This is a genomic window from Brevundimonas sp. P7753 (assembly GCF_013386595.1).
Classification (GTDB): Bacteria; Pseudomonadota; Alphaproteobacteria; order Caulobacterales; family Caulobacteraceae; genus Brevundimonas; species Brevundimonas bullata.
The window spans coordinates 1-57056 of sequence record NZ_JACARP010000018.1 but is presented as its reverse complement, the minus strand read 5'-3'; the positions used below and the strand labels follow the sequence as shown (position 1 = coordinate 57056).

Sequence of the window (57056 nt, the reverse complement as noted above, 5' to 3'; positions counted from 1 at the left end):
GCCGATCCCATGCCTTCTGAAAACCCAATCGCGCACTGGTCGGCTCGGGCACCGCGCCAGTCAGAAACTCGGTCGCAAGCACGAAGTGGAAATGGAGGCTCTTGTGACCGGAATAGACGACGGTCAGTCCAGCGACGTCGGCATAGCGATCCCGCAAATGGGCCACGAACTGGCCGACCACGCTATCGAGTTTGGTTCCAGACGAGCGTAGCCAGCCGAGCTGCTGCTGGAAAAAGGCTATGTTCCGGTCATCGAACTCGATGGTCAGGATATGAAGTGGGGCGACGACAACGCGAGCCTTGGGCGTTGCGTAGTCATCATCGTTCGGGGTGGCGATCCGCAGTGTGTTCGCGAACAGGCACTGTTGGTCCCAGTCGGTGTCGCCATGCTCTTCGATCAGACCCGCCACGACGTAGTGGTTCCTGCCGGGCACATCCTTTTTGGTGGCCACTGGCATGTAGACACGCCGCCCAGCATCGAAGCCCTGCTTCTGGATGATGTCAGCGAGAAGGATCGACTGGCTTCCCTCTTTGGCTCTTCGGAGTTGGCCGATCTCGGTCTTGGTCAGGTGTGGGGCGTAATATTTCGCCCAGAGGGGTTCAAAATGATTCACGTAAAGGTCTCGTCAGGTCAGAATATGATGTGACGGACGGGATCGACCTGCTGATCTCGCTGGAACATGACCTCCAGCGTTGTCCGCCACGTTCTATTTATAGTCGATGAAGTGTCGCGGCGGCATTTATATCTACGCGGGTCGTGTTGCTTTTGAGAGAGGAGCGAAGCGACCAATCGGCTCTCTTCAAAAGCCCTCCTTTAGTGGCCTTCCTTATAAGGTATCCTAGCAAGGTCACTAAAAGAGGGGATTTGGTTCTCACCTGATTTTAGAACTCGGCTGCGCTCTTTCGACCGGCAGGTCCGAGCCAGAGGCGAGGACATGACGAAGGCGAAAGGGCCAGACGCAGGTGAGCGCAGTGCGCTCGCCTTGATGGTCGATGGAAACAGGCTCCAGCCTGATCACGATGTCTTTGGCTGGAAGATCGCCCGAAAAGGCCGCCGCAACCGTTCTCCCAAACGGGGGTGGAATTGGCGATGTTTCACGGCCCGCAAACCCAGTCGTGGCGTGATCGATATTTCGTGTCCGACATCATCTGTTTTCAGCGACGGTCTGTGGCTGGCAGAGGACATGCGCGTTACGTAAAAATGCGTAACCCACGCCCAAGTGCTTCCCGAGCCAGCGATTTCGTTCCCGTGAAGCTTGAAGCGTTCGGTGAGCAGTGTTTCTATTCGCCTATGGGGCGATTTCTCGACAGGCTGTTGGAAGCGTCTACCGCCTACGACGTTAGGCGGGACAAGGACGGCTATTTCCTGATCGCCAATCCTGCCCAGCCCGATGCTTTCAATGATGTGGTGCGCGACGCGGTTGAAAAGGCGGGTGACGATTTCGTCGTCTTCCCCACGAGCGACGGCCACCATGGCTACAGCCAGATGTTCATCATCCCGCTGGATTAGACGACGCCACCTTCAGTTTAAGGTCGCGCGCGTCGCTCCGAGGGCGTCGATGTTAGGTGAAGTCCATGACCCGCTATGATCGACAAGTGCGGCTGCTGGCGGCTTGCCTGTCCAGCATCGCCGGATATGTGGACGCTATCGGCTTTGTCAGCTTGGGCGGGTTCTTCGTCTCCTTCATGAGCGGAAATACGACCCGGATCGGAGTAGGCTTGGCGAACGACTGGGCAGCAGCAGGAGTAGCTGCGGGCCTTGTCGGCCTCTTCGTCATCGGGGTGATGTTGGGGGCCGTGGTCGGTAGATTGGCCAAATCCCATCGACGTCCCATGGTCCTGATAATCGTGGCCGTGCTGCTGGGCCTTGCCGCCGTCACCGCTCACTTCGGGGCCACGGACTTCGCTGTCGTGGAAATGGTTTTCGCGATGGGTGCGGTGAATGCCGTCTTCGTCGAAGAGGGCGAGGTTCGCATCGGCGTGACCTACATGACAGGGACATTGGTCAAGCTGGGCAAAGCCATCACCACGGCTCTGCTCGGGGGCGACCGACTTGGTTGGCTTCCCCATCTGCTGCTCTGGCTCGGTCTACTGGTCGGAGGTCTGCTGGGAACGATAGCCTACCGGCATTTCGGTCTGGACGCTTTAGGCGCCGCCGCAATAGCCGCAGCCATCTGCGCCGTATTGGCCGACAGACTGGGGGTTAACCCCGATCACGCATCAGCATAGACCGCCCCCGATCTCGTTGACGCCCTGCCAATCCATGAGAGTCTGTTCTCCCAACATCGGATCGGAGAACACCCCTGACCAAGCGCGTGGCGATCTACTGTCGTGTGAGCACGGCGGATAAAAACCAGACCGTCGAAAACCAACTCCGCGACCTGCTGGCCGTCGCCCAGCGTCAGGACTGGGAGGTGGCCGCCACCTTCGTCGATGAAGGCATCTCGGGTGCCAAAGGCCGCGACAAACGGCCCGGCTTCGACAACCTGCTGAAGGGTGTCGCCCGGAAGGACTTCGACCAGATCGCCTGTTTTTCGGTCTGTCGGATCGGACGGTCCCTGCCCGACCTGATCCATTTCCTCGGCGACATCCAAGCCAAAGGCGTGGACCTCTATGTCCACACGCAGGGCCTCGACACCTCGACGCCTTCCGGCGCCATGATGTTCCAGATGCTCTCGGTCTTTAGCTCCTACGAACGCGCCATGATCCGTGAGCGCATCATGTCCGGTTTGCGGAGGACGACCAAGAAAAGCGGTCGCAAGCCGATGCCGCAGGACCGTGCTCAAGCGATCAGGAAATCGTTGGAAGACGGTTTGGGCATCCGCGCCACCGCCCGGCTCCATCGTGCGTCCACGACCACGGTGACGACCATTGCCCGCACGCTGAAGACGGTTGGAGAAGACCGTCTGGAGAGCGTCGCCGCCTAAACCAATGCCAGCCTCGCGTTCACCTGATCCTCTTCGCGGCTGAACTGGAAGCGCACTTCGACGCCGCCATTGCCCAGCGGAAAGTGTGGCCAGTTCGACGGCTCGATCCCGATGTCCATCACCGTGGCCTTCGCCCGCTCGGCCAACACCTGCTGGGCTAGACCGTTCAATGTCAGCTTCCCGACATCGTAGCCCGCGCTCGCCAGCACTTCGGCAAGGCGCCGCTCCTCGACATCAACAGCAGACGCCGAAACGACGTGATCCAGTTTCCACATCGCTGACCTTCTCCCCACTCGACCGCGCCCTGCCGCGACCTGCTGACCATAGCCATGGAAGATCGTCAGGAAAGCGTCGCCGCCTAACGTCAGAGACGGTCGTGGAAGTCCGTTCGAAACGTTGACCCCAGACCGCCAGAGGACTCAGCTTCGCGGCTCATCCATCTGAGTCGCGGAGCATCATCATGGCTGACGACGCCGCCCCATCAGCAGCCGATAGCTCGGCCTACCAGTCGGTCGAGAAGGGGGAGGAAAAATTCCCCTCGGCTCCACCAGGGCATTTCCCAGTATCGCATAAAAGACGACGCGCGCGCCGCGCGCCCCGCGCGTCAATTCTCGCGGTAGAAGTTGCAGTACCAGTCGACGAAATGGCCAACGCCGTCTTCGACCGGGGTCGAGGGGGCGTAGTCGAGGGCTTTGAGGGTGTCGGCGACGTCGGCCTCGGTATTGGCCACGTCGCCGTCCTGCATGGGCATGAGGTTTAGCCTGGCCTTGCGGCCTAGTTTCTCCTCCAGCACCTCGATGTAGCGCATCAGGGCGACGGGGCGGCCGGCGCCGAGGTTGAGGATGCGCCAGGGAGCGACGCCGCTGGTAGCCGGGTTGGGGGCGGTGGCGTCCCAGGTCGGGTCGATGGCGGCGGGGCGGTCCAGGGCGGCGACCACGCCGGTGACGATGTCGTCGACGTAGGTGAAGTCGCGGCTCATCTTGCCTTCGCCGTAGACGTCGATGGGCTCGTCCTTGAGGATGGCGCGGGTGAATTTGAACAGGGCCATGTCCGGGCGGCCCCACGGTCCATAGACGGTGAAGAAGCGCAGGCCCGTGGCCGGGAAGCCGAACAGGTGGGCGTAGGAATGGGCCATGGCCTCATTGGCCAGCTTGGTCGCCGCATAGACGGTCAGCGGATGGTCGGCCGGGTCGCGCACCGAAAACGGCAGGGCGGCGTTGGCGCCGAAGACCGAGCTGGTCGAGGCGAAGACCAGGCTGGTCGCCTGAACCGCGCGGCAGCCCTCGAGGATGCTGAGGAAGCCGACGACGTTGGAATCGACATAGGTCTCGGGCGCTTCGAGACTGTAGCGGACCCCGGCCTGGGCGGCGAGGTGGACGACGCGGCGCGGCTTGTCCTCTGCGAACAGGGCGGCGACACCGGCGCGGTCAGCGAGGTCGAGCGTATGGTGGCGATAGGTCGGATAGGCCTGAAGCTGGGCCAGACGGGCGTGTTTCAGCGCCGGGTCATAATAGGCGTTGAGATTGTCCAGGCCGATGACCGTCTCGCCGCGCTCCAGCAGCCGACGCGCGGTGTGGAAGCCGATGAAGCCGGCGGAGCCGGTGACGAGAACGGGATCGTGGGACATGAGGCTCGATAGACGGTTGGACGCGGTTTCGCCAGCGGGCGGCGGTCAGGGCAGGGCCTCCGCCACGGCGGGCGTCGGTTCAACGAAACGGGCGACCAGGCTGAGACCGCAGGCCAGGACCAGGCAGGCCGCCGCCCCGATCAGGACCGGCCGGATCGCGCCGACGTGCGGGCTGAGCGGGCGCAGGAACAGCAGGACCAGCAGGCCGATGAGGGCCAGGGCGCCGGGCAGGTCCATGCCGACGCCGAGGAAGACGAAATGGCCCAGCCCCATCAGCCAGGCGCCGCCGACCACGCCCGCGACGGCTGTGGGGATCAGGCTGGCGGGCCGAGTCAGGTCGGGACTGATCAGGGCGGCCAGCGCCGCTGCGGTCGCGGCTAGAAGGGCGGGCCAGACGAACAGCAGGGCGGCTTCGGGGGCGAAGCCTTGCACCATGCAGCCCAGCAGGAAGACGAGGGCGATCAGGCCGAGCCAGCCGCCCCAGGTTGAGGCGGTGGTGGAGGCGGGGGCCTTGACCGGCCACAGCGACAGGGCGGCGGCGATCAGGCCCGCGCCGAGCATGATGGGGCTGAAGCCGCCGATCAGCAGGACGAGCAGGGTCAGGACAGCGACGGCTCCGGCGACCGCGCGGGGGCGCGAACGGCGCGCATCGGTCAGGAACAGCAGGGCCAGAGCCAGAATGCTCAGCACGGCGCCGGCCTCCATCCACGGCAGGCGACGCAGCAGGACGTAATAGGTCTCGGATGACGTCGCGCGGCTGGCGGCCGGCCCGGCCAGCAGGCGCACGGCCTGGGCCAGCACCAGTCCGGCGGACAGGAACCACAATCCGTCCAGCTTCCCGCGCCCGATCTGGTCGGCGTTCAGGCGGGTCCCGCGACGGGCGCGCCAGGCGGCGAAGCCGCCGAGCAGGGCGGTCAGGCCTAGCAAGCCCCAGCCCGTCGCCGCCGAATGGCTCAGCATCCAGCGACCGAAGACGTCGGCATAGACGGTGTTCGGTCCCTTGGCGGGCAGGGCCGGGGCGCGCAGTAGGGCGTCGGCGGCCTCCAGTGCTTGAGAGCCGAGGTGCTGCAATGCCCCCAGATCGAGGTTGGCGGGGGTGGCGTCGGCGGAATGGTACTGGGCCGGGCGACCGATGAAGGCGAAGTTCAGACCCCCGACGCCGCGATCCTTGGGAATGGTGAAGTCGGTGCCGTTGGGCATCTGTTCGTACATGAAGACGGCGAGCGAGGTGGCGGTGGTCCCGCCGTCGGCGCGGGCGGCGGCGCGGCGGAACAGGTCGACAGTGGGGCCGGCCTCGCGCCCGGTTTCGAACATGGCGGCGCGTCCGCCCCCGCCGCGCGCCTCCAGATTGACCACGGCGCCGATGCGGTCGCGTAAGGGGTGCCCGCCGAAGAAGATGCGGGCGCCGTCCAGGCCCAGTTCCTCGGCGTCGGTCAGCAGGACGACCAGGTCGCGTTCAATCGGCCCGCGCGCCTGGATGGCGCGGACGGCCTCCAGCACGGCGCCGACGCCGGTGGAATCGTCGGCCGCGCCGGGAGAGCCGACCACGGTGTCATAGTGGGCCATCAGCATGACGGCGGACTGGCTGCGGTCTTTTCCGGGCAGGACGCCGATCAGATTGATGGCCTGATTATTGGCCGCTTCGGGATCGCCACGCTCCTTCTTCAGGCGCTGGATCGCGCCGGGCGACAGGGGGCCGACCTGTTCCTGCGGCGACAGGCCCAGCTGGGTCATGCGGTCGGTGAGATAGGCGCGGACGCGGGCGTGATCGGCCGAGCCGACCGGATGCGGGGCGCGGGCGATCTGTTCGATGTCGGTCATGGCCCGTGCGGCCGAGAAGGCGTCGGCGGGGGCGTCGGCGGGTCGGGGTTCGGGGACCTGGGTGGTCCAGACCGCCAGCAGGAAGGCGAGCGTCAGCGATCCGAACAGCAGGGCCAGCCGCATGTGAAAGATCCTCCCCGATCCGGGAGGCAGTAGGGCCAAGCGGAGCCCGGATGGCAAGAGGGCGGCGACAGGTCTCCCCGCCGCTGCCCTCCGATGCGATCCGCCCTTGAGGCTTAGAAGCGCTTCGACAGCTCCACGCCGTACATGCGCGGCTCGTTGACGAAGGCCGTCAGGTTGGTGAAGTCGATAGCGCCGAGGATGTTGGCCTCGTCCGTGATGTTGCGGACATAGGCGGCGGCTTCGAGGCCACGGCCCAGGTCGCGCCAGCCCGCGCGCAGACCGCCCTCGAACTGCGTGTCCTGACGGAACTCGACCGCTTCATAGAGGAAGAGGTTGAAGTCCTGGCGCAGGACCCAGTCGGTCGAGGCGAACAACTCCTGATCGTCGCCGATCGGGCGGACGTAGTTCAGCGTCAGATTGGCGGTGTATTCCGGCGCCTGGGGGAAGGGGTTGCCGTTGATGTTGGCGAGGACCTTGCTCGGGGTCCCCACCGTCACCGTCGGATCGGTGATGGTGCAGGGCGCGCCGCAGGTGCCGACGAACAGGTCCGCGTCCTTGATCTCGGTGTGGTTCCAGGCGAAGCCGCCGGCCAGGCTGAAGCCGGCGCCGAGATAGACGTCGCCGTCGATTTCAACGCCGTAACCCTCGCCCTTGTCGGCGTTGATCAGCTGGTTGAAGTTGCCGGCGCCGCCGATGGCGGTGAGTTGCAGGTCCGAGACCTCGTAGAAGTAGGCCGTGGCGTTCAGACGGGCGCGGCCGTTCCACAGACGGGCCTTGAAGCCGGTCTCATAGGACATGACGGTCTCAGAGTCGGCGGTGGTCACGACGTTGGACATGGCGATGCGCCCCTGGATCGACGGACCGCGATAGCCGCTGGCCACGCGGGCGAACAGGTTGAGGCTGTCGTTGACCTCGTACAGGGCGCTGACATCCCAGCTGACCTGCTCGTCGCCGACGGACTCGGTCACATCCAGCGGGGCGCCGAGAATGCGCTGGCCGCGGAAGTCGCGGCTGTCGTCGGTGTAGCGCACGCCCGCCGTCAGCTTCAGGGCCTCGGTGACCTGATAGTTCCCCTGACCGAAGATCGACCAGGAATCCGACTTCTGCACGATATCAGTGATGATGGTCGGCATGATGCCGCCTGTGCCGTTGAAATTGGCCGAAACCAGGTTGAAGCGCTCGTCCCAGTAGAAGGCGCCGACCTGCCAGCCGAACGGGCCGTCGCCGTTCGACGACAGGCGCAGTTCATAGGTGTTCTGGATCAGGTCGCTGGAGAGGGTGCCGGTCTCCGACGGGAAGATCATCGGACCGCTGTTGACCGGATCGTTCCAAACGCCGCCGTCGATGTCGCCGTTGCCGGCCGAGGAGCCCTGATAGGAGCCGACCACGCCGGTCAGGGTGGCGGGGCCGAAGTCGTAGGCGACCTGCAGCGACTGCGAGGTGGTCTGCTGCTTCTGATAGTTGTTGCGACCGCCGTCATAATAGACCGTGTCGCGGTCGAAGCGGTCGTTCAACTCGTTGGAGCCCTTGGACAGGACGTTGGCGCGGTTCATCGTGCCCGTGCCTTCGTAGTCGCGGGCCTGCAGGGTCAGCAGGGTCGACAGGCGTTCGGTCGGGGTCCAGGCGACGTGGACGCGGCCGGCGAAGTCATCGAAGTTGCCGAGGTCCTTGCCGTCCTTCTTGGCGAAGGGGGCGTCATAGGCGTTGTTGACCCAGTCGTCGCGGTGGTTCCACAGGCCGGCGACGCGCACCGACAGGGTGTCCGAGGCGGGCAGGGTCACGCCGACTTCGGCGCGGGTCGAGCCATAGTTGCCATAGGCCAGCGAGCCGAAGCCGGTGAAGTCGTCGCCGGGCTTGACGGTGTCGATCTTGACCACGCCTGCCGGGGTGTTGCGGCCAAACAGGGTGCCTTGCGGACCGCGCAGAACCTCGACCTGCTTCACGTCGAACAGGGGGAAGCCCTTCAGGTAGACGTTCTCCAGCACCACGTCGTCGAGCACGACCGAAACCGGCTGCGAGGCGTTGAAGTCGAAGTCCACGTTGCCGAGGCCGCGAATGTAGAAGCGCGGGGCGTAACGGCCGTTCGAGCTCTCGACCTGCAGGCTGGGGACGCGGCCGGACAGTTGCAGGATGTCGCCGCCGCCCGAGGAGAGGGTGTTCAGGGCTTCGGTGTTCATGGCCGTGACGGCGAAGGGCACTTCGCGGATGTTCTCGCTGCGACGCTGGGCCGTGACGACGATCTCGTCGATGGCGACGGCCTGTTCGGCGGGGGCGGCGGTTTGCGCCATGGCCGGGGCGGCGATGAGCAGGGCGAGACCGCTGGCGGAGGCGGCGAGGGCGGAGAGGCGAGGGGACATGGGGGGAGGGTCCTCGTTGAAACTGGCCGAGGGCCTAGGTTCACGGCGACGCTTTTTCCAGTCAGGAGAACGGATGTTCGATGAAGCTTTCGCGACAGGAACACGCTGCCCAAAAACCTGACGGTTTGAAGGACCTCGGGGCGCTTGCGGCATTGTGCAGGGCCATGTCCCATGCCAAACGGCAGGGCTGCGCCGCCTTTGGCGAGGACCCTCTCGACGCGCCGGGCGCGGCCTGACAGGGACCTGCGTATGTCGACCTCCAACCTTGATCGTCGCCGTCTGTTTCAGCTGATGGCCGTCGCCGCTGCGGCGCCGGGCCTGGGGGCGCTGGCGCCGGCGACTGGACCGCGGGTCTTGGGCCGGGTTCTGGCCATGTCGGACCTGCATTCGGCCTATGAGCGGACGGGCCAGCTGCTGGCGGCGTTGGAGGCCGAGGTCGAGGGCTCTGACGCGCCGCACCTGATCGCCATCGACGGCGACATCTTCGAGCATGGCAATGTCGTCTCGGTGCGATCCAGCGGGGCCATAGACTGGGCCTTCCTGGGCGAGTTGCCGAAGCTGGCGCCCACGGTGGTCAACCTGGGCAACCACGACAACGACCTGACGCCGGACCTGCATGAGGTGGTGGCGCGGATGCGGTCGCTGGGGATCGTCGTCGTCAGCAACATCATCGACGCCCGCACGGGCCAGCCCTACGCCGAGGCCGCCGTGACCGTGCCTCTGGGCCAGCGGTCGCTGCGGATCGTCGGGGCGGGAACGGATTCGCTGAACACCTATCCCAAGACCAGCCGCGACTGGCTGTCGATCCCCGAGCCGGGCGACTGGGCGAAAGCAAATCTGACCCGCCTGCTGGACGGCGCCGATCTGAGGCTGGTGATGAGCCATGCGGGGGTGGCTGGTGATCGCGATATTCTGCCTCTGCTGCCCGACGGCGCCCTGATGATCGGCGGGCACAACCACCTGATGTTCCAGCACGAACAGGGCCGCAGCGCCTATGCCCACACCGGGTCGTGGAGCAACGCCTATACGACAGCGACCCTGTTCGAGGACGGACGGATCGACGTCGTCTCGACGGCGGTGGACCGAGACGCCGCCCCGTCGCCGCGCCTCGCCGACCTGATCGCCACGACCCTGGCCACGCACCTGACCGCCGAAGAGAAGAGGGTGCTGGGCGTCAGCCCGCGCGCGCTGACCCTGGGCGAAACTGGCCGCGCCGTCGCCGCCGCCATGGCCGCTGCGGCGGGCGTGGAGGCGGGCTTCATCGGGCATACGACGCTGGGGACCGGCCTGCCTGCGGGGCCAGTGACGCGCTATGATTTCGACGCCGTGGTGCGCTTCGACGGCAAGCTGATGGTCGCCGAGGTTCCGGTCGCGCGGCTGGCGGACCTGATGGCGCGGGCCAATCAGGACCGGCCCATGCCGCTGGCCGAGCGCAGCGGCGACTTTGTCTATGGAGCGGCAGGGGACGTGGCGAGCCGGGCAACCGTGCGTCTGGTCACGACCGACTGGTGCGCGATGAACCAGGGCGAGTATTTCGGCGTGACCGATCTGGTCTTCAGCCCGGTTCCAGGCGTCGGGGTCAAGGCGGCGGCGGTTTCGGGGCTTTTGAGGGCTTAGGCCGCGCGACGCAGGGCCGAGGGCGCCTTCACATAGAGACCCTTGCGACCGGCGACCGGACGGAAGGCGACGCTGTCGCCCTCGGGCCGTTCATCGACGCCGAGGAAGAGGCAGCCGTCATCCACCAGTCGGCGCTCCAATTGGTCCAGCACGCGGGCGCGGTGCGCCGGTTCCAGATCGCTGAGAAGGTTGCGGCAGAAGATGACATCGAACGGGCGGTCGTCGGCGGGTTCGTCCAGCAGGTTGGCGCGCTCGAACCTGACCGTGCTGCGCAGCTCGGGACGGGCGCGCCAGTGATCCTCGACCTGCTCGAACCAGCGCAGCATGGTCCGGGCCGACAGGCCGCGCTGAATTTCAAACGAGGTGTAGAGGCCGGAGTGGGCCTTTTCGATCGCCTGCCGCGACAGGTCTGTGGCGACGATCTCCACGTCGGCGCTGTTCTCCAGCGCGGCGATGGCCAGGGAATAGGCTTCCTGGCCGGTGGAGACGCCGGCGGACCACAGGCGCACCTTGCCGCCGGGACGCGCCGCCGTCAGGGCGGGCATCAGTTCGCGGGAAAAGACGTCGAACACCGCGCGGTCGCGGCGGAACCAGGTCTCGCCGTTCAGCAGCGCTTCGATCACCGCCCAGCCCAGCGAGGCGATCGGCTTGTTCCACAGCGTCGCCAGCATGGCCTCGACGTTGTGATAGCCCTCGCGGCGCGCCACCGGCCCGAGGCGGTGCTCAGCCAGATGCATCCGGTCGCGGGTCAGCCGGAAGCCGGCGCGTGTGGCCAGCAGGGTCTGAAGGCGATCGAAGTCCTCGGGGGTCATGACGGCGACTGAATAGCTCCCACTTCGGCGAATTTGGAATGCAGGATCTCGCCGTCGAACGGCTTCATAACATAGTCGTCGGCTCCTGCGGACAGGGCTTCGGCGATGCGGTCGGCGCGAGTCTCGACCGAACAGAACAGGACCTTGGGGGCGCGGCCCCCCGGCAGGTCGCGCAGGCGACGCAGGAAGCTCAGCCCGTCCATGACCGGCATCTGCCAGTCCAGCAGCACCACATGGGGCATGGCGCCCATGCAGTAGGTCAGGGCTTCGACGCCGTCGGCGGCTTCATCGACCTCGAAGCCCAGGCCTTCAACGATGCGGCGCGCGACCTTGCGGATGATCCGGCTGTCATCGACGATCAAGCAGGTCTGGGGGTGCAAGGGCTTTATCTCGTTTGGCGCGAAATGACGTCAGGCTTCGCGTCATGATCGTTCAGGGGCGTTAACAGACGATGGCGGGCGGAGACCTTATGCGGGCGTGCGCGCGATCAGGCCGACGCGGCCCTCTTCGCAGGCCAGATCCAGACGCCCGCCCGCCTCGTCGACCGCCAGCCACAGCCAGTAGGGCTGTATCCACTGGCCAGCCAGACCCTCGGTCAGGCGCTCGCCCTTCAGTCCGGTCAGGGCCTCGGGCTTGAGCCGGGCGCGGGCGCCCTCGGCCGAGCCGACCAGCAGCAGGCGGCCGTCCTCGCGCCGAGCGGTGATGGTGGCGACGCCCCCGGTCGGCAGGGCGCCCAGGGTCATCCAGGCCAGGTTGATCAGGATGCGGGCCTCGGGCTTGGTGAAGGTCTCGGCGTCGTTGATGCGCCAGTCCAGGGTCGCGCGGCCGCCCTCGGACAGGTTGGCGACCAGGCCGCGCAACTCGGCCGAGACGAACTGCTCGCTGGTGGTGGCGGCGCCGAAGGCGACACGGGCGAAATGGACGTGGGCGACCATCTTCCGGGCGCTCTGGCGGATCAGGCTCATGGCGTCGTCGCGCATGTCCTGGGCGGTGGGGTCTTCCAGCAGGTCCAGGCCGGACATGATGGCGCCCGCCGGGCTAATGAAGTCGTGGCACAGCTTGCCGGCGATGAAGGCGGCCAGCTCGGCCCTCGCTGCGGGCAGGTCGGCGGCAGCCGGTTCGGCTGCGGTCGGTTGTGCGGAGAAATCGGAAAGGGTCATCGCTCGGACGGTCTGCAATCAGGAATGGTTAAGGCTGACCTGATTTGCCGGTTCTTGAAACCGGGCGCATGGGCTATCGAAGCGGAGACATGACGCACGCTCTTGAGACCGACCTCGCTTCCGGCGCCCTCGCCGAGATCATCACCGACATCGCCGAGGAGGCTGCGCGTCTGATTTTGCCCTACTGGCGGGTCGGCACGGCGGTCGAGACCAAGTCCGACGCCAGCCCTGTGACTGAAGCGGACCGCGCCGCCGAGGCCCTGATCCTGCAACGGCTGAGCGAGCGCTGGCCGGGGGTGCAGACCGTGGCCGAAGAGGCCGTGGCCGCCGACGGCGCGCCGACCTCGGTGGGCGAGTGGTTCTGGCTGATCGACCCGCTGGACGGCACCAAGGGCTTTGTTCAGGGCCGCGAGAGCTTTACCGTCAATATCGCCCTGATCCGCGGCGACGCCCCCGTCGCGGGCGTGGTGACGGCCCCGGCGTCGAGCGTCAGCTGGGCCTCGACGGCTCCAGGCAAGGGCGCGGCGCGCCGCGTCTTCGGCGAGGCCTGGCGCCCGATCAAGGTCCGTCCGCATCCGGCCGAGGGCATCGCCCTGCTCAGCCACAGCATGACCGACGATGAGGCCGCCCGCCTGGCCGCGCGTCACGGCTGCAGCCAGTGGCAGGGTACGGACTCGTCGTTGAAATTCTGCCTGATCGCCGAGGGCCGCTTCGACGCCTATCCACGCACCGGCCCGACCAGCGAGTGGGACACGGCCGCGGGCCAGGCGGTGCTGGAGGCGGCGGGCGGTCGTGTTCTGGGCGCGGACGGCCAGCGGCTGACCTATGGCAAGCCGGCCTTCCTCAACGGTCCCTTCGTGGCGATGGGCGGCTAGGGCCTAGGCGACGGCTGAGCCGACGCGGGCCATTTCGATCTGGGCCGACAGGCCGGGCGGCAGGTCGCGCTCGGGCACGCCGGCCAGGGCCTCCATCCGTTCCGGGTTGATCGCCTGGACCATGACGCTGGCGATGGCCGGGTCGGTCAGGGTGAAGGCCAGGCAGATCTCTTCGGCCTTCCAGTTCGGCGTCTGATGCAGGAAGGCGAAGGAGCCGGCGTTGACCAGGCCCTGCTCGACCGGCTTCGCTCCGAAACCGAACAAGCCCTTCTTCTTGGGGGGCGCGCCCGCGCCTGCGGCCTTGCGCTCGGTCGACAGGCTTTCGGGGAAGTAGTCGTAGGTGAAGATGGCCATGTCGCGTTCGCGCGCGGCCCGCATTCGCGACCGGATGCGCCACTCCACATTGGCGTGGAAGGGCGTGTAGAGGACGTCGAAGGCCCCGGTCGAGACATAGACATCCATGACCGGAGAGTCGCCGGATACGCCCAGAAGCTTGATGTGACCGGCCTTGCGCAGGGCCTTGAGCGCGATCAGCGACGCCTGCGGCAGTTCGTCGTCGGCGGGTTCGTCCAGCACGGCCACGTCGAACCAGCCCAGACCCGAGGCATGCAGCGCCCGGTCGATCGAACTGCTGAGGCCGTCCGCCGAAAAGTCGCGGAAGCCCTTCCTGCGGTCGTCGCCGAGACCCAGGGTGACGCCGACGCAGACCAGCCGCCGCTCGACATGGCCCAGGGCCTCGCCGACGATCTCGGCCAGAACCGGGTCGGCGTTCTCGAGGTGATAGCTGTTCACCCCCGCCTCGAGCGCGGTGAAGATCAGTTCGCTGAGGGCGGTGCGGCCGCGCCCCAGGGCGTCGGGCCCCAGGCTAAGGGTCAGATTGGAAACCGCCGCGCCCGTGGCGCCGAACGGGCGATACCGCATGCTCAGCCGGCCTCGGCGGGGGCGGAAGTCTCCAGCGCCAAGGCGTGCAGTTCGCCGCCCATCTGGCCCTTCAGCGCGCCATAGACCAGCTGATGCTGGCGCACGCGCGGCAGGCCCTTGAAGGCGGTGGAGACGATGCGGGCGCGATAGTGGTCGCCGTCGCCGGCCAGATCCTCGATGGCGATGTCCGCATCGGGGAAGGCCTCGACCAGGTGGGCGCGCAGGACATCGGCGGACATGGGCATGAAGCTACTCTCGAAACCGGCGGATCGGATCTGAACTGTAAAACCTAGAGAGGTCTGCGCCGTCTGTCAGCCCGCAACCGCGCGCGGGCGTTCAAACAGGGTGACGGCCGAGCCCTTGTAGTCGGTCTCGGCATAGGGGCGGTAGCCGACCCGCTGGGCCAGCTTCACCGAGGGGGCGTTTTCGGGCGAGATCATGCAGACGGTGCGCGGCTCCAGCCGATAGGCGTCGGTCCAGGCCAGGGCGGTCTGAAGCGCCTCGTACGCCATGCCCAGGCCCTGGAAGGCAGGGGCGACGCCCCATCCCAGCTCGGGCGCATCGAAAGGCGGCGTCATCTCGCGGCGATAGTCCAGCACCCCGACGCTGCCGACATAGGCGCCGCTGCCGGTCTCGCGGATGGTCCAGTTGCCGTAGCCCTTGGCCTGCCAGTGTCCGAGGTCGCGCAGCAGTCGGAACCAGACCTCTTCCTCCGACAGACCGCGTCCCATGATGTGGCGGGTGAAGTCGGCGTCGGCCCACAGGCCGATCAGGTCGTCCATGTCGCTGACGGCGACGGGGGTCAGGGTCAGGCGGGCGGTGGTCAGAATGGTCACATCAAACCCAGTTGCTTGAAGCTGGCCACGCCTTCACGGCCGACGATGAGGTGGTCGTGGACCTGGAGGCTGAGCGCGCGCGCGGCCTCGATCACCTGCTTGGTCATGTCGATATCGGCGCGGCTGGGGGTCGGGTCGCCCGAGGGGTGGTTGTGGACGATGATCATGGCGCTGGCCGACAGCTCCAGCGCCCGGCGCACCACTTCGCGCGGATAGACGGGGGCGTGGTCGACCGTGCCCCGGTTCTGAATCTCGTCGAGGATCAGCTGGTTCTTCTTGTCGAGATAGAGGACGCGGAATTGCTCGCGCGGTTCGTGCTGAAGGCTGAGGCGGACATAGGCCAGGAGCGCCGTCCACGACGTGATGACGGTGCGCTTGTTCGCTTCTTCCTTGGTCACACGTCGCGAGACCTCGTGCAGGGCGACCAGGTCCAGGGCGGTCTCGGCGCCGACGCCCTTGGAGCGACCGCGCGAGTCCTCGGCGCGGACGGTCATCAGATCCTCGACCGAGGCCGCCAGGACGGCGGCCAGCGAGCCGAAGCGGGTCAGCAGGGCCTTGGCGATGGGTTTGACGTCGCCCTGCGGCTGGCTGCGGAACAGGAACAGCTCCAGCAGCTCATAGTCAGGCAGGTGGTGGATGCCGGCGCCGCGCGCGCGTTCACGCAGCCGCTCACGATGACCGGCGTGGTGCGGCCTGGCCTGCTTTGGAATTGCTCCCGTGACGCCGTCGGACACGATGCCCCCATCCGCTCATCCCCGCGGAGGCGGGGACCCAGTCCTGGGACCGGACGCTAACTTGTCCGGCGCAGGGATCAAGCGCTGGATTGCGGGGCCATAGCTCTGGGTCCCCGCCTCTGCGGGGATGGGCGGGGTCTAGAATTTCGGACGGAACAGGCCCTTCGGCGAGGCCGAGAAGATTTCCAGGCCGTCTTCCGTCACCCCGATGGTGTGCTCGCACTGGGCCGACAGGGACTTGTCGCGGGTCACGGCGGTCCAGCCGTCGGACAGCACCTTCACCGCCGGCTTGCCCAGGTTCACCATCGGCTCGACGGTGAAGAACATGCCCGGCTTCAGCACCGCGCCTTCGCCACGGCGGCCGTAGTGCAGGACGTTGGGGCTGTCGTGGAAGACCCGGCCGATGCCGTGGCCGCAGAAGTCGCGCACCACGCTCATGCGCTGGGCCTCGACGTATTTCTGGATGGCGAAGCCGATGTCGCCGAAGGTGTTGCCCGGCTTGACCTGGGCCAGCCCCAGCTCCAGCGAGTCATAGGTGACGTCGATCAGCTTTTTCGACCGGGCGTTGATCTCGCCGACCGGGAACATGCGGCTGGAATCGCCGTGCCAACCGTCGACGATGACCGTGTGGTCGATGTTGACGATGTCGCCTTCCTTCAGAACCTTGTCGCCGGGAATGCCGTGGCAGACGACATGGTTGATCGAGGTGCAGATCGTCTTGGTGTAGCCCTTGTAGCCGAGGCAGGCGGGGACGCCGCCGCGCGCCAGGGTGAAGTCGCGCACCAGATCGTCCAGTTCGCCGGTGGTGACGCCGGGCTTCACGTGCTCGCCGATCATGTCCAATGCTTCGGCGACCAGGCGACCGGCCTTGCGCATGCCCTCGAAGGCGTCCGCGTCGTGAATGCGGATTTCGTGGCTGCGGACGAAGGCGTCGTTATCCAGGTCGGGGGTCTCGTACATGATCTGCTTTCGGGCGCGCCGCGAAGACTGGGGGGAGCGGCTGTGTGCTGGGCTTGGGATGTCAGATGGCCAACCTAGCACAAAACCTCAACCCCGTCAGGCGGCGCCGATGACGCGGCGCGGCGCGCTCCCTATGTGGGGGGCATGAACGCTCAAGCTGCTCCGACCGCCGCTGTCCTGATCATCGGCGACGAAATTCTGTCCGGCCGGACCAAGGACACGAACCTGAACACCATCGCGCGCTTTCTGGCGGCCCTGGGGATCGACCTGATGGAGGCGCGCACCGTCGGCGACCGTCAGGATCAGATCGTCGGGGCGCTGAACGCCCTGCGCGCGACCTGCGACTATGTCTTCACGACGGGCGGCATCGGCCCGACCCACGACGACATCACCGCCGACGCCGTGGGCGCGGCCTTCGGCTTGGCGGTGGCCGAGCACCCCGAGGCCCTGGCTATCCTGGAGCGGCGTTACGGGCCGGGCGAGTTCAACGCGGCGCGGCGGCGGATGGCGCGCATTCCCGAGGGCGGCAGCCTGATCGCCAATCCGGTGACGGACGCGCCCGGCTTCCAGGTCGGCAATGTCTTCGTCATGGCCGGCGTGCCCAAGATCATGGAGGCCATGTTGCAGGACGTGGCGCCGCGCCTGCGCACCGGGGCGGTGGTCCATGCCCGGACGATCCGCGTCCTCGGCGTCGGCGAGGGCGCGATCGCCGAGGTTCTGCGGGCCGCCGCAGACGCGCGTCGCGACCTGTCCTTCGGCAGCTATCCGTTCGGTTTCGGCGGCGAGGGGGCGGTCGGGACCCAGCTGGTGATCCGTGGTCGTGACGAGGCCAAAGTTGACCTTGCGGAACACGATCCTTGCCGAGAACTGCGTTCTTTGGGTATTGATATTGCCGTAACGTAAGATCACCAAGGTGTGAAATTGTGCGACTTCCCCGCCACGGTTTCGCCGATTTGCGGTCCGACAGGGGCCTTGGAGGCAACGCTTTCGCGACACTGTCGCTGTGACTGCTAGCGTCGCCTTCCTCCCCGAACAACGACCCGTCGCATCAGTAAGGACGGGCGGACTGACATAGGTGAAACCGAATGACTCCCAGGAACATGGCCCGCCTCAGCGGCCTCGCTGTCCTCATGGCCTCCGTGGCCGCGCCGGCCTTCGCCGGCTCCTTCTATCTGCAAGAACAATCGGTGCGCGGCGCCGGTCGCGCCTTCTCGGGCGAAGCGGCGGATCGCGGCGTCGGCTCGATGTGGTGGAACCCCGCCGCCATCGCCCGCAGCGGCCGTGAAGTCTCGGTCGGGATGCACGGCATCAAGATCGATTCCGAGGTCAAGAACAACGGCTCCTACGTCACCTATCCGGGCGGCGCCAATGCGCCGGTGACCAATCCGCGCAACACCAATGTCGATCCGATCGAAAGCGGCCTGGTGCCCAACTTCGCCTTCGCCACCCCGGTCGGCGACCGCTTCGCCGTCGGCGTTTCGGTGGCCGCGCCCTACAACTTCACGACCAAGTACGAGCAGGCCTCCTTCACCCGCTACGACGCCCTGACCTCGGAATTGCGCTCGGCCAACGCCGGCCTGACCGTCGCCTATCAGGTCAACGACTGGCTGGACATCGGCGCGGGCCTGGACGCCCAGTACGTCAAGGCCAAGCTGACCTCGGCCCTGCCCAACCTGTCGCCCCTGCTGCCGGACGGCTCCAACACCCTGGAAGGCGACGGTTGGGACTATGGCTGGAACGTCGGCGCTCAGGTGCACAAGGGACCGTGGGATTTCGGCCTGAGCTACCGCTCCAAGATCGAGCATGAGCTGGAAGGCGACATCGCCATTTCGGGTCTGCTGGGTCCGCTGGCCGGCAGCAATGTCGCCACCGCCGGCAAGGCCAGCTTCAACACGCCCTGGTTCGCCTCGGCCTCGGTGCGCTATGCGGTCAACGACAAGCTGACGCTGAACGCCCAGGTCAACCGCATCGGCTGGAGCGAGTTCCAGGCCATCGACGTCGAGTACGCCGGCGGCGGCGACTCGATCCATCAGAACTACAAGGACGTGACCACGGGCGCGATCGGCCTGGATTACGCCCTCAGCGACAAGACCACTCTGCGCGCCGGCGTCGGCTATGATCCGACCCCGACCCGCGACAGCCTGCGCACGGCCCGCATCCCCGACGCCGACCGCCTGCTGTTCTCGGTCGGCGGCTCGACCGAGGTGACGCCGGGCGTGACCTTCGACGCCGGTCTGACCTACATCGCCTTCAGCGACAGCGACATCTTCGACGACCGCACCTTCTACGGCGGCACGCCGGCGGCCACGACCTCGCACCTGCGCGGTACGGCCGAGGGCTCGGCCCTGGTCGCCTCGCTGGGGGCGCGCTGGGCCTTCTGATCCCGGCGACAGCCTGACCGGAATGCGGCGGCTCCCTTGCGGGGGCCGCCGTTTTTCATGGGCGGGATTGCACGGCGCCGCGAAAAAAACAGTGCAATTGGTGCAATGGGCGGCGGGTGAGGGAGCGCCGGTTTTGGGGGCAAGGTCTGTGCGGCGGGGCGTCTGGGCGGTCATGCGCCAAGTCTAGGCGAAGGGCGAGGTAGGGCTGGCGAAAGGGCGTGAAACGACCCTAGGGCGTTGTTTTTCCAGACAGGGCAGTGCGCGGTGTGGAGGGGATGGCGGGTCTTTCCTCCCTGTCGGCGGAGCCGATGGGGAGGTGGCGCGGACGCGATAGCGGCCGTGACGGAGGGGGCGACTCGACGGCTGACGTCTGCGCCGCCCCCTCCACCGCTACGCGGTCCCCCTCCCCACAAGTGGGGAGGAAAGGGCTGCCGAAATGAAAAACGCCGGGCTCTCATGGAGAGCCCGGCGTTTCTGGCATGTCGATGATCCGGGGGATCAGCCCTGGGCGCTGTAGCCCTTGCCGCCGTTCGACGGGCGGCGGCTGCGGCGCTTCAGTTCGCCGACGGCCTTGGGTTCGGCGGCAGGAGCCGAGCGCGGCGAGGACTTGGGACGTTCGCCGGCCATGGGGTCATAGGCGGCGACCGGACGTTCGACGTGGGCGCGACCCTGAGCGGGCTTGCGCAGGCGGTGCGGCTGACCGCCGCCCTCCGGCTTGACGCCGTCGCGACGCGGGTTGCGGTTGCGGCCTTCGCCGCCGCCGCGTCCGCCACGTCCGCCGCGCTCTTCACGGTCGGGCAGGGTGGCCTTGGAGTTGACGCCGGCGGCCATGATCGAGGCGTCGAGCATGCCCAGGGCCTTGTCGTTACGACGGTCGATGGCCGGGATCTTCTGGCGCGTGACCTTTTCGATGTCCTTGAGCAGCTTCATCTCGTCGCCGGCGACGAAGCTGATGGCGGTGCCTTCAGCGCCCGCGCGGGCCGTACGGCCGATGCGGTGGACATAGGCTTCCGGCACGAAGGGCAGTTCGAAGTTCACGACGTGCGTGACCTTGTCCACGTCGATGCCGCGCGCGGCGATGTCGGTGGCGACCAGGACGCGCAGCTTGCCTTGCTTGAAGGCTTCCAGGGCGCGTTCGCGTTGCGACTGGCTCTTGTTGCCGTGGATGGCGCCGGCTTCGACGCCGCCGGCTTCCAGATAGGCCGCGACCTTGTCGGCGCCGTGCTTGGTCTTGGTGAAGACCAGGCAGCGCGTATAGGCGGCGTCAGAGAAGAGCTCGGTGAGCAGGGCGCGCTTGCGGCCTTGTTCGATGTGGACGACCGACTGCTTGATGCGTTCGACCGTGGTGGCCTGGGGCGTGACCTGGACCTTGACCGGGTCCTTCAGCAGCTCGCCGGCCAGCTTGCCGATCTCCGACGGCATGGTGGCCGAGAAGAAGAGGTTCTGACGCTTGGCCGGGATGCGGCTGACGATCTGACGGATGGGCTTGATGAAGCCCAGGTCCAGCATCTGGTCGGCTTCGTCGAGGACGAAGATTTCCGTCGAGCTGAGGTCCAGCGTCTTTTGCTGCAGGTGGTCCAGCAGGCGGCCGGGGGCGGCGACCAGGATGTCCAGGCCCTGTTGCAGGGCGCGTTCCTGCGGGCCGTACTTGACGCCGCCGAAGATGACGGCGACGCGGAAGCCCAGGTGCTGGCCGTACTGCTTGAAGCTGTCGGCGATCTGGCTGGCCAGTTCACGCGTGGGCGACAGGATCAGGCAGCGCGTGGTGCGCGGCTTGGGCGCGATGCGGTTCTCGGCCAGGCGATGCAGGATCGGCAGGGCGAAGGCGGCGGTCTTGCCGGTGCCGGTCTGGGCGATGCCCAGCAGGTCCTTGCCCAGCATGACGTCGGGGATGGCCTTGGCCTGGATCGGCGTCGGCGTCGTATAGCCGGTGGCGTCCAGCGCCTGGAGGAGGGCCTTGTTCAGGCCCATGGATTCAAAAGTGATATTGCTCACGGAACGTCTTTCGCTGTCGACGAAGCGTGTCCCCGCGTGCGTCGGGTCGAGAAGGCGGAGCCTTCTGATCGCACGCAACAAGAGTGAGACGCTCCGCCAATCCCGATAGAGCTTCGGAATGAAGCCGTCGGGGTGGATCGGGGCGCCGCCCCGCGTGTCCGGACGACGTAATGACTCTGAGGTCTTGCCGGCTGCGTCTGCAATCAGGTCTTCGCAGAGGAAGACCCACACGCGTTGCAGGAAGCCGGCCGCCGCATGGTGCGACGCAGCGCAGATGGGCCTCAATAACGGCCAAGTCAAGGCGAAGAGCGTAAATGCTAGAGCAGGTTGACCGCCATATTGACCGCCAGGGCCAGGATCACGGTGTTGAACAGGAAGGCCACCAGGCTGTGCAGGGTGGCGATGCGGCGCAGTTTCTGACTGCTGATCTGGATGTCGGCGGTCTGGTTGGCGACGCCGATGATCAGGGCGAAGTGCAGAAAGTCCCAGTAGTCGGCGTCATCCTCGCCGGGAAAGATCAGGCCCTGTCGATCGCCTTTTCCTGTGTCGGCGGGGGCGTAGAATTCGTGGGCGTAGTGCAGGGTGAAGATGACGTGCACGAACAGCCAGGACAGGGCGATGACGGCGATGGAGAAGAGGGCCGAAGCCGCTGACGGCTGGCCGCCGCCCGCGGCCTCCATGACGATGATGAAGACGCTGGCCGCCGCCGCCAGCAGGCTGAGCGGCAGGACCGCGCAGCCGGCCTGATCCATTTCGGCGGCGCGCTTGCGAATGGCCTCGACCGAGCGGGAGCGGAACAGGCGGGCGAAGGTCAGCGCCAGGAAGGCGACAGCGCCGCCGCCCCATCCCGCCGCGATCCGCGTCGGCCAGTCCCAGTCGTCCGGGGTCAGGGCGAAGACCACGATCAGGACCGCCAGCCCTAGCCACAGGGCGATATGCAGGCGGAACAGGCGGGTGATCCAGCTCATGGGGCGGATGATGGCGCGGTTCTGCGGGCGGGGCCAGAGTGCAGTCGGGGGCTTGAACGAATCCTCGCTCGACCCGTTGAACCGGGCTGGAGGACTGGATCATGGCTGCGCGACCGACCTGGCAGGGACATCTGAAGCTGTCGCTCGTGACCTGTCCGGTCGCCCTCTATACGGCGACGAGCAGCGCCGGCGACGTGCGCTTTCACCTGATCAATCCGGCCACCAACAACCGCATCCGCATGGTGGCGACCGACCCGGACACGGGGCCGGTCGAGCGGTCCGATCTGGTCAAGGGCTATGAAATGTCCAAGGACGAGTACGTCCTGTTCGACGAGGCCGACTTCGACAAGGTGAAGCTGGAGAGCACCAAGACCATTTCCATCGACCAGTTCGTCGACGAGGCGGACATCGACCGGCTTTATTGGGACGACCCCTTCTATGTGGTGCCGGAAAAGGGCGTGGGCGTGGAAGCCTTCGCCGTGATCCGCGAGGCGATGAAGAGCGCGGGCAAGATCGCCCTGGGCCAGCTGGTGCTGCGCGGCAAGGAGCGGCAGCTGGCGCTGGAGGTCCACGGCAAGGGGCTAGTGGCCTATACCCTGCGCGCCCATGACGAGGTGAAGGCCGCCGACGAGTTCTTTGACGACATCCCCGAGGTGAAGGCGGACGCCGACATGGTCGAGATCGCCGCGCGCATCATCGGCCAGAAGGCGGCGGACTTCGATCCGACCCGCTTCCACGACCGTTACGACGAGGCCCTGCGCGAGATGATCAAGGCCAAGGCGAAGGGCGGCAAGGGCGTGGTCACGGCGCCGGAGCCGGACGATACGAACGTCATCGACCTGATGGCGGCGTTGAAGGCCAGCCTGAAAGGGCCGGCGCCCAAGTCGGCCTCAGGCCGGTCCGCCGCGAAGAAGAAGGCCGGCTAGGGCTTCGGTCCTGACCGACGTTGTCGATCAGGACCAAGGCGCGCGGTTCAGCTCTCGGCCGTCTCGCGGCGCTTCATCATGGCGTCGAAGCTGTCCCAGACGCCGTCGACGCCGTGCCACGAGCCTTGCGTCGCCGCCTTGGAGTATTCGGTGGCGCGGGCTTCGAAGAAGTTGGCGTGCTCGACGCCGGACAGCAGCGACTGCAGCCAGGGCAGGGGGTTTTCCGTCACGCCGTAGACTTCCGGCAACTGCAGCTGACGCAGTCGCCAGTCGGCGATGAAGCGGATGTACTGCTTGATGTCGTCGGGCGTCATGCCGTGGACCGGGCCCATTTCGAAGGCCAGGTCGATGAACTTGTCTTCCATCGTGACCACGGTCTTGCAGCAGTCGACGATGTCGTCGGCCACGGCCTTGGTGACGGCGCCCGTCTCCTTGTTGAAGGCGTGGTACAGCTTGATGATGCCGTCGCAGTGCAGACTCTCGTCGCGCACCGACCAGCTGACGATCTGGCCCATGCCCTTCATCTTCGACTGGCGCGGGAAGTTCATCAGCATGGCGAAGGATGCGAACAGCTGCAGGCCTTCGGAGAAGCCGCCGAACATGGCGAGCGTCCGACAGATGTCGGCGTCGGTATCGACCCCGAACTGACCCATGAAGTCATGCTTGTCGCGCATGGCCTCGTATTCCATGAAGGCGCCGAACTCGCTCTCGGGCATGCCGATGGTCTCGAGCAGCAGGGCGTAGGCCGCGATATGGATGGTCTCCATATTGGCGAAGGAGGCCAGCATCATCTTCACTTCGGTCGGTTTGAACACCCGGCCGTAGCGCTCCATGTAGTTGTCCTGGACCTCGATGTCGGCCTGGGTGAAGAAGCGGAAGATCTGCGTCAGCAGGTTGCGCTCGCTGTCGGTCAGGTTGGCGGCCCAGTCCTTGACGTCCTCGCCCAGCGGCACCTCTTCGGGCATCCAGTGGACCTGCTGCTGCTTCTTCCACATGTCGAAAGCCCACGGATAGCGGAAGGGCTTGTAGGCGGCGGAGGGCGTCAGCAGTCCGGCTGTTCCGGGGCGGATGATCGAGGAGTGGGCGTTCATCAAAATGACCTGAAGCGAATCCGGGAGAAGCGAGTTTCACCATGCGTCCGGCGCGGCCCGGCGCCAAGTCGAAACCGGCCTATCTTGCGATCAAATTTATCTATGACGCTAGATATGGTGTGACGTGCGCAATCAGATGGGGAGAAGCCTGGGGATGAGTTTCACGCTTTACGGCGCGGCCGGCTCGGGATCGGTCCCGGTCGAGGCCGCCATGACCCTGATCGGACTGGACTATCGCGTCATCGAGGCCGTGACCTGGGAGGGGGAGGCCGAACGCGACAAGGTGGCCGTCGCCAACCCCATGCGTCAGATCCCGGCCCTGGTCCTGCCCAGCGGCGAGACGCTCACGGAAAGCGCCGCCATCCTCATCTGGTTGGCCGACGCCTATCCCGAAGCGCGCCTGGGACCGACGATCAATGATCCAAGGCGGGCGCAGTTCCTGCGCTGGATGACCTTCATCCCCGCCGCCGTCTATTCGATGTTCTGGGTGCGGGACGAGCCGTCAAGGCTGGTCGGCGACGATGCGGCGGCGCAGGAACAGGTGAAGCGACGCACCGCCGAGCGCATCGCCGAATGCTGGCGCGTCATGGACAGCCAGATCAGGCCGGGGCGCTTCCTGCTGGGCGAGGAACTGAGCGTGCTGGACCTCTACGTCGCCGTGGCCAGCCGCTGGACGCCGCGTCGCGCGCGTTTTTCCATCGAGGCCCCCGGCATGGCCGACGCCATGCGCCGGGTGGACGATCTGCCGGAACTGCAAGCCTTCTGGAGCGAACGCTTCCCCTTCGACGACGCCTAGGCCGCGTGGATATGGTCGCGGCAGGCGGCGGCGCGGAAGGTCTGGTCGATGGCGGCGTAGAGGCGCTCGTGGGTGACGGGCTTGGCCAGGTGGGCGTCCATGCCCGCCGCCAGACAGCGTGCGGCGTCTTCGGGCATGGCGTCGGCGGTCACGGCCAGGATGGCCACCTCGCCCGCATCGGACGGCAGGGCGCGAATACGGCGCGTGGCCTCCAGTCCGTCCAGACGCGGCATCCGCACATCCATCAGGATCAGGTCGAAACCGCCGCCGCTGGCCTTTTCCAGCGCCTCCAGACCGTCGGCGGCTTCGACCGCCTCGCAGCCCGCCGCCTCGATCAGCAGCCGCAGCATCTGGCGGTTGACCGGATGGTCGTCGACGATCAGGGCGCGCAGGGCGGCGACTTCAGTCGGCGCTTCTGCGGCGGGCGCGTCGAGCGCCTCCATCTGCGCCGTCAGGTGGAAGACCGACCCCGCCGGCGAGGTCGAAAACAGCATGATGTCGCCGCCCATGCATCGGGCATGGCGTCGTGCGGCAGGCAGGCCCACGCCCGCTCCGCCGTGGCGACGGCGCAGGGAATCATCGCTCTGGGCGAAGGGGTCGAACAGGCGGGGAATGAAATCGTCCGCTATGCCGCAGCCGGTGTCGGCCACCTCGACCAGCAGGCGGTCTCCTTCATGCCGCGCCAGAAGCCGGATCGCGCCGTGGTCGGTGAACTTGACGGCGTTTGAGACCAGATGACGCAGGGCGCCGCGCAGACGCCGGGCGTCGCCGAGCACGCGGCCGCCGGGCTGTAGCGTCATTTCCACATCGAACCGCAGCCCCTTGGCCCGCGCGGCTGCGGCGTCCAGCGCGACCGCATCCTGGATCAGGGCGGCCAGGTCGAAGGGCTCCAGGCACAGGGGCTCGTCGCCGCGCGACACGTCCAGGACATCCTCGACCAGGGTCAGCATGGCCTCCCCGGACTGGCGGATGGCGGCGATCTGGGCCTGGGCCTCGCGCGGCAGGTCGTCGCGACGCGACAGCAGGTCGGCGTAGCCGCTGACCCCGTTCAGCGGGGTGCGCATCTCATGGCTCATCAGGGCCAGGAAGCGCGACTTGACCGCATCGGCGGCTTCGGCCCTTCGGCGTTGCTCCAGGGCGATCGCCGTGCGCCGGGCCAGACGGGCGATGAAGGAGCGGCGCTCGGCGATCAGGGCGCTGATCGGCAGGGCGGTCATCGCCGCCACCAGCAGGAAACCGTAGTAGAGCGGCATCTGTCGCATGCGGTCCGAGAGGCTGTCCAGCTCCGCCACATAGGGGACCGGCGAGGCGCTGACCGGACCATGCCCGGTCAGGGTCATCAGGCCGCTGATCAGCATCGTCAGGACAAGGGCGACGGCCATCCAGGGCGGCGACAGCCGGAAGGCCGCCAGCATCAGCGGCGGGAACATCAGAAAGAGCAGGGGCGTGGGCTGGGTGAAGATCCACAGCGCCGTCGCCGTCACCAGGCCCAGGACGGCGATGATCTCCAGCGGCGACGGGCTGACCTGGCGGAAGCGATGCGCCCGGGCCAACAGCAGCAGACTGGGGGTGACGATCACCAGGCCCAGCAACTCCATCGCAAACAGGTGTCGCCAGGCGAAGGCGGCCCGGACCAGAGAATAGTCACGCACGGCCAGAGCCACGATGACGCTGATGGTGGCGGTCAGGGCCACGGCCGGCGCCGCGGCGCCGACGGCGAACAGGACCATCCGCCGAGGCCGCCGCATATCCAGAGCCGCGCCGCACAGGCGCCGCGCGAGAAGGCCCGCTGCCAGGACCTGGAGCAGGTTCAACATGGGATTCAGCCAGACGAAGGGCGGGGCGTCTCCGCGCACGATGGCGCTCAGCAGGTTCAGTCCGAAACAGAGGGCCAGAACGACCGCCGCGCGCCGCCGGGGCAGTTGCAGGAAGGCCGCCAGCATCACGCCGTTGGCGGGCCAGGCGATCACCGCCTGAAAGGTCGTCGTGCTCCAGTGCCCCAGCAACAGGCAGAGCATGAACAGAAGGACGTAGACGGCGGAACGGGGGCCGGCCTCCTGGCCCGCCTCATGACGAAACGCCCGCCAGCGTCCGCTCATACCCCACTCCCCGACCAATCCACCCTAGGTCAAACCTGCGCCTCAATTGTAAACAAAGCCTACCGCCAGGATTACGTCGGTTTCCCTAGATCGCGATCAGTCCCAGGGCCCTCGCCTCGGCCTGAAGACCCTCGCGGAACTGCGGCGCGGCCAGGCCGATCAGGGCGCGGGCGCGCTGATCCACGGTCAGGCCGCGCAGATTGACCCAGCCATGCTCGGTGACGACGATCTGCGTATCATTGCGCGGCGTGGTCACTGGGCCGTCCAGTCGGGCGACGATGCGCGAGGCGGTGCCCTTGGCCGCCGTCGAATGACAGGCGATGATGGACTGGCCGCCCTGCGACGCCGAGGCGCCGCGCACGAAGTCGAGCTGGCCGCCCGACGCCGTATACTGCCGCCCGTTCAGATATTCCGAGCAGCAGGCGCCGAAGAGGTCGATCTGCAAGGTGGCGTTGACCGAGACCATCTTGTCGTTGCGGGCGATGACGGCCGGGTCGTTGACGTAGTCGACCGGGCGGGCCTCCAGCCCCGGGTTCTCGTGCAGGAAGTCATAGGTGGAGCGGTCGCCCATGGCGAAGGTGAAGACGGTCTTGCCCGGATGCAGGCTCTTCTTCGCATTGGTGACGACGCCGGCGCGCATCAGTTCGACCAGGCCGGGCGTCAGCAGTTCGGTGTGAATGCCCAGGTCGGCGTGATCATGCAGGGCCGCGCAGACCGCGTCCGGCAGGGCGCCGATGCCCATCTGCAGGGTCGAACCGTTTTCGATCAGGCCGGCGATCAGGCCGCCGATGATCAGGTCCTGCGGCTGGGGCGCGGCCTTGCCCGCCTCCAGCAGGGGCGCGGCGTGTTCGACCAGGGCCGTGACCTGCGACACATGCACGGCGCCCTCGCCGAAGACGCGCGGCATGTGCGGATTGACCTCCAGGATCACCCGCTTGGCGGTGCGCGAGACGGCCAGGGCGTAGTCGGTATTGGTGCCGAGGCTGAAGTTGCCGTTGGCGTCCATCGGCGAGACCGTGGCCACGAGCGTATCGACCCCGATTTCGCGCGTCAGGACCTTGGGCGTCTGCTGGAAGCCGGTAGGGACGAACCAGACGCCCTGGCGTCCTTCCTCGATCCCGCGCGCCTCCAGCTTCCGTTCGATGGCGCCGTGGAACAGGCTGTGGGGCCGCAGCCGGTCGGTCAGTTCGTAGCGCAGCACGGTCTCGCCGGCGATGGCGGTGGACAGCAGGTAGTAGATGTTGATGTCGTCGACCGCCTTCGCCTCGGCCCGGTCGGCCAGGGCCTTCAGCAGTGCGGGCGGCTGGGCGACGCCCAGGGCCATGGCCACCTTGGCCCCTGACGGGATCAGGGCGGCGGCGTCGGCGGGCGACATGAGGCGCTCGGCGTACTGAATGGCGTAATCGGTCATGGCGCTTCCTCGAACGGCACTTCGGCTCTGTTTGATCCGTTATCCGACGCCTGACGCTTTCCGACCGCTAGACATTGGTCGAAGGCGCGTCCTGCAAGGGCGCGTCATGAAGCCGCTGGCGCCGCTCGATCGCATAGGCGAACAGCCACAGGGCCATGGCCCAGGCCGCGCCGACGCTCCACCCGGCGAAGACGTCCGAGGCCCAGTGCGCGCCCAGATAGATGCGGGTCAGACCGATCAGCAGGGCGATCAGGACGCCGCAGCCCAGAACATAGGCCTTCATCCGTTTGCGCGGAAAGGCCCGCGTCAGCATGACGCCGAGCGTCAGGTAGAAGACCGTCGACAACAGGGCGTGGCCGGAGGGGAAGCTGGCGTTCAGGGTCTCGACCGCCTGAAACTCCAGCGGCGGGCGTTCGCGCTCGAACAGGGCCTTGAGGCCTTCGCTGAGGGCCACGCCGCCGGCCAGACCGACGACCAGCAACAGGGCCGACAGCCGCTTGCCCTGAAACAGCATGAAGCCGAGGGCCATCAGGGCGAACAGGGTCAGGACTGAAATCCCGCCGAGCGAGGTGATGTCCGCCGCCGCCTCATGCAGCCACCACGGCCCCCAGGGACGGCCCGGATCATCGGCGAAGGGCCGCACGGCGTGCAGCACCGCCTGGTCGAAGGCCTGGCCGTCGGCCTCACGCATGTCGTCGGCGACCTCGATGAAGGTCAGGGTGCCCAAGGCGATCACCAGCAGGGCGGCGACGGCGGCGATTTCGGTGCGGGCCACGCGCAGGGCGCGGGTCAGGAAGGCGGTGGGATGCGGAGCCATGAGCCGCTAACGGTCAAGCTGGTCTGGCTGTTCCCCCTCGTACAAGATTTCCACAACGGGGATAAAAACGGCCTGAGCCCTCAAAAGTCGGGACTTTCCAAGCTCGAATCACTGGGAAAAGTCAGGCTTCTCCGTTGTCACTACCGCGCCCAAAACATTTTGGACTTGGCCTCGGGCATTAATGCGGATTTAGTGATTTTCAGATGTTGTACACACAACATCTAGTAGGTTTCCAAGCGAAGCAGGGATATCGAGATGGCTGGCGGCGAAGCTTTGCAGACGACGGAATTCACGGCGCTTTCTTCGGCTGCGACCGGCGATAAACCCCAGCTGAAGCTGGTCACGGGTCTGACCCTGGACCGCTCGCGCGACGCCGTGCTGACCGACTTCGGCAAGAAGACCCTGGAAGACCGCTACTTGCTGCCGGGCGAAAGCTATCAGGACATGTTCGCCCGCGTCTCGACGGCCTATGCCGACGACGCCGAGCACGCCCAGCGCATCTACGACTACATGTCGAAGCTGTGGTTCATGCCCTCCACGCCGGTCCTGTCGAACGGCGGCGCCGACCGCGGCCTGCCGATCAGCTGCTTCCTGAACGCCGTGGGCGACAGCCTGGACGGCATCCAGACCGTGTGGAACGAAAACGTCGCCCTGGCCTCGAACGGCGGCGGCATCGGCACCTACTGGGGCGGCGTCCGCTCCATCGGCGAGAAGGTCAAGGGCGCGGGCCAGACCAGCGGCATCATCCCCTTCATCCGTGTGATGGACTCCATGACGCTGGCGATCTCGCAAGGGTCGCTGCGCCGGGGCTCGGCCGCCGTCTATCTGGATATCCACCACCCCGAGATCGAGGAGTTCCTCGAGATCCGCAAACCCTCGGGCGACTTCAACCGCAAGTCGCTGAATCTGCACCACGGCATCAACATCACCGACGAGTTCATGGAGGCGGTGAAGGCCGGCTCCACCTTCGACCTGAAGTCGCCCAAGGACGGCGCGGTCATGAAGACCGTCGACGCCCGCTCGCTGTGGACCAAGCTGCTCGACATCCGCATGCAGACGGGCGAGCCCTATCTGATCTTCTCGGACACGGTGAACCGCCAGATGGCACCGCACCAGCGGGCGCTGGGCCTCAAGGTCAAGCAGTCGAACCTGTGCGCGGAAATCATGCTGCACACCGGCAAGGACCATCTGGGCGCCGAGCGCACCGCCGTCTGCTGCCTGTCCTCGGTCAACGCCGAGAGCTTCCTGGAATGGCGCGAAGAACCCAAGTTCATCGAAGACATCATGCGCTTCCTGGACAATGTGCTGGAGGACTTCATCCAGCGCGCCCCGCCGGCCATGGCGGCGGCGGTCTATTCGGCCAAGCGCGAGCGGTCGGTGGGTCTGGGCCTGATGGGCTTCCACTCCTTCCTTCAGGGGCAGGGCGTGGCCTTTGAAAGCGCCATGGCCAAGTCGTGGAACATGCGTCTGTTCAAGCACCTGCGCCGCGAGGCCGACAAGGCCAGCCGCGTGCTGGCCGAGGAAAAGGGCGCCTGCCTGGACGCCGCCGAACAGGGCGTGATGGAACGCTTCTCGCATAAGCTGGCCATCGCACCGACCGCCTCGATCTCGATCATCTGCGGCGGCACCTCGGCGGGCATCGAGCCGATCCCGGCCAACATCTATACGCACAAGACCCTGTCCGGCTCGTTCGCGGTCAAGAACCCCTATCTGCAAAGACTGCTGGGCGAGAAGGGCATCGACACCGAGGCCGTGTGGAACTCGATCCTCGAACACGAAGGCTCGGTGCAGCACCTGGAGGCCCTGTCGGACGACGAGAAGGGCATCTTCAAGACCGCCTTCGAGCTGGACCAGCGCTGGGTGGTCGAGCTGGCCGCCGACCGCGCGCCGGAAATCTGCCAGGCCCAGTCGCTGAACCTCTTCATCCCCGGCGACGTGAACAAGTGGGACCTGCACATGCTGCACTGGTCCGCCTGGGAACGCGGCGTGAAGTCGCTGTATTACCTGCGCTCCAAGTCGGTGCAGCGCGCCGCCTTCGCCGGCGCCGAGGACAAGGTCGAAGCCGAGATCGATCCCAACCAGCCGGATCTCTTCTCCGCCGCCCCCACCGACTACGACGAGTGCCTGGCCTGCCAATAAGGCTGCGCCGCTCGCATCACGATCGGCTGATCCAGCCGCACTTAACCAGCCGCCCGGGGGAACCGTCCTCCGGGCGGTTTCGTTTGAGCGTGACAGGATTGTGGCTTGAAAGAGTCCGTTGCAGTTCCCCCGCTTTAGTGCAGAGTGGAGTTTGTTAACGGGTTTTGGGAGGGACCGTTGATGCGCGTAGAGGCTTGCCTCGCTGGTGTTTTGATCGCTGTGGGCCTGCCCATGGCGGCGAGCGCACAGACGACGGCCTCGATGGCCGGACCCATCGCGGTTCGGGGCAGCGACGCCGTCCAGTTCGAGGACGCCGCCGCCCGGCTGGACAGCGACATCGCCTTCATCGCCGCAGACACCCCCTTTGGCGCGCCGCTGGCCCTGTCGGGGTCGCCGGCGGGCCGCGACGCCTTCACCACAGCCCAGAGCGAGGCCTGGTTCGCCGGGGACGGGTTCACGGATCGTCTGCGCGTCACCGCCCGGGGCGAGCCGCGCCGGGCTGACGGCGCGCCCGTGCCGCCCCGGGCCCTGGACGCCCGCGCCTATAGCGACGAGCGTTATGACGTCACCTATACGCGCGGCTGGGTCGCGGCCCAGGGGCGGACGGCTTCGGGCCTGGAGGTGTCGCTGACGCCCCACGCCGGGGTCGGTTTCGGCGCCGACGGCACGACCGCCGAGGCCGGCGCCACCCTGAAGATCGGCGAGGGCCTGGACCGGCTGGCGCCCGACGGCGACGAGGCCTTTGGAGATCGGGCGCGCTGGTATCTGTACGCCGCCGGGTCCAAGCGGGCCGTCGGCTACAACTTCGCCCGCACCCGCGACGGCGACTTCGCCCGCTCGGGCATGAGCCACGACGAGGGCGCCTTCCTCGGCGACGCCTCGATCGGCGTGGCCTATCGCCGGGGCGCGCTGCAGGGCTCGGTCGGCGTCGTCTATCGCGAGATCGAGGCTAACGGCATCAAGGCCTATGGCGGCATCAACACCGACGTGTCGGAAGGCCTGGTGGCCTTCCAACTGACGATCCGCCCGCGCGAATAGCGCGCCCCTACTGGGTGCGCGCCACGCCTTCGCGGCGGCTGTCGGCTCCGCCGTCCCAGCGCCCGTTGCGCCACAGGGCGCCGTGCAGGCCCGAGTTCTCCGACGTATTGGGCCGCAGCACGATGCCGCGCTCGGCCATGCCCGCCTGGATCGCCTCGCTGAAGCCCTCGGTGTCGGCGCCGAAGCCGTCGCCCTTGGCCACGATATTGGGCAGGTCGAAGGCCTCCTGCACCGGCAGACCCCAGCCCAGGGCCGCGATCAGGGCCTTGGCGTTATAGGCCAGGATGGACGAGCCGCCCGGCGAACCCAGAGCTCCGACCAGACGCCCTTCGCGGTCCAGCACGATGACCGGCGACATCGACGAGCGCGGACGCTTGCCCGCCGCCACGGCGTTGGCCGCCGGCGTGCCGTCGGCCGCCGTCGGGACCAGCGAGAAGTCGGTCAGCTGGTTGTTGAGGAAGAAGCCGCCCGCCATCCGGCCCGAGCCGAACAGGCTCTCGACCGTCGTGGTCATGCTGACGGCGTTACCTTTCGCGTCCACCACGACGAAGTGCGAGGTCCCGGCCGGTTCGCGCGTGGCGTCGGCGCCGACGCGCGGCGCCCCCGGCGGCGTCCCGAACGGCGCAGCCCCACGCAGGGCCGGGGCCAGCGCCGCGCGCTCGGCCACATAGGTCGGGTCCATCAGGCCTGCGACCGGCACCGTGACAAAGGCCGTATCGCCGAAATAGCGGTCGCGGTCGGCATACATCAGCCGCTGAAGTTGGGCGAAGGCGGCCCAGGCGGCGGGGCTCTGCGCGCCTTGGTTCAGGTCCGGCGTCTGCTCGCCCATGGCCAGAAGTTGCAGGATCGACGCCCCGCTGGACGGCGGCGGCGGCACGCAGACGACATAGACCTTGTAGGGGCCGCACACGGCCTCGCGCACCAGAGGACGATAGGCGGCGATGTCAGCGGTGGTCAGTGCGCCTGGACGCGGCCCCTCGGCCACGGCGGCGGCGATGGCCTCGGCCAGAGGCCCGGTCTGCAGGCCCGCCGCGCCCTCGCGCGCCAGCGTCCGCACCGTCTCGGCATAGGCGGGGTTCTTCAGCACGTCCCCGGCGACGTAGCGCGTGCCGTCGGGCTTGGTGAAATACTCGGTCGCCCAGCGGGTCTTCGCCTGAGGCGCATTGCCGTTGATCATTCCCGCCAGGCGCGGGCTGACGACAAAGCCGTCCTGCGCCAGCGTCTCCGCGTCGCCGAACAGCTCGGACCAGGGCAGGGTCCCGTGCTGCTTCTGCGCCAGGGCCAGCATGGGCACGGCCCCCGGCGCGCCGGTCGAACGCCCGCTCAGCACCGCATCGACGAAGGGCAGGGGGCGTCCGTTCTCGTAGAAGAGCTCGGGCGTGGCCGACGCCGGCGCCGTCTCGCGCCCGTCATAGACGGTGAGCGCGGCGGTCTCGGCGTCGTAGACCATCATGAAGGCGCCGCCGCCCAGGCCGGACGACTGCGGCTCGACCAGGCCCAGGACCGCCTGGATGGCCACGGCGGCGTCGACCGCCGACCCGCCGCGCGCCAGAACCTTCATCCCCGCATCGACCGCCAGGGGGTTGGCCGCCGAAACAAACGGACCGCGCGCCGGCGCCTGGACCGTCGCCGCCGCCGATTCCGCCGCTGTCTGTTCAGCGACCGACGTCGCGGCGCATCCCGTCAGCAAAAAGGCGCCGACGGCCGCAGTGGTCAGAGTGAGCGAAATCTTGCGCCGACGGTTCGACGAGAGGTTGGAATAGGCGCGCACGGAACGGCTCCTGCGGGGTTCAGGGAGAGGTTCATGCCTAGTGTCCCTGGCCCCTGACGCCAAGTCTGGATTTTCTATCGGCATTTTCAGAAAAGCCGCTTGCCAGCCCCGGCCCCGCCCGCTAGATAGCCGCCCTGCCCGCAAGGCAGTGCGCGCCCGTAGCTCAGCTGGATAGAGCATCAGACTACGAATCTGAGGGTCGGACGTTCGAATCGTTCCGGGCGCGCCATTTACTTTCAACGACTTAGCCTTGCGGCGCCGCCTCTAGCGGTGAGTTTGTTACAGTCGTTTTACAGCCCTCGTTACAGAAGTGGTTCACCGCTCGTTCGCGCGTCGCGCGCGTTCAGCCTTGAGCAGCACGAAGTTGTCCACGCGGTCTTGTCCGGCGTCGGACATGAAGCTGCGCTTGGCCTGCTGACGATAGATTCTGGCGGCCCGCTCAGTGGCGTGTTCAAGCTGGGACATGATTTCAGCGTCGGATGCGCCAGCGTGCGCCAACTCCACGCCTCGGGCGTGACGCAGGCCGTGAGGCGTAAGGTTAGGACGGGCAAGACCGGCCTTCGCAAGCGACTCAATCAGACGATCAAATGCCTGATTCAGCGACCGTTCCTTCCATGGCTTGCCTCGCTGATTGTAGGCGATGGTCAACGCAGCCGCACCCGCAGGCGTCTCGTCCAGGAAGACGGAAAGGCGCGGGTCTTCTCGCTTGTCGCACTGCACCTTCCGCTTCTCCGTCGCCCAATAAAGGCGACGCTGAGCCACGCCGTCGTCGTCCTGCGAAACGATGCGGGCGTTCAGCGAAATGCGACAAATTGTGGCCCGCCGAAATCCGCCCCAGCGGCCTAAGGCGGCGGCACGGGCCAAGCCGGGCATTTTACGCCGAAGCGCGAGAGCGATGAACGCGTCGACCTCTTCGTCTCTCCACGCCGGGTTGGCTTCGGCGGCGTCATGCGGCGGCGCCAGCTTCTTCAAGCCGACAAACGGGTCAAACTGAATGCGTCGATCTCTGACGGCCGGCGCCAGCGCGTTTTTCAGCACCTGGATGCGATCGTTGGTCGCCTTATGGCCTCGCGGCGCCCACAGGTCGCGAACGTCCGTGATCCAGGCGCTGTCGATCTCGGTCAGCCGGACGTCGCCGACGTCAGCTTCGATTTCGTTCAAAAGCCGGCCGTACTCCTTTTGAGTCGACCGACTGAGCCGGAGGAAGTCAGCCGACGTCCTGTAGCGCTGGATCGCGCCAGCCACCGTCCCTGCTTTCGGAGTCTGGGCCGCCTGCACCCGCGCGAGGCGAGCGAGAATCGCGTTCACCTCGGCCAGAAGAGCGTCCGATTCATCGGGCGACCGGAGGGGGCCTTCCCGGTGCGCCCCTTTGCGGAAATACAGGTCGACGGCGCCGTTCGGGCGCTTGATGCGCTGAACGTACTTGACCTTCATGCCCCACCCGCCCGCGCGTTTTCACAAACGACAGAGCGATCGCTGCGCGCGCGTTGAGTCCGAGCCCGAATTTTATCGAGCGCCGACTGACGGCGTCGGTGGTCTTCGTCCGCCGGTTGGATCGCCGCCGCAGGGGCCGACCGCTTGATCGTCTTCGAAGGCAGGCCTGCGACCCATTCGTCAACCTCAAGCCGATTGTACCGGATCACGTTGGCGCCGATGTCGACTGGGGCGACCGTGCACACTTTCGCGATGGTCGACCACGAGAGCGCCAGGTACGCGCTCATCTGCTCCTTCGTGAGCAGGAGCGGCCAAGCCATAGTCGCAGGCTCGGGTGATGCCGGGTCGCTCAGCGCCATTTGCGCTGGGCTGAGCAGATGGAATGAGACGGCTTTAAGCAAGGGCCAGGTCGGCCCTCCATGTACCGCCTGTCGCTCGCCAATGGGAGCAACGACGGATAGAGACGATCGGCTGGGACGGTGGGGCATGAGACGACTGGGCAGCTAAAAAGCGACTCGATATTGAGCCGGCGCGCCGCCCTCGGTTGTCGTCACCGCCGAGGGGTTTGCACCCTTGAATAGCCTACCCCGCGACGGGGTTATGCGCAACTTATTGTTTGTAAAGGAATTATCTGCGCTCACTCGGTGATCCCCAGTCAGGCGCTCATTTCCCGCGAAGGCAGCGCATAGGCAGCGAGGAAGTCAAACATGGCGCCGGCCTCCTGCGCCGAAGACAGCGTCACATAGACCGCCACACTCCAGGCCTCGCTGCCAGTTGTCACGCCGCACTCGATCGCCACGGCCTCCAGAGGCACGTCCTCGTCGTTCATGACGCCGATGTAGTCGACCAGATCGGTTTGGATACGCGCGCCGATCCAGGCCGCCTCATCATGACTGGCGCACCCGTCCAGCCGGATGATTACCCAGCCGTCGCCCATCGACTTGGTGCCGACAAGAACGCGCTGGCCCCCAGGAGTGAACCCGGGTGCGCCAGGTGCTTGGCTAGACCATGTTGCAGGTCGATAAGCCTCGACATCAGCGCTTCCAGTCGGCGCGCACGAAGGCCGCCTCCAGGAACGCGGACACCTTCGCCCATTCCTCGCCGACGCGCCCTTCCAGCGTCGCTTTGCGACGAACCTCGGCCAGCAGCAGTTCGCGATCTAGGTACTCGGCCAGACGCGCATAGTCCTTGCGGCGCTCATCCACCGAACGGACGGCGCGCTGGATCAACCCCTCGACGTCCAGCGCGCCCTTGAGCCGGTTCGCCTTGTCGGAGATCACCCGCGTATTTCCACGGACGTAGCCGAGGCCGGGGCGGATGCGGTCGAGCGACGGCGAGAACAGCGAGCGCGCCTTGCCGATGACGATTGGCACGCCCAGCGCCGGACAAACCGAGGGGACAATCACATCGCTCACGCGCAGGTCAAACGGCAGGCTGCGACGGGCGGCGCGTTGGCGCGCGCGACTGTGAAGGGCGACAGCCGGCTTCAGGCGCCGCTGAGCCTTGAGATAGCGGCGCATATAGGCGGCGTTGCAGGACGGACAGGTTGAACGTTCAAGACGCTCGCCATGAAGTGAGCAGGTGGGGTTAGGTGGATCGTAAACGGACATGTAAGACTCCTACATCAGAATGAGTCCACAAATTCAAACTTGCGCTAAAGAGTCAAATTGAATCCATGAGCACGCCGCGAACGAAGCCGGCCGATCACCCCACCGGGGCGCAACTGCGCGCCGCCCGAGGCCTTGTGAACATGTCCGTCCTGGACCTGGCCGAGCGCACTGGCTTGGCGCCGAATACGATCAAGCGTGCCGAGGGCGACAACGGGCCTGCGCCGGTCAACACAGCCAACGCCAAGCTGATGGTGACGACGCTTCAGAGCGCCGGGGCGTTGTTTCTGCCCGCCGAGGGCGACATGGGCGCCGGCGTGCGATTGGCGACGCCGTCGCAACCGGCCCTGAGGCGGCGTCGAGCAGGCGATAATCCAGCTGACGTGACTCCCTCAAAGGAGTCACGAAATTCATCCGAGCCACTCAAACCCTGACACAGCCTGGAATTCAGAGTCACTTTACGTACCATCTGTGACTCTCGGGCCTTTCGGTCGAGTCACGAAACCCCGAAACGGGCTGTGAAGCAACACAGGCGTCTCGGGGCTCTGCCCAACCGGGTCCAGGCCAATCTAGGGGCAAATGTGTTACGATTGCGGCGAAACGCTGGAAATCAGGGGAGTCACGTTTGCCGCCGGGGCGGCTCGGGGCGGGGACTGATTTCATTGAGGATTTTCGCTGGAGCCGGGCGTTTTGGAGTCACGATTGCCGTTGTGCAGTGCAACATTGCGGACGATTTGGGCGGGTCAAGGCGAGGGGAAACGGAGTCACGTTTTTCGAAGTCGTTGAGATCGTTGGTGTTTTCTAGACCCCCGCTCACCTGAGTCACGATTGCCACGAACGATGACTCCGTCAGGCCTACCTCTTGACCCTGGTGCAGGTCAGACCGGAGGTAGGGGCGCGGCAGGGGCTGGGGGGTTCACCCCCAGCCGCGCCCCCAGCTAAAATCTCCACGGGCGGCGCGATCCCCAGGACCGATCTGACGATGCTGCGTCACACATATGGATCGCAACGAGCCGTTACCCCGGGGCCGGCCAGATGGTGATTGCACGATCAGCTAGGATGTCGGCTCGCTGGATGATCTGATCAATGTCCCAGGCTTCCTTGCCCATGATCTCTAGGTTGAGGCCGAGAAGGCTCTGGCTCAGCCAAGCCGCCTTGTCGGTGAAGAACAAATTCGATGCGGCGCTGTTCCCGGACACGGTGATGAGCGTGAGGTTGCCCAAGGTATGGAGCACGCCGTCGCGCGCACGGATTTGCGCGAGCATCGCTTCATCAGCGCCCGTGAACTTGTCCGCCGGCGCCATGCGTTCGTCTGGAAGAGGCCAATGCGTCGTCCATGTCTGCGGTAAGACGTGCTCCACGGACATGGCGCCGGGCCGGGGCGAATTGACGTTGAATTTGGTACGTGTGGCGCATTCGAGGTCCCACAGCAGTTCTGCGAGCCGGTCTTTACGACTGAGCGTATGATAGACGGGCTGTGTCCTGATCGCCTGACGCAGTTCTGCATCATCAGGAAATCTGACCGTGTCGCCTTTCTGGTTGGCAAAGGCAGCGCCGAAAGCTTCAACCGACACTCCGTGCTCGATGAGTTCGCGTGTCAAACGGGCGAAAGTCTTGTTCAGATTCTTGGGCGTGAGACCGCAGAGCGCCCGTCGAACAAGATAGCTGTAAATCAGGTCGTAGAGCCGAGCCTTCACCTCAGTCGGAGCATCGGACGCGGCGATCCTGAACACCAACGGATAGGCAGTCGAGACCTCCCACAGGTTCAATTTGGCACCTATCCGGGCCAAATCGCTGTCCTCCCCGCCCTGCTCAAGCGATTTATAGATGGGAGCGAACATCACGAGAGCGTCTAGTTCGGCCTCGACCGTTTCGAAGCGTGGCTTGCCTTTGGGCCGCGTGAAGGCACGGTACTCCGAGTACAGTTCACGCAACGAAATTTCCTCACCGGTTTGCGCGGTGAGTGCATGACTTAGGAAGTGGTCAATGCGGGGGCGCTTCGGCTTCGCCCTTGGGGAATCGGCCTTCCAGAATTGACCGTCCCGATCAAAGGGCCGCCACTTCTGTTCGAACAGGGCCTCGACGGATTCTCCTTGGGCCGAAGCGCGATGGAAGATGTTGTTTCGGACGAGGTCCATCGCGAGAAGCGGTTCCGCCTTGCTATTCAATGTCTCGAAGATGACCTGCGCGTCGTCGTCCTCAGACAAGGTGATCACAACCAGCTTGAGATGGTTGAGCATCGCCTGGAGAAGGGCATGAAGCCGCTTCTTCGGCGCATCGACACCATCGTCATCACCGACCGGTCCGGGCTCGCCATCATCGTCAACCAAGCCGAGGCGGGCATAGGTTTCGATGCGGTCCATGAAGAACCATAAGGCGCGCACCGCATTTGGCGCCTGTCCCTTTATCAGTTTTCCGTTCTGGTAGAACAGCCTGGGGTATTCAGCACGAACACCCTTCATCCCTTTATCTATGATCAGGTGGAAGACTGCCCGATCTTCGGGCGTGGGGATCAGTCGGAACGGCGTATCAGTGCCAGCATCTCCCAGCATCTGCGGCATATAAAGGTAGTTGTGAACCAGGGAGCCGACCTCGGGAGCCTCGATCTTGTGGCCAATCTCTCTGATCGCGGCCAGGAACAGTTGGAAGGTGGTCAGCCGCTGTTGACCGTCGATCACCTGGACGCGCGGAGTGGAGCCGATGGTGAAGCCATCGCCGCCCGGAGCCAATATCAGCGCTCCCATGTAGTGACTGAACTTTGGCTTGCCTTCCAAAGCCTCTTCAGCCTTCGCGACTACATCGTCCCAGAAAGGCCTAAGCCTGTTCTCACCCCACGCATACTGACGCTGGAAGATCGGCACCACAAACCGGCGCTGGTCGCCGAGCACGGCGATGACGGGGTGGTCCTTGGTATCCATGGCGAGTGCATTCCATCGTGCTTTGCGCCACGATAGATCGTATCCGCGACGGCGTTCAACGAACTCGTACCGATGTTCGGCTCACAGCGCGACTTCCGTCTTCAGCATCGCACCTTTCCGCCGCATAGGCGTCCTTCTCATCGTTTCCGCGCAACGGCAGAAACTGATGCTGGTTTCTCCGAACAAAAAACCCTTCATTTTCTACCAGTTGGACTTGGTCAGGAGTCACGTCAGGTGGAAAACGTGACTGGTCGAGGTAGCGGTTCAGGCGAAAAGGCTCGGAGTCATCGTTGGTGGCTGTCGTGACTCACCATTTTGGTAATTGCTTGGAGGAACTGGAGTCACGCGCGGTGGGAAACGTGACTTCCGCCTCGCCGACCTAGGCGCACCGGATACATCCGACCTCATGAGCGGAACAGTGATAGCCAGGGTTGGCATTAGACGCAGGTGCCTTGCGCGGATAGAGTTCGGCCATGGAGGCCAGCAGCCAACCAATGAGCCTAATTAAGTCAAAGAAACGCGTATCGGACCACGGAGAGGTCTTTACCCCCCTGTGGCTAGTTGAGCGGATGCTCGAACTAGTGAAGGGTGAGACCGAGCGGATAGATTCTCGCTTCCTGGAGCCCGCCTGTGGCAGCGGCAACTTCTTGGTCCCAATCCTTCAGCGAAAGCTAGCGGCGGTGGAGACGAAATACGGCCGCGACAGTTTCGGCAAGCGCATCCATGCGCTTCAGGCCCTGACCTGCTGCTATGGAATCGAACTTCTGGCCGACAACATCGCCGAATGCCACGCCAACATGCTGGAGGTCTTCGGCCAGTACCTGAACCTATTGCCGACCGACGATTTCTGGCGAGCAGGATCAAACGTTTTGTTTCTGAACCTGGTCCACGGCGACGCCTTGTCGATGCTGGCGGCGGATGGCGGTCCGATCACGTTCGTGGAGTGGGGCTACTTGGGGAATGGAAGGTTTCAGCGCCGCGATTTCCGCCTCGACGTCCTGACCAAGGTGTCCGGTTTTCGGGAGGAGGCGCCGCTGTTCGCCCACTTGGGCAAGCATGAGGTGTTCCAGCCGGTGAAGACGTATGCCCCCATGACGGTGCGCGACCTCGCCGCACTGGACGATCCGCCCCGTGGTGCCGCCGCATGACCAACCCCGCCCCCTTCGCCATGCTGAAACGCAATCCAGATGTGTTGACCTGCATCGCCAACCTGTCGAACGACGAAGTATTCACTCCGCCAGAATTCGCCGACAAGATGTTGGATACACTGGCCGAAGGCTGGGCTGCCGCGAACGGCGGGGCGAACCTATGGGCCGACAGCACGGCAACCTTCCTCGACCCCTGCACCAAGTCCGGCATCTTCCTACGCCAGATCGCCAAGAGACTGATTGATGGGCTGGCGGATGAAATTCCAGAACTCCAGGCACGGGTTGATCATATCCTGACCCGCCAGTTGTTCGGCATCGGCATCACCCGGCTGACGGGTCTATTAGCGCGACGAAGCCTCTATTGCTCCAAATTGGCCAACGGAGAGCATTCGGTTGCCCAGGACTTCGACGACGCTGACGGCAACGTCTGGTTCCAGCGGACGGAGCATGACTGGCTGGGGGACAAGTGCCACTTCTGCGGCGCGCCGCGCGCCATCTTTGACCGGGCCGAGGGTTTTGAAACCCACGCCTACGCCTTCATCCACACCGACGACCCCCAGGCTCGTCTGGCCGAAATATTCGGAGACGACATGCAGTTCGACGTGATCATAGGAAATCCACCGTATCAGCTTGCAAGCGACGGTGGGACGCGGGACGTGCCCATCTACCAGCACTTCGTTGAGCAAGCCAGAAAGCTTCAACCGCGCTTTCTATCGATGATCATACCATCAAGATGGATGACCTCTGGCCTGGGGCTAAGTGAATTCAGAAACTCTATGCTCTCAGATACAAAGTTGAGCGCTCTTATAGACTACCCGATAGCGAGCGAAGTTTTCCCCGGAGTCGAGATTAAGGCAGGAGTTTGCTACTTTTTGCGCGACGAATCCAGCAATGGACCGTGCCGAGTAACAACGATCCGGTCAGAGCAAGTCTTTGGGCCAACAGATCGTAACCTGGGTGAGTACGACGTATTTGTCAGAGATGCTCGAGCCGTGGAAATTGTCAGGCGTGTGCTCGCGCAACAGGAGCCATCTGTGAATGCGATCCTGGCCAAAGATAAAGAGTTCGGATGGACGTCGAACTTCAACGATTTTCACTCCGATCGAAGAGTCGGTGACGTTCCGATCTACTATATTAGAAATACAAAGAGGTCTTCCGGATATATAGAGCGCGACAAGATAAATAAAAGCGCCAATCTGGTCGACACATGGAAAGTGCTAGTCCCAAAGGCCTACGGTGCCGGAGAAGGAGTTCCCCATCAAATACTTGGGAAACCTATAATTGCTCCTTCACCGTCGGTGTGCACCCAGTCTTACCTATTTTTCCATTTGAACTCGAATGTTGAAGCCCAAAGCCTAGCATCATATTATTCAACTAGATTCTTTCGATTCATGGTTTCAACGCGGAAAATTACGCAGGACGCCACTCACTCCACGTATGCTTGGGTCCCCCAGCAAACTTGGGATCGCACTTGGACGGATGCCGCTCTCTATGAGAAATACGGCATCACCGCTGCGGAACAGGCCTATATCGAATCCATGATCCGCCCGATGGAGGCGGTGGATTGACCCGACCGATCGACGACATCCTGCCACGCCGGTCAGAGGTCAACCCGCGTCTGTATGCCTATGCCATTGACGCCCCGACGCACGTGGGTCTGCTGAAGATCGGCCAGACGACGCGGGAGGTGAAACAGCGAATCGCCGAACAGACGAAGACAGCTGGCATCACCCCCCGCATTGAACTGGACGAACCGGCCACTCGCGACGACGGGTCGATAGTTTCGGACCATGCATTGCGGGCGGCGCTGGCGACTAGGGGGCATGAGCGGGACAAACTCGAATGGGTGCGCTGCACGGTCGCCGATGTTCGTGCGGCGCTGAACGACCTGCGTCTAGGCCGAACAGTCGAGGGCGTGCGCGACCAGACTTTCCCGCCTCGCGTCGAGCAGCAGGCGGCGGTGGACGCAACCGCAGCCTATTTCCGATCGCGCTGGGCTGAAGACGCAGACGCTGTCCCGCGCTTCCTGTGGAACGCCAAGATGCGGTTCGGCAAGACCTTCACCACCTATCAATTGGCCCGCAAGATGGGGGCGAAGCGGGTGCTGGTCCTCACCTTCAAGCCGGCAGTCGAGGACGCTTGGCAGAGCGACCTGGAAAGCCACGTCGACTTCGAGGGCTGGCAATATCTATCTCGGGCGTCGGGGCGCGACCCTCTGGACATTGATGCCGACAAGCCGCTGGTCTATTTCGGCAGCTTCCAGGACCTTCTAGGTCGCGAGGCTGGAACCGGCGCGATTAAGGCCCGGAATGAATGGCTGCACGCCGTCAACTGGGACCTGGTAGCGTTCGACGAATACCATTTCGGTGCCTGGCGCGACACGGCCAAGGAACTATTCGAGGGCGAGACAGACACACGCGCGACCCGCCAAGAATACAACGCCGAGTTGGCTCAGGTGAACGATGACTTAGAGGAATTATCAGCGACGGAAGCCGAGTTCCTACCAATCACGACGCGGGCTTACCTCTATCTCTCGGGCACGCCGTTCAAGGCGCTTTCCACCGGCGAGTTCATCGAGGAGCAAATTTTTAATTGGACCTATACGGATGAACAGCGCGCCAAGGCGCAATTCGCCGCCAATCATCCGGGCAAGCGCAATCCCTATGCGGCCCTGCCCGAGATGCGGCTGCTGACCTATCAAATGCCGTCCGAATTGCTGGCCATCGCCAGCGGAGGCGAGTTTGATGAGTTCGACCTGAACACCTTCTTTGCAGCAACGGGGACCGGCACCGATGCAGAGTTCACGCACAAGGATGATGTGCAGAAATGGCTTCGGATTATTCGCGGCGACTATGCGCCGGGCGAGGCACTGAAGGCCGGAGCGAGGCCACCGTGGCCCTATTCCGATGCGCGCTTGTTGCCCTGGCTGAACCATTCTTTCTGGTTCTTGCCCAATGTCGCGGCCTGCGAAGCCATGGCTAATCTGCTGGCCGAGCCGCAGAACATTTTCTGGCATGACTATCAGGTCGCGGTGGCAGCAGGCGCGCGCGCCGGCATCGGGCTAGACGCCGTGCCACCAGTGCGCCGGGCCATCGGCGAGGGCTTCAAGACCAAGACCATCACTCTGTCGTGCGGCAAGCTGACCACCGGGGTAACCATCCCGCAATGGTCCTCGATCCTGATGCTGCGGAACCTTAAGTCGCCTGAGACCTACTTCCAGGCCGCCTTTCGGGTTCAATCACCCTGGTCGGTCAAGAACCCCGAGGGCGACGACCCGAACCGCGAACAGATCGTCAAGCCAGTGTGCTTCGTCTTCGATTTCGCCCCTACGCGGGCGCTTCGTCAGCTTTCAGACTATGGCATCGGCCTATCGCCAGGGGAGACCAATCCGGAGAAGGCGGTCGCGGACCTAGTCTCCTTCCTACCCGTCCTGGCCTACGATGGGGCGCGGATGACACCGATCGACGCTGGGCAGATTCTCGACATCGCCATGGCCGGAACCTCCGGCACCTTGCTGGCTCGAAAATGGGAATCGGCACTGCTGGTCAATGTCGATAACGAGACCCTGCGCCGAGTGCTGGATAGCGAGGAGGCTATGGCCGCCGTCGAGCGCATTGAGGGCTGGCGCAATCTGGGCGACAACGTCATCGAAACGATTATCAACAAGAGCGAGGCGGTCAAGGACCTAAAAAATAAGGCGCAAGACGGGGAACTGTCGGAAAAGGAAAAGCGCGAACTGACCGCCGAGGAAAAGGAATACAAATCCAGGCGGAAACAAGTTCAGGAAAAACTGATCAAGTTTGCGACTCGAATTCCGGCTTTCATGTATCTAACCGACTTCCGAGAAAACACACTTCAGGACGTTATCACTCGCATAGAGCCGGAGTTATTCCAGACTGTGACCGGACTTTCTGTCCCAGATTTCCAACTGCTCGTATCGCTTCGCGTTTTCAACACCGAGCGGATGAACGAGGCGGTGTTCGCCTTCCGTCGCTACGAAAACGCCTCACTGGGTTACACGGGCATCGACAGCCACCCCGACCTAGACTTGATCGGCGGCTACGATACCGTGGTGGTTCGCGAGCACGTCGACCAGAAGGCAACGGCTGACATCACGGGGTAGCGTCTTCGCCCTTACCGCTACCGCATTGCACGCTGCTGACGGGTGGCAGTGGCGCCAACCTTGCGCTAGAGGTCTGGAGATCGGCAAAGATTGTTAAACCCATGCGTGATTACGACGTCAGAGTCGCCGTTCGCGCGATGCTCGTTGATGAGCACGCTGGCGAAAACGACACCCGCATCGTTGAAGAAATGGGCATTTGGTCCGGCTCGGCGCGGATCGATCTTGCCGTAATCAACGGTCAACTCACTGGGTACGAACTTAAGAGCGACAGCGACACGCTTGACCGTCTGCCGGGCCAAGCGGAACTTTACAGCCGGGTCTTCGACGAAGTTTGCCTAGTGGTGGGCTCACGCCACGCCACCGAAGCGAAGCGACTTGTGCCTCGCTGGTGGGGCGTAATCGTTGCTACCGGCGTTGGAACGGATTTGGCGCTCAAGCGAGTGCGAAAGAGCAAACCCAACCCAAAACCTGATCAACTCTTGGTCGCGCGCTTGCTCTGGCGCGACGAAGCCTTGGCAGCGCTTGAAGTTCACGGTCTCGCTAAGGGCTGGCGCTCCAAGTCCGCCCCGGAACTCCATCAACGGCTCGCGACAGAACTATCGCAGACCGCGCTCTCTGAGGTCGTCCGGTCGGCACTGAAACTGAGGACCGGTTGGCTAGGGCAGGCGGTCAGCAACGAACGAGAGGTGGCGGTTGGCGCCGATCTCCACCCACGTCTGGCGGCTCCCTGGCGTCCCAGTTCCAGCTACAATTTGCTGGACTCTGCCGTCGCCCCAACAGCCGACTAGCCCCCCGAACGTAGGCTGGACGCTTAGGGTCTGCGCGTGACCTAGGTATTGCGTCGGCATCGGGATGCCGTTCTTGCCGGACACCGGACGCCCCTTGATGACGGTCCAATCATTGTCAGTCGTGTAGCGGACGCTGACCGTGGCATTGCCCATAACGAATCCCGGCGGGTCGGTCATGTCGGGGTGGGTCATGGCGTGATCACCGTAGTCCAATCGGAATGGTACCTGGGCGCGGATCGTCTGCCAAAGCCCCCACTCAAGACGAGGCACCGTATTCACCCCCAACCCGAGGCTACTCATATCCTTCGGTGCCGACGATCCGGAAAGCGTCACTGATCGCCATGCTTGCGGGTGCGGCAAAGTCAGCAGGGTGTTGAGAACCAACTGATCCAGGACACCTGCCGCGCCAAAATCAGCTAGGTGACCGGCGAGGATCACAAGATCGACGCTCTGCGGTGCCCAGCCCCCCTGGGCCAGCCATGCTGTCACAAGATGCAAGTGTCCGAGGCGAACCTTCACAACCAAGCCGGTGGCGGAACTTTGAGCGAGCGCACCAACAACAGCCATGTAGCCTGCCTGCGCTCCGTATTCGATCGCCGGAACCACCGTAACCCCCAGAACCGCCAACGCTGCGAATGTCGTCTGCATCGCTAGGCCCGAGCCGGTAGCTTCGAAATTGAACGATCCGTCTAGTCCAAGCGAACGACCTGCCCACGCTTGACCAAGGCGGGGGGCAAGGGTCGCGGGGACCTCCGTCGCCAAGTGAACCAATGGAAAGATTCGGTCTTTCGCCGCCGACGTCAGATGCGTCAGAGCGATCGCTTCGCCGGCCTTGGCGCGCAGCGACGGGACGTAACGGTAAAACAAATCGTGCCTCCCCAGACAACTTTAGAGAGGGAGACTTGGGGGGCACTCGCCTATTTGTCGAGTCCTGGATACCGACGTTCCGGTGAGTAGTTTTGTAGGCAATACCGCTCTCAACGTGGTTCGCACTATGAGGCCAACATTGTGGCGTGGTGATCGCCGTCGCGTGGTGCCGAGTCCTTATGACCGATGCTACGCCATCGTTGCCCTGGACGCCTCTTGCCTGCTCGACCTGTTTCCATGATGTAGGCCTCCGGCTCGACGCCGCTCGCCTACCCTCAGAAACCCCAGAGTTTCATCACTGCCTTTCGTTGGGGTTCAATCATCTGATTGGCCACGGCCGCAGATAGTCCACATTCCACCAAGCGATGAACACCGCACACCTCGGCCACGACGTAGTGCGCCACACATCGTTGCGTCATGGTATCCAGGGCCAGCCCAGTCCATCGCCCCTCTGCTGCGATCTGACCAATCCGTTTTCTAATTCTCTTGGGGCAAGCGGGGTGGTTGGCTGCAAGATACGCGGCGATGTCGCTCGGATTATACTTTGCCTTTGCGGCGCCCACCGCTTTGCGGGCCGGCGGTAATTGGGCGGAGATCATCTTAGGCGCTTCCGTCGAAACATTAGCCCGCTGCCCATCAACAACGGAGCCTTGCTTCCGCTTCCTTGGCAACCTGTTCTTCTCGGCGACCAGAGGCCCCCGAGGTTCGATCGCGGCCCCGGCGAATCGGGCTTCTCTGGTGAGCAGTCCGTCCGATCTCGGTTTGCTTTTGAAGCTTGGCCAGACTTTCAAAAGGGTCGACCCACCCCGATAACTGCCGCCCGCCATGATTTAAGTCCTCCTTAAAAACCCTAACTTCGCCGTCGATTGTGCGAAAGCCCGAGCGCGCCGCAATTGAATGGCTGACTAGCAGATTTGACTCGCCCCCGCCGAGCCACTTCTATGCCGGCGCTAATCGAGCGGGGGGCTAATGGATAGCAGGGTAGCAGTTCGGTTCTTTCGAGCGAGTGCGTCACCACAGGGCGTGGCCGAGTTCGGAGACATTCTCCTACAAACTATTGCCTTAGGAGGCCCTGCCGAGCGCGAGCGAGACGTCGGTGGTGGCGTCGTCGTGCGCCTAGAAAACGGAGCCCCGCAGGGGCAAACGGTCGAGGGAGATTTTTGCCGTGTTCAGCGGTTGAACATCCCGCCGCAAGCAGGCGCGGACGGACTGGCTCCAATCGTGCTCGCGCAAGGTAATGGTATCGGTCACATGGCGGCGTTCCTGTATCACCGCCCGACACGCGTCCTACTGCTCCAATCCAATAATCTGTCTGCTACGCCAAACCGCGCTGCCCAATACTTGGCGACGCTCGATCCCGCTCAGATTTTCAGCCTGGCGCCCGTGCTTACGGATGACGCGATGGAACGCTTCCGCGCCGGCAGGCCTCGATCATTCATAGTCAAGTTCGCAGGCATCGATCGCTTGGAGGTACTCGACGACCCAGACCTCGCCGTCAGTCAAGGAGCCAAGATGATTGGCGATGCCTACGATGGTTTAGAAGTTGAGATCAAAGTCAGCGTGGGTCGACGTCGGAATCACTGGCTGGAGCAGAACCGACTTACCCGCACCATCGGCCGTCTGATGGGAGAGCCTGGTATCGAGAAACTTCAATCCCAGCTTGAGGGGGACGAAAGGCCGCTAGACCTCCTTCATGAACAACTCCAGGCCAACACCGAGTTAAGGCTTCCTGAGGCCCAACCAGAGCGCCATTATCATTCCCGAAGGGACTATCTCAGGGAAGTTTTCCGCGACCATTGGCCCACGCTTGAGCGGCAGTTTGGAGCGCCAAATGGCGACGCTGCTAGATAGGACGAATAAGCTTTTTGAGGGCGCGTATCCCCATTGCGCTGGCTTTGTCGCCGCTGGCCTGGCGATCTGGCAGGGCAGTGAGATCGCCCAAGCGGTAGCGGCCCATAGCCTAAAGTTGGACCAAGCATATTCGGGCGTGTTTGGACTAGCCTCAGTCCTCACTGGCTTCCTTTTCACCTTCTACAGTTTTGTTCTCACTACGGATCGTGGATTTCTGGGCAAGGCCCGATCGTCGATCTACCTGCGACGCACATCCTCCTTCACCGTCACCGCTCTCGTCGCCGGGACTGTAGCGGCCTTGGTCTCTCTGCCTATGATGATCTGGCAGCCTGTTCTGACATCGACCATGGCTCGAACTGCGTTCGGCATCTGGTTCGGCACATCCATCTGGGCAATCTTGGCTTTTGAACGAGCCGCGCGCCTGTTCATCATCTTCTGCAATCGTCATAATCGATAGTGCGCATCGCCCCAGCCCAGTAAAATCGGGACTCGCGTACCAAGCATAGGAACGACCGTTACAGCGGCACTCTTTTAATTAATTGATTTTACTAGATAATTCTTCAGACTACGAATCTGAGGGTCGGACGTTCGAATCGTTCCGGGCGCGCCATTTATTTTCAAGAGCTTGGCGGTTGGTCGAGCTTCTTTCTTGAAGCGCTGCAGCGGCTTCTTTCCCTATTTCTGCTGATGTTTGTGCTGACGGCGAAATGCATTCGTGCGCTGGTCTGCTCGCATTCCGCCGCCATGAGAGGGCGTCTCCGCGGGATGCGTCTCGGGCGAGCCGGTCTCGAATGACGGCGTTTGCTTGACCCTAGCGAGCGGCGCTCCTAGGGGGATGGGAGGCGGGGGCCCAGGGTGATGACGCAGCAAGTATGGATGGGGCGTGGGCGCCCGGACGCTCTGACGGGCGTGGCGCAGCAGGTCGGGCGGGGGCGTCTGACGCGGAGCCGGGTGCGGATCGGGTCGACCGTGCTGGTGGCGTTGGCCGCCTTGGCGGCGCTGACGGCGACCTTTCAGACCTATGCCGATCCGCGCCTGTTGTTCATGGATGTGATCGCCGGGGCGCAGGCCTCTGGCTACTGCTGTCGCGGCTATTACGGCGTCATGTCCAACATGGGCGCGATCGGCTGGGCGCTCGCCGCAGGTGTGGCGCTATTCGCCGCCCTCTGTCTTTGGGCTCGCGGGGGCGCGCAGCCCGATTGGCTGCTGCTGGGGTTTGGCGGGGTTCTCAGTCTGGCCCTGTGCCTGGACGACCTGCTGCTGCTTCATGAATCCATCCTGCCGGGTTGGGGCGTTCCGCAGGTGGTGGTTCTCGGCGGCTATGCCTTGGCCGGTCTGGCCTATGCCTTTGCTCAACGTCGTCGACTGTTTTCGCGAGACGGCGGTTTTCTGCTCCTGGCCTTCCTCTTGCTGGGAGGGAGTATGGCCGTGGACGTCTTGCTGCATTCCACTCAAAGCTGGGTGGTTGCGGCCGAAGACGGGCTGAAGTTCGTCGGCATTTACGCTTGGCTGGCCTTCCATATCGATCTGGCCCAGCGCGCCGTTCTGGAAGGCTGAACGGCGCGCTATCCGGGGCTCAGAGCAGGGCGGTGATCGCCGCGCGGGCGGCCTCGCCCAGGTCGGGCCGCTTCAGGGCCAGGGCGACGTTGGCGCGCAGCAGGCCGATCTTGTCGCCGCAGTCGTGGGTGACGCCCTCGTATTCGTAGGCGGTGAAGGTCTGGGACTTCATCAGTCGATCCATGGCGTCGGTCAGTTGGATTTCGCCGCCGGCGCCGCGCTCCTGGGTCTCCAGCAGGTCGAAGATTTCCGGCTGCAGGATGTAGCGGCCCGAGATCGACATATTGGACGGGGCCGTGCCCTGTTTGGGCTTCTCGACCATGCCCTTCATGGCGAAGCGACGACCGTCCTGGGCGGAGGGGTCGATGATGCCGTACTTGTGGGCGGCGGCCTCGGGCACGGCTTCGACGCCGATGACGTTGCCGCCGACCTCGGCGTAGAGGTCCGCCAGCTGCTTCAGGGCGCCGGGCTGCGAATCGACGATGACGTCGGGCAGGATGACGGCGAAGGGTTCGTGGCCGATGATGTCGCGGGCGCACCAGACGGCGTGGCCTAGGCCCTTGGGCTGCATCTGGCGGGTGAAGCTCATCTCGCCGGCGGTGGCCAGCTCGGCGTTCATGGCCTCCAGAAGCTCGATCTTGCCCTTGGCCAGAAGCTGGGCCTCCAGCTCGATCTGGTGGTCGAAATAGTCCTCGATGGCCTGCTTGGCGCGGCCGGTGACGAAGACGATGTGCTCGATCCCCGCATCGCGCGCTTCCTCGACGATGTAGGACAGGATCGGTCGATCAACGACGTTCAGCAGTTCCTTCGGCGTGGTCTTGGTGCCGGGCAGGACGCGGGTCCCCAGGCCGGCCACGGGAAGAACCGCCTTGCGAAGGCGTGCGGGGGAAGTCGTCATCAGTCGTCCTGAAACAGCCGTTAGGCGCCTGTCATAGGCGCAAACCGTGACCGTTCCAAACGTGAGGGGACGAAGCAGGTTGCATCCTTCCTCCCTGTCGCAGGGCGACGGCGAGGTGGCGCGGGGCGTGAAGCGCCCGTGACGGAGGGGGCGTCTCGACAGCTGACGTTTGCGCCGCCTCCTCCACCGCTACGCGGTCCCCCTCCCCATAAAATGGGGAGGAAAGACACTCACTCCACGGTTACGGACTTGGCCAGGTTGCGGGGCTGGTCGACGTCCGTGCCCTTCTGGACGGCGGTGTAGTAGGCGAGCAGCTGCACCGGAACGGCATAGACCAGGGGCGCGATCAGAGGGTGGCAGTCGGGGGCGTCGACGCGGCGGATGCCGGCGCCGTGCGGAGCCGGAGCCGTGGCCGGGGCGATCATGATCACCGGGCCGCCGCGCGCCGCGACTTCCTGCAGGTTGGAGGCGGTCTTCTCATAGACCTCGTCCAGCGGGGCCAGGGCGATGATCGGGGTCTCTTCGTCCACCAGGGCGATGGGGCCGTGTTTCAGCTCGCCGGCGGCGTAACCCTCGGCGTGGATATAGCTGATCTCCTTCAGCTTCAGCGCGCCTTCCATGGCCAGGGGGAACATGGCGCCCCGGCCGAGGAACAGGACGTCAGTGGCCTTGGCCAGGTCTTGAGCGATGGCGCGGATCTGGCCGTCCATCTGCAGGGCCTCGGCGATCAGGCGCGGGGCCTCGAACAGGGCCTTGACCAGTTCGGCCTCTTCGTCAGCGCCGATGCGCCCGCGCGCCACGCCCGCCGCGACGGCGAGCGCCAGCAGGGCCGCGACCTGGGCGGTGAAGGCCTTGGTCGAGGCGACGCCGATCTCCGGCCCCGCGTGGGTCGGCCACAGGACCTCGGCCTCGCGCGCCATGGAGGATGAGTGGACGTTGACGACGGCGGCGGTCTTCAACCCTTGCGCCTTGCACCAGGTCAGGCTGGCCAGGGTGTCGGCGGTCTCGCCCGACTGGCTGACGGCGACGGCGACCGTGCCCGGCGTCAGGGCCGGCGAGCGGTAGCGGAACTCCGAGGCGATCTCGACGTCGCAGGGCAGGCCGGCGTATTTCTCGAAGGCGTATTTGCCGATCTGACCAGCGTAGAAGGCGGTGCCGCAGGCGACGATCTGGAGGCGGTCAACGGCGGCGAAGTCCACGCCCTGGGTCTTGGCCGTGCCGCTCACCAGGTCGAGATATTCCGACAGGGTGTGCTGGACGCTGTCGGGCTGTTCGTGGACTTCCTTCTCCATGAAGTGGCGGTATTCGCCCTTCTCGACCAGGGCCGAGGAGGCCGAGACCTGGACGATGGCGCGGTCGGCAGGGCGGCCCGCCGCGTCGAACATGTGGGCGCCCGAACGGGTCATGGCGACGTAATCGCCCTCTTCCAGATAGGAGATCTTCTGGGTGAAGGGGCCGACGGCCAGGGCGTCCGAGCCCAGGTACATCTCGCCCTCGCCCCAGCCGACAACCAGGGGGCTGCCCCGGCGCGCGCCCAGGATCAGTTCGTCCTCGCCCTCGATCAGGACGGCGAGCGCATAGGCGCCGGTCAGGCGGTCCAGGGTGGCCTTGAAGGCGTCCAGCGGGGCCATGCCCGCTGTCAGCTTGTGGTCCAGCAGGTGAGCGACGACCTCGGTGTCGGTCTGGCTCTCGAAGACGCGGCCCTCGGCCTCCAGCTCGGCCTTAAGCTCGGCGAAGTTCTCGATGATGCCGTTGTGGACCAGGCAGACGCGGCCAGCCTTGTGCGGGTGGGCGTTGGTCGTGGTCGGGGCGCCGTGGGTGGCCCAGCGGGTGTGGCCGATGCCGATGGTGCCCGTCAGCGGCTCAGCCGCCAGCACGGCTTCCAGTTCGCGGATCTTGCCCTTGGCGCGGCGGCGTTCGATGCGGCCGTCGACGATGGCCGCGATCCCGGCGGAGTCATAGCCGCGGTACTCCAGCCGCTTCAGGCTGTCGACCAGACGGGGGACGACGGCGCCTGCGCCCGTAATGCCGATGATGCCGCACATGAGGTCTGCTCCGGTGAAGGGGCGAAGCGGTCACGCTTTGCGCGTGGCCGCCGTAAGGGGTAAGCGAGAGGGTTCCGCCCGTCTCGCCCTGTGATCTTGCGTCTAGGGGAAGCGAAGGCAGGCGACATCAAAAAATGGGTTTCGGAAGGTTTCTTTGCAAATCCTCCGGTGCCCCGCCATCAAAGGAAGACGCCCTTGGGCGAGAGAAAATACTTCGGCACCGACGGCATCCGTGGTCGCGCCAACACCCATCCGATGACGGCCGAGGTGGCGCTGCGGGTGGGTCTGGCGGCGGGCAAGATGTTCCGCACCGACGACGACCGTCGCCATCTGGTGGTGATCGGCAAGGACACGCGTCTGTCCGGCTATATGATCGAGCCGGCCCTGGTGGCGGGGCTGGCCTCGGTCGGCATGGACGTGCGCACATTCGGTCCACTGCCGACGCCCGGCGTGGCCGTGATGACGCGGTCGATGCGCGCCGATCTGGGCATCATGATCTCGGCCTCGCACAACGACTATGCGGATAACGGCATCAAGCTGTTCGGGCCGGACGGCTACAAGCTGTCGGACGAGATCGAGCTGAAGATTGAGGCCATGATGGACGAGGGCCTGGATCAGGACCTGGCCCCTGCCAACAAGCTGGGCCGGGTCAAGCGCATCGACGACGCCCCGCCGCGCTACATCGAAATCGCCAAGTCGGCCTTCCCCAAGCGGCTCAGTCTCAAGGGCCTGCGCATCGCCATCGACTGCGCCAACGGCGCCGGCTACCGCGTGGCCCCGACCACCCTCTATGAGCTGGGAGCCGAGGTCTTCCCCGTCGGCGTCGAGCCGAACGGCCTGAACATCAACGCCGACTGCGGCTCGACCCATCCCGAGGCCGTGTCGGAGGCGGTGAAGCGCTATCGCTGCGACATCGGCATCGCCCTGGACGGCGACGCCGACCGGCTGATCATCTGCGACGAAAAGGGCCATGTGGTCGACGGCGATCAGATCATGGCCCTGGTCGGCCTGGCCTGGGCCCGCAAGGGGCGGCTGAACGGCGGCGGCGTGGTCGCCACCGTCATGTCCAACCTGGGGCTGGAGCGGAAGCTGAAGGCCGAGGGCCTGACGCTGGAGCGGACGAAGGTGGGCGACCGCTACGTCATGGAGCGGATGCGCGCGGGCGGCTTCAACATCGGCGGCGAGCAGTCGGGCCACATCATCCTGAAGGACTACGCCACGACCGGCGACGGCCTGATGGCGGCGTTGCAGGTGCTGGCCGTCCTGGTCGAGACCGGTGTGCCGATGAGCGAGCTGGCCCGGCAGTTCGAGCCGGTGCCGCAACTGCTGCAGAACGTGCGCTACACCGCCGGCAAGCCGCTGGAAGACGAGAAGGTCAAGGCCGCCATGGCCGAAGCCGAAGCCGCCCTGAACGGCTCGGGCCGTCTGCTGGTGCGTCCGTCCGGCACCGAAAAACTGATCCGCGTCATGGCCGAGGGCGACGACGAGGCCCTGGTCAAACGCGTGGTCGCCGACGTCTCAGCGGCGGTGAAGGCGGCGGGTCAGTAAAGGTCGGCGGGCGCCGCGAACGGCGCCCGCCAACCGCCTTAGATCGCGGCCAGGGCCTGTTGCAGGTCGGCCCACAGGTCCTCGACGTTCTCGATGCCGACCGACAGCCGCACCAGGTTGTCGCCGATGCCGCTGCGCGCCTTGGCCTCGGGCGTGTAGTCCGAGTGGGTCATGCTGGAGGGGTGCGAGGCCAGGCTCTCGGCCCCGCCCAGGCTGACGGCCAGCTTGAACAGCCGCAGGGCGTTCAGCATACGGAAGGCCTCGGCCTCGCCGCCCGGCAGCTCCAACGAGAAGGTCGAACCCGAACCCTTGCACTGGGCCTCGAAGATGGCCTGCTGTTCTGGCGAGGCGTCCGGCCCCCCGGCGGTCAGAACGGCGCTGACGCGCGGATCAGCGCGCAGGCGCTCGGCCAGGATCAGGGCGTTCTCCTGCGCCCGCTCCATGCGGATATGCAGGGTCTCCAGACTTCGCAGCAGCAGCCAGGCCGTGTGCGGATCGGTGTTGGTGCCGCAGATGGTGCGCATCTCGCCGACCCGCGCCATCACGTCGGCGGCGCCCATGCAGCCGCCCGCGATCAGGTCGGAGTGGCCGCCGACATACTTGGTCAGCGAGTAGAGGACGAGGTCGGCGCCCAGCTCCAGCGGGCTCTGCCACAGGGGGCCGAGGAAGGTGTTGTCCACGGCCACGACCGGGCGCTCGGCCTGATCCACGGCCTTGGTTCCCGCCACGGCGCGGGCGATGTCGACCAACTGGTTGGTCGGGTTGGCCGGGGTCTCCAGATAGACGGCGGCGAGGCACCCGCCAGTGGTCTTGGCCTGGGCGGCGGCGTCGATCATGGCGGCGTCCAGGGCGTCGGCGCCCTCGGCGGCGGGCACGCTGATCGCCTTGACCCCGTAGCGGGGCAGGATGCGGTCGAACAGGTATTCGGTGCCGCCATAGGCCGGGGCCGTATAGAGGATGACGTCGCCGGGACGGACCAGGGCGAGCATGGCCGTCGAGATGGCGGCCATCCCGGTCGAGAAGACCAGGGCCTTGTCGGCCTTGTCCCAGACGGCGAGGCGATCCTCGAGAATCTCGAGATTGGGGTTGTTGATGCGCGAATAGATCAGGCCGAGCGCCTCGTCCGGGTCGCGCTGGCGCAGGCCATAGGCGACCTCGAAGAAGCGCTTGCCGTCCTCGGCCGACTTGAAGACGAAGGTGGACGACTGGAACAGAGGCGCCTTGATCGCGCCCTCAGACAGGGCGGGGTCATAGCCATAGCCCATCATCAGGGTTTCAGGTGCGAGGGTGCGGCCCCCAAGCACGCGGGTGCGGTGACGGTTCATTTTTGTGTTTCCTCTCCTGACCCGGTGATAGCCGACCCGGCAAACGCCCGCCAGACGCCATGTCTCGGAAAGAAATGTGGGCCTCTTTGGAAGTTTCGACCGCAAGGCGGCGGGTCGGATCAGGCGGTCAGGCGGGCGGCCAGGGCCTCGATGCGCTGGCGGATGTCGGGCACGGCGACGGTTTCCCAGAAGGCGGCGCGGGCGGGCGGGCCGAGGACGTAGAGGTCCAGGTCCGGCGTCCCGTCGGCATGGAGGACGCGACCGGCCTGGTCGAGGTCCAGGCCGAGGCCTGAGGCGGCCAGACGGGCGCGGCCTTGGGCGATCAGGTCGGCGGTCAGGGGCGCGGTGGTCGCGTCATGGCCGGGGCCGGTGCAGTCGATCAGCCAGGGCGCCGACAGGGTCTGGGGGCCGTCCCGCGTGGTCAGATGCAGGGCGGCGGTCCGGGCGAATGCCTCGACATTGCGGATGCGTCCGGCGCGGACGGTCAGACGGCGCTCGACGAGCAGCCGGTCCAGTTCGGCGGCGATCTCGGGGGCGAGGCGGTGGCGATGGACATCCCACCACGGGCGCAGGTGACGCAGGAAGCGGGCCCGTTCGGCGTCGGCGGCCGTGCGCCACAGGTCGAGCGTGATCGGGCGATAGGCCTCCATCAGGCGTCGCCAGCCGTGGGTCTCGGCCAGCCGTCGCGCCGTCGCCAATCGGGCCGATAGGGGGCCGGCCAGGGCTTCGGGGGGCAGGTCGATGGG

Annotated in this window: 50 protein-coding genes, 1 tRNA gene and 1 pseudogene (1 of these 52 running past the window's edge); 21 read left to right on the top strand and 31 right to left on the bottom strand. The window is 65.2% G+C overall.

Annotated features, from left to right (window positions below; all coding sequences use genetic code 11):
- On the bottom strand, positions 1 to 613 hold the 5' end (the start) of the coding sequence (locus tag HX774_RS04220) for a hypothetical protein (protein WP_178824497.1). 1247 nt of this gene lie to the left of the window's left edge; only the first 613 of its 1860 coding nucleotides appear in the window; it begins with the start codon at positions 611 to 613; the stop codon falls past the left edge of the window.
- A gap of 521 nt (positions 614 to 1134) precedes the next feature.
- Between HX774_RS04220 and HX774_RS04215 the strand changes: the two genes are divergently transcribed.
- The 3 genes from HX774_RS04215 to HX774_RS04205 all read left to right on the top strand — a co-directional run bounded on the left by HX774_RS04215 (position 1135) and on the right by HX774_RS04205 (position 2926).
- A complete protein-coding gene (locus tag HX774_RS04215) occupies positions 1135 to 1509 on the top strand; it encodes a hypothetical protein (protein WP_178824495.1) in 375 nt (124 codons plus the stop codon).
- Between the two features lie 65 nt (positions 1510 to 1574).
- Complete coding sequence (locus tag HX774_RS04210; RefSeq protein WP_178824493.1) at positions 1575 to 2228, top strand: YoaK family protein; 654 nt, start codon at positions 1575 to 1577, stop codon at positions 2226 to 2228.
- A gap of 86 nt (positions 2229 to 2314) precedes the next feature.
- Positions 2315 to 2926, top strand: a complete 612-nt coding sequence (locus HX774_RS04205) for a recombinase family protein (protein ID WP_218650264.1) — start codon at positions 2315 to 2317, stop codon at positions 2924 to 2926.
- Here HX774_RS04205 and HX774_RS04200 read toward each other — a convergent pair.
- From HX774_RS04200 to HX774_RS04185, 4 genes are all read right to left on the bottom strand, one after another.
- The gene (locus HX774_RS04200; protein ID WP_178824491.1) at positions 2923 to 3201 is read right to left on the bottom strand and encodes a hypothetical protein; all 279 of its coding nucleotides are present in this window, start codon (positions 3199 to 3201) and stop codon (positions 2923 to 2925) included. The two genes, HX774_RS04205 and HX774_RS04200, sit on opposite strands and share 4 nt — an antisense overlap.
- A 329-nt stretch (positions 3202 to 3530) precedes the next feature.
- Complete coding sequence (locus tag HX774_RS04195) at positions 3531 to 4553, bottom strand: NAD-dependent epimerase/dehydratase family protein (RefSeq protein WP_178824489.1); 1023 nt, start codon at positions 4551 to 4553, stop codon at positions 3531 to 3533.
- Positions 4554 to 4598: 45 nt separating this feature from the next.
- The gene (locus tag HX774_RS04190; protein WP_178824487.1) at positions 4599 to 6497 is read right to left on the bottom strand and encodes a M20/M25/M40 family metallo-hydrolase; all 1899 of its coding nucleotides are present in this window, start codon (positions 6495 to 6497) and stop codon (positions 4599 to 4601) included.
- A gap of 113 nt (positions 6498 to 6610) precedes the next feature.
- A complete protein-coding gene (locus HX774_RS04185; RefSeq protein ID WP_178824485.1) occupies positions 6611 to 8854 on the bottom strand; it encodes a TonB-dependent receptor in 2244 nt (747 codons plus the stop codon).
- Between the two features lie 249 nt (positions 8855 to 9103).
- On the opposite strand from HX774_RS04185, the gene HX774_RS04180 reads away from it, so the two are divergent.
- Positions 9104 to 10471: a metallophosphoesterase gene (locus HX774_RS04180; RefSeq protein ID WP_178824483.1), complete on the top strand. Its 1368-nt coding sequence runs from the start codon at positions 9104 to 9106 to the stop codon at positions 10469 to 10471.
- Here HX774_RS04180 and HX774_RS04175 read toward each other — a convergent pair.
- From HX774_RS04175 to chpT, 3 genes are all read right to left on the bottom strand, one after another.
- Positions 10468 to 11283 (bottom strand): protein-glutamate O-methyltransferase CheR, encoded by an 816-nt coding sequence (locus HX774_RS04175; RefSeq protein WP_178824481.1) that lies wholly within the window; start codon positions 11281 to 11283, stop codon positions 10468 to 10470. The two genes, HX774_RS04180 and HX774_RS04175, sit on opposite strands and share 4 nt — an antisense overlap.
- Positions 11280 to 11663, bottom strand: coding sequence for a response regulator (locus HX774_RS04170; protein WP_178824479.1), 384 nt, complete (start codon positions 11661 to 11663; stop codon positions 11280 to 11282). Before HX774_RS04170 ends, HX774_RS04175 begins: the two co-directional genes overlap by 4 nt.
- A gap of 87 nt (positions 11664 to 11750) precedes the next feature.
- A complete protein-coding gene (chpT, locus tag HX774_RS04165; RefSeq protein ID WP_178824477.1) occupies positions 11751 to 12443 on the bottom strand; it encodes a histidine phosphotransferase ChpT in 693 nt (230 codons plus the stop codon).
- Positions 12444 to 12532: 89 nt separating this feature from the next.
- On the opposite strand from chpT, the gene cysQ reads away from it, so the two are divergent.
- Entirely contained in the window at positions 12533 to 13318 is a 786-nt protein-coding gene (gene cysQ, locus HX774_RS04160) for a 3'(2'),5'-bisphosphate nucleotidase CysQ (protein WP_178824475.1), read from the top strand.
- Between the two features lie 3 nt (positions 13319 to 13321).
- Here the strand turns inward: cysQ and HX774_RS04155 are convergent, their stop codons facing one another.
- From HX774_RS04155 to map, 5 genes are all read right to left on the bottom strand, one after another.
- Positions 13322 to 14239 (bottom strand): aldo/keto reductase, encoded by a 918-nt coding sequence (locus HX774_RS04155; protein WP_178824473.1) that lies wholly within the window; start codon positions 14237 to 14239, stop codon positions 13322 to 13324.
- 2 nt (positions 14240 to 14241) lie between these two features.
- A complete protein-coding gene (locus HX774_RS04150; protein WP_114818382.1) occupies positions 14242 to 14484 on the bottom strand; it encodes a BolA/IbaG family iron-sulfur metabolism protein in 243 nt (80 codons plus the stop codon).
- 66 nt (positions 14485 to 14550) lie between these two features.
- A complete protein-coding gene (locus HX774_RS04145; RefSeq protein WP_178824471.1) occupies positions 14551 to 15075 on the bottom strand; it encodes a GNAT family N-acetyltransferase in 525 nt (174 codons plus the stop codon).
- Entirely contained in the window at positions 15072 to 15809 is a 738-nt protein-coding gene (gene radC, locus HX774_RS04140; protein ID WP_178824469.1) for a DNA repair protein RadC, read from the bottom strand. Before radC ends, HX774_RS04145 begins: the two co-directional genes overlap by 4 nt.
- Before the next feature lie 138 nt (positions 15810 to 15947).
- A complete protein-coding gene (gene map, locus HX774_RS04135; RefSeq protein WP_178824467.1) occupies positions 15948 to 16769 on the bottom strand; it encodes a type I methionyl aminopeptidase in 822 nt (273 codons plus the stop codon).
- A 144-nt stretch (positions 16770 to 16913) separates the two neighbouring features.
- On the opposite strand from map, the gene HX774_RS04130 reads away from it, so the two are divergent.
- Both HX774_RS04130 and HX774_RS04125 read left to right on the top strand, forming a co-directional pair.
- A complete protein-coding gene (locus tag HX774_RS04130) occupies positions 16914 to 17672 on the top strand; it encodes a molybdopterin-binding protein (RefSeq protein ID WP_178824465.1) in 759 nt (252 codons plus the stop codon).
- Positions 17673 to 17869: 197 nt separating this feature from the next.
- On the top strand, positions 17870 to 19150 hold the full coding sequence (locus HX774_RS04125) for an OmpP1/FadL family transporter (protein WP_255500015.1): 1281 nt from the start codon (positions 17870 to 17872) through the stop codon (positions 19148 to 19150).
- 498 nt (positions 19151 to 19648) lie between these two features.
- On the opposite strand, the gene HX774_RS04120 is transcribed toward HX774_RS04125, so the two are convergent.
- Together HX774_RS04120 and HX774_RS04115 are read right to left on the bottom strand one after the other, a co-directional pair.
- Positions 19649 to 21121, bottom strand: coding sequence for a DEAD/DEAH box helicase (locus HX774_RS04120; protein ID WP_178824525.1), 1473 nt, complete (start codon positions 21119 to 21121; stop codon positions 19649 to 19651).
- Between the two features lie 341 nt (positions 21122 to 21462).
- Complete coding sequence (locus HX774_RS04115) at positions 21463 to 22113, bottom strand: DUF1345 domain-containing protein (RefSeq protein WP_178824461.1); 651 nt, start codon at positions 22111 to 22113, stop codon at positions 21463 to 21465.
- A 101-nt stretch (positions 22114 to 22214) separates the two neighbouring features.
- Between HX774_RS04115 and HX774_RS04110 the strand changes: the two genes are divergently transcribed.
- Positions 22215 to 23039 (top strand): Ku protein, encoded by an 825-nt coding sequence (locus tag HX774_RS04110; protein WP_178824459.1) that lies wholly within the window; start codon positions 22215 to 22217, stop codon positions 23037 to 23039.
- 47 nt (positions 23040 to 23086) lie between these two features.
- On the opposite strand, the gene HX774_RS04105 is transcribed toward HX774_RS04110, so the two are convergent.
- Positions 23087 to 24130, bottom strand: coding sequence for a ribonucleotide-diphosphate reductase subunit beta (locus HX774_RS04105; RefSeq protein ID WP_178824457.1), 1044 nt, complete (start codon positions 24128 to 24130; stop codon positions 23087 to 23089).
- Positions 24131 to 24284: 154 nt separating this feature from the next.
- Here HX774_RS04105 and HX774_RS04100 point away from each other — a divergent pair, with 154 nt between their 5' ends.
- On the top strand, positions 24285 to 24926 hold the full coding sequence (locus HX774_RS04100) for a glutathione S-transferase family protein (protein ID WP_370523336.1): 642 nt from the start codon (positions 24285 to 24287) through the stop codon (positions 24924 to 24926).
- Here HX774_RS04100 and HX774_RS04095 read toward each other — a convergent pair.
- From HX774_RS04095 to HX774_RS04085, 3 genes are all read right to left on the bottom strand, one after another.
- Positions 24923 to 27025: a response regulator gene (locus HX774_RS04095; RefSeq protein ID WP_178824455.1), complete on the bottom strand. Its 2103-nt coding sequence runs from the start codon at positions 27023 to 27025 to the stop codon at positions 24923 to 24925. The two genes, HX774_RS04100 and HX774_RS04095, sit on opposite strands and share 4 nt — an antisense overlap.
- An 85-nt stretch (positions 27026 to 27110) precedes the next feature.
- Positions 27111 to 28436, bottom strand: a complete 1326-nt coding sequence (locus HX774_RS04090; protein WP_178824453.1) for an acetyl-CoA hydrolase/transferase family protein — start codon at positions 28434 to 28436, stop codon at positions 27111 to 27113.
- 67 nt (positions 28437 to 28503) lie between these two features.
- Positions 28504 to 29253, bottom strand: coding sequence for a phosphatase PAP2 family protein (locus HX774_RS04085; RefSeq protein ID WP_178824451.1), 750 nt, complete (start codon positions 29251 to 29253; stop codon positions 28504 to 28506).
- A gap of 249 nt (positions 29254 to 29502) precedes the next feature.
- Here HX774_RS04085 and HX774_RS04080 point away from each other — a divergent pair, with 249 nt between their 5' ends.
- Together HX774_RS04080 and HX774_RS04075 are read left to right on the top strand one after the other, a co-directional pair.
- Positions 29503 to 31392, top strand: coding sequence for a ribonucleoside-diphosphate reductase subunit alpha (locus HX774_RS04080; protein ID WP_370523337.1), 1890 nt, complete (start codon positions 29503 to 29505; stop codon positions 31390 to 31392).
- Between the two features lie 231 nt (positions 31393 to 31623).
- Positions 31624 to 32430, top strand: a complete 807-nt coding sequence (locus tag HX774_RS04075) for a lipid A-modifier LpxR family protein (protein ID WP_178824447.1) — start codon at positions 31624 to 31626, stop codon at positions 32428 to 32430.
- A gap of 7 nt (positions 32431 to 32437) precedes the next feature.
- On the opposite strand, the gene HX774_RS04070 is transcribed toward HX774_RS04075, so the two are convergent.
- A complete protein-coding gene (locus HX774_RS04070; protein WP_178824445.1) occupies positions 32438 to 34201 on the bottom strand; it encodes a gamma-glutamyltransferase family protein in 1764 nt (587 codons plus the stop codon).
- Between the two features lie 152 nt (positions 34202 to 34353).
- Here HX774_RS04070 and HX774_RS04065 point away from each other — a divergent pair.
- Positions 34354 to 34430 (top strand) — tRNA-Arg (locus tag HX774_RS04065).
- Between the two features lie 86 nt (positions 34431 to 34516).
- Here the strand turns inward: HX774_RS04065 and HX774_RS04060 are convergent.
- From HX774_RS04060 to HX774_RS04045, 4 genes are all read right to left on the bottom strand, one after another.
- Entirely contained in the window at positions 34517 to 35635 is a 1119-nt protein-coding gene (locus HX774_RS04060; RefSeq protein WP_178824443.1) for a tyrosine-type recombinase/integrase, read from the bottom strand.
- Positions 35632 to 35922 (bottom strand): hypothetical protein, encoded by a 291-nt coding sequence (locus HX774_RS04055; RefSeq protein WP_178824441.1) that lies wholly within the window; start codon positions 35920 to 35922, stop codon positions 35632 to 35634. Before HX774_RS04055 ends, HX774_RS04060 begins: the two co-directional genes overlap by 4 nt.
- A gap of 368 nt (positions 35923 to 36290) precedes the next feature.
- On the bottom strand, positions 36291 to 36572 hold the full coding sequence (locus HX774_RS04050) for a hypothetical protein (RefSeq protein WP_178824439.1): 282 nt from the start codon (positions 36570 to 36572) through the stop codon (positions 36291 to 36293).
- 97 nt (positions 36573 to 36669) lie between these two features.
- Positions 36670 to 37155: a hypothetical protein gene (locus tag HX774_RS04045; RefSeq protein WP_178824437.1), complete on the bottom strand. Its 486-nt coding sequence runs from the start codon at positions 37153 to 37155 to the stop codon at positions 36670 to 36672.
- A 155-nt stretch (positions 37156 to 37310) separates the two neighbouring features.
- On the opposite strand from HX774_RS04045, the gene HX774_RS04040 reads away from it, so the two are divergent.
- Positions 37311 to 37676: a helix-turn-helix transcriptional regulator gene (locus tag HX774_RS04040; protein ID WP_218650262.1), complete on the top strand. Its 366-nt coding sequence runs from the start codon at positions 37311 to 37313 to the stop codon at positions 37674 to 37676.
- A gap of 582 nt (positions 37677 to 38258) precedes the next feature.
- On the opposite strand, the gene HX774_RS04035 is transcribed toward HX774_RS04040, so the two are convergent.
- Positions 38259 to 40160: a DUF262 domain-containing protein gene (locus HX774_RS04035; RefSeq protein WP_178824435.1), complete on the bottom strand. Its 1902-nt coding sequence runs from the start codon at positions 40158 to 40160 to the stop codon at positions 38259 to 38261.
- 473 nt (positions 40161 to 40633) lie between these two features.
- Here HX774_RS04035 and HX774_RS04030 point away from each other — a divergent pair, with 473 nt between their 5' ends.
- The 4 genes and pseudogenes from HX774_RS04030 to HX774_RS20360 form a co-directional block, all read left to right on the top strand.
- Complete coding sequence (locus tag HX774_RS04030; RefSeq protein ID WP_218650261.1) at positions 40634 to 41308, top strand: N-6 DNA methylase; 675 nt, start codon at positions 40634 to 40636, stop codon at positions 41306 to 41308.
- Positions 41305 to 42876, top strand: coding sequence for an Eco57I restriction-modification methylase domain-containing protein (locus tag HX774_RS04025; RefSeq protein WP_178824433.1), 1572 nt, complete (start codon positions 41305 to 41307; stop codon positions 42874 to 42876). Before HX774_RS04030 ends, HX774_RS04025 begins: the two co-directional genes overlap by 4 nt.
- The gene (locus HX774_RS04020) at positions 42873 to 45431 is read left to right on the top strand and encodes a GIY-YIG nuclease family protein (protein WP_178824431.1); all 2559 of its coding nucleotides are present in this window, start codon (positions 42873 to 42875) and stop codon (positions 45429 to 45431) included. Before HX774_RS04025 ends, HX774_RS04020 begins: the two co-directional genes overlap by 4 nt.
- 101 nt (positions 45432 to 45532) lie before the next feature.
- Positions 45533 to 46021: pseudogene (locus HX774_RS20360) on the top strand (sce7726 family protein); the annotation flags it as partial.
- A gap of 66 nt (positions 46022 to 46087) precedes the next feature.
- Here HX774_RS20360 and HX774_RS04010 read toward each other — a convergent pair.
- Entirely contained in the window at positions 46088 to 47086 is a 999-nt protein-coding gene (locus HX774_RS04010) for a beta family protein (RefSeq protein ID WP_178824428.1), read from the bottom strand.
- 275 nt (positions 47087 to 47361) lie between these two features.
- Positions 47362 to 47685, bottom strand: a complete 324-nt coding sequence (locus HX774_RS04005; RefSeq protein WP_178824426.1) for a hypothetical protein — start codon at positions 47683 to 47685, stop codon at positions 47362 to 47364.
- A 424-nt stretch (positions 47686 to 48109) separates the two neighbouring features.
- Here HX774_RS04005 and HX774_RS04000 point away from each other — a divergent pair, with 424 nt between their 5' ends.
- The 3 genes from HX774_RS04000 to HX774_RS03990 all read left to right on the top strand — a co-directional run bounded on the left by HX774_RS04000 (position 48110) and on the right by HX774_RS03990 (position 50494).
- Complete coding sequence (locus HX774_RS04000; RefSeq protein ID WP_178824424.1) at positions 48110 to 48937, top strand: DUF6731 family protein; 828 nt, start codon at positions 48110 to 48112, stop codon at positions 48935 to 48937.
- Positions 48918 to 49394 carry a hypothetical protein gene (locus HX774_RS03995; protein WP_178824422.1) on the top strand — a complete coding sequence of 159 codons (477 nt, stop codon included), beginning with the start codon at positions 48918 to 48920 and terminating at the stop codon, positions 49392 to 49394. The genes HX774_RS04000 and HX774_RS03995 overlap by 20 nt, the downstream gene beginning before the upstream one ends.
- Positions 49395 to 49795: 401 nt before the next feature.
- Positions 49796 to 50494 (top strand): hypothetical protein, encoded by a 699-nt coding sequence (locus HX774_RS03990; RefSeq protein ID WP_178824421.1) that lies wholly within the window; start codon positions 49796 to 49798, stop codon positions 50492 to 50494.
- A gap of 19 nt (positions 50495 to 50513) precedes the next feature.
- On the opposite strand, the gene galU is transcribed toward HX774_RS03990, so the two are convergent.
- Positions 50514 to 51392, bottom strand: a complete 879-nt coding sequence (galU, locus tag HX774_RS03985) for a UTP--glucose-1-phosphate uridylyltransferase GalU (RefSeq protein ID WP_178824420.1) — start codon at positions 51390 to 51392, stop codon at positions 50514 to 50516.
- A gap of 230 nt (positions 51393 to 51622) precedes the next feature.
- Positions 51623 to 53437 (bottom strand): glutamine--fructose-6-phosphate transaminase (isomerizing), encoded by a 1815-nt coding sequence (glmS, locus tag HX774_RS03980; protein ID WP_178824419.1) that lies wholly within the window; start codon positions 53435 to 53437, stop codon positions 51623 to 51625.
- Between the two features lie 195 nt (positions 53438 to 53632).
- Here glmS and glmM point away from each other — a divergent pair, with 195 nt between their 5' ends.
- Positions 53633 to 54985 carry a phosphoglucosamine mutase gene (glmM, locus tag HX774_RS03975; protein ID WP_178824418.1) on the top strand — a complete coding sequence of 451 codons (1353 nt, stop codon included), beginning with the start codon at positions 53633 to 53635 and terminating at the stop codon, positions 54983 to 54985.
- Positions 54986 to 55023: 38 nt separating this feature from the next.
- On the opposite strand, the gene HX774_RS03970 is transcribed toward glmM, so the two are convergent.
- Together HX774_RS03970 and HX774_RS03965 are read right to left on the bottom strand one after the other, a co-directional pair.
- Entirely contained in the window at positions 55024 to 56310 is a 1287-nt protein-coding gene (locus tag HX774_RS03970) for a cystathionine gamma-synthase family protein (RefSeq protein WP_178824417.1), read from the bottom strand.
- A 119-nt stretch (positions 56311 to 56429) separates the two neighbouring features.
- The coding region (locus HX774_RS03965) for an FAD/NAD(P)-binding protein (protein ID WP_370523335.1) at positions 56430 to 57056 on the bottom strand (627 nt) is incomplete at its 5' end.

Coding starts and splice junctions, on each gene's coding strand:
- HX774_RS03995 (WP_178824422.1), top strand. CDS start 48,918: ATGGCGACGCTGCTAGATAGGACGAATAAGCTTTTTGAGGGCGCGTAT.
- HX774_RS04055 (WP_178824441.1), bottom strand. CDS start 35,922: ATGAGCGCGTACCTGGCGCTCTCGTGGTCGACCATCGCGAAAGTGTGC.
- HX774_RS04185 (WP_178824485.1), bottom strand. CDS start 8,854: ATGTCCCCTCGCCTCTCCGCCCTCGCCGCCTCCGCCAGCGGTCTCGCC.
- chpT (WP_178824477.1), bottom strand. CDS start 12,443: ATGACCCTTTCCGATTTCTCCGCACAACCGACCGCAGCCGAACCGGCT.
- HX774_RS04110 (WP_178824459.1), top strand. CDS start 22,215: ATGGCTGCGCGACCGACCTGGCAGGGACATCTGAAGCTGTCGCTCGTG.
- glmS (WP_178824419.1), bottom strand. CDS start 53,437: ATGTGCGGCATCATCGGCATTACGGGCGCAGGCGCCGTCGTCCCCCGT.
- HX774_RS04050 (WP_178824439.1), bottom strand. CDS start 36,572: ATGGGCGACGGCTGGGTAATCATCCGGCTGGACGGGTGCGCCAGTCAT.
- HX774_RS04025 (WP_178824433.1), top strand. CDS start 41,305: ATGACCAACCCCGCCCCCTTCGCCATGCTGAAACGCAATCCAGATGTG.
- cysQ (WP_178824475.1), top strand. CDS start 12,533: ATGACGCACGCTCTTGAGACCGACCTCGCTTCCGGCGCCCTCGCCGAG.
- HX774_RS04120 (WP_178824525.1), bottom strand. CDS start 21,121: ATGGGCCTGAACAAGGCCCTCCTCCAGGCGCTGGACGCCACCGGCTAT.
- HX774_RS04190 (WP_178824487.1), bottom strand. CDS start 6,497: ATGCGGCTGGCCCTGCTGTTCGGATCGCTGACGCTCGCCTTCCTGCTG.
- HX774_RS04210 (WP_178824493.1), top strand. CDS start 1,575: ATGACCCGCTATGATCGACAAGTGCGGCTGCTGGCGGCTTGCCTGTCC.
- HX774_RS04155 (WP_178824473.1), bottom strand. CDS start 14,239: ATGCGGTATCGCCCGTTCGGCGCCACGGGCGCGGCGGTTTCCAATCTG.
- HX774_RS04035 (WP_178824435.1), bottom strand. CDS start 40,160: ATGGATACCAAGGACCACCCCGTCATCGCCGTGCTCGGCGACCAGCGC.
- HX774_RS04175 (WP_178824481.1), bottom strand. CDS start 11,283: ATGACCCCCGAGGACTTCGATCGCCTTCAGACCCTGCTGGCCACACGC.
- HX774_RS04105 (WP_178824457.1), bottom strand. CDS start 24,130: ATGAACGCCCACTCCTCGATCATCCGCCCCGGAACAGCCGGACTGCTG.
- HX774_RS04130 (WP_178824465.1), top strand. CDS start 16,914: ATGAACGCTCAAGCTGCTCCGACCGCCGCTGTCCTGATCATCGGCGAC.
- HX774_RS04125 (WP_255500015.1), top strand. CDS start 17,870: ATGGCCCGCCTCAGCGGCCTCGCTGTCCTCATGGCCTCCGTGGCCGCG.
- HX774_RS04180 (WP_178824483.1), top strand. CDS start 9,104: ATGTCGACCTCCAACCTTGATCGTCGCCGTCTGTTTCAGCTGATGGCC.
- map (WP_178824467.1), bottom strand. CDS start 16,769: ATGTACGAGACCCCCGACCTGGATAACGACGCCTTCGTCCGCAGCCAC.
- HX774_RS04150 (WP_114818382.1), bottom strand. CDS start 14,484: ATGCCCATGTCCGCCGATGTCCTGCGCGCCCACCTGGTCGAGGCCTTC.
- HX774_RS04200 (WP_178824491.1), bottom strand. CDS start 3,201: ATGTGGAAACTGGATCACGTCGTTTCGGCGTCTGCTGTTGATGTCGAG.
- HX774_RS04095 (WP_178824455.1), bottom strand. CDS start 27,025: ATGAGCGGACGCTGGCGGGCGTTTCGTCATGAGGCGGGCCAGGAGGCC.
- HX774_RS04100 (WP_370523336.1), top strand. CDS start 24,285: ATGAGTTTCACGCTTTACGGCGCGGCCGGCTCGGGATCGGTCCCGGTC.
- HX774_RS03970 (WP_178824417.1), bottom strand. CDS start 56,310: ATGAACCGTCACCGCACCCGCGTGCTTGGGGGCCGCACCCTCGCACCT.
- HX774_RS04090 (WP_178824453.1), bottom strand. CDS start 28,436: ATGACCGATTACGCCATTCAGTACGCCGAGCGCCTCATGTCGCCCGCC.
- HX774_RS04075 (WP_178824447.1), top strand. CDS start 31,624: ATGGCGGCGAGCGCACAGACGACGGCCTCGATGGCCGGACCCATCGCG.
- galU (WP_178824420.1), bottom strand. CDS start 51,392: ATGACGACTTCCCCCGCACGCCTTCGCAAGGCGGTTCTTCCCGTGGCC.
- HX774_RS04045 (WP_178824437.1), bottom strand. CDS start 37,155: ATGCGCCGCTATCTCAAGGCTCAGCGGCGCCTGAAGCCGGCTGTCGCC.
- HX774_RS04030 (WP_218650261.1), top strand. CDS start 40,634: ATGGAGGCCAGCAGCCAACCAATGAGCCTAATTAAGTCAAAGAAACGC.
- HX774_RS04115 (WP_178824461.1), bottom strand. CDS start 22,113: ATGAGCTGGATCACCCGCCTGTTCCGCCTGCATATCGCCCTGTGGCTA.
- HX774_RS04195 (WP_178824489.1), bottom strand. CDS start 4,553: ATGTCCCACGATCCCGTTCTCGTCACCGGCTCCGCCGGCTTCATCGGC.
- HX774_RS04060 (WP_178824443.1), bottom strand. CDS start 35,635: ATGAAGGTCAAGTACGTTCAGCGCATCAAGCGCCCGAACGGCGCCGTC.
- HX774_RS03990 (WP_178824421.1), top strand. CDS start 49,796: ATGACGCAGCAAGTATGGATGGGGCGTGGGCGCCCGGACGCTCTGACG.
- HX774_RS04040 (WP_218650262.1), top strand. CDS start 37,311: ATGAGCACGCCGCGAACGAAGCCGGCCGATCACCCCACCGGGGCGCAA.
- HX774_RS04005 (WP_178824426.1), bottom strand. CDS start 47,685: ATGATCTCCGCCCAATTACCGCCGGCCCGCAAAGCGGTGGGCGCCGCA.
- HX774_RS04085 (WP_178824451.1), bottom strand. CDS start 29,253: ATGGCTCCGCATCCCACCGCCTTCCTGACCCGCGCCCTGCGCGTGGCC.